Raw genomic sequence first — 51417 nt, 5'->3', positions numbered from 1 at the left:
TGCCTGGCGGCTTTAGCGCGGTGGTCCCACCTGACCCCATGCCGAACTCAGAAGTGAAACGCCGTAGCGCCGATGGTAGTGTGGGGTCTCCCCATGTGAGAGTAGGGAACTGCCAGGCATCAATTAAAATGAAAGGCCCAGTCGAAAGACTGGGCCTTTTGTTTTACGTGTTGTTTGTCGGTGAGCGCTCTCCAGAGTAGGACAAATCCGCCGGGAGCGGATTTGCACAGCACGGAGTGCTGCCCGCAGGGTGCCGGGCAGGAAGCCCGGCATACAACTGCCAGGCATCAATTAAGAAGAACCCCGTACCGGAAGGTGCGGGGTTTTTTGCTTTGGATTTTCGCGATCCCCTCCTTGAAACTTTCTCACCTTTCGCTTGCAGACTCGACATTCAGCTCATTTCTGGGTATCGTTAGCTGTCTGGATGTCTAAACGTTTATACGTATGCTGTGAGGATATAAGGTTATGCCGATTCGGGTGCAGGACGAGCTACCAGCCGTCAATTTCTTACGTGAAGAAAACGTCTTCGTAATGACGGCTTCACGCGCTACAGGTCAGGAAATTCGCCCGCTGAAGGTGCTTATTCTCAATCTGATGCCGAAAAAGATCGAAACAGAGAACCAGTTCCTGCGTCTGCTGTCGAATTCTCCGCTGCAGGTTGATATTCAGCTGTTGCGGATCGATGCCCGCGAGTCGCGTAATACCCCATCCGAGCACCTGAATAACTTCTACTGCAACTTCGACGACATTCGTGATGAAAACTTCGATGGGCTGATCGTCACCGGTGCACCGCTGGGTCTGGTTGAATTTAATGATGTTGCCTACTGGCCGCAGATCAAACAGGTGCTGGAGTGGGCAAAAGATCACGTGACCTCCACGCTGTTTGTCTGTTGGGCGGTACAAGCCGCACTGAATATTCTCTATGGTATCCCGAAGCAAACCCGTACTGAAAAGCTCTCTGGCGTATACGAACACCACATTCTTCATCCTCATGCGTTACTGACGCGCGGTTTCGACGACGTCTTCCTGGCCCCGCACTCCCGCTATGCGGATTTTCCGGCACAGTTGATCCGTGATTACACCGATCTTGAGATCCTGGCGGAAACGGAAGAGGGAGATGCCTATCTGTTTGCCAGCAAAGATAAGCGCATTGCCTTTGTAACCGGACACCCTGAATACGATGCCGACACTCTCGCTGCGGAATTTTTCCGCGATGTTGAAGCCGGTCTGAACCCGGATGTTCCGTATAACTATTTCCCAAAAAACGATCCGCAGAACAAGCCTGGAGCATCCTGGCGCAGCCACGGCAATTTGCTGTTTACTAACTGGCTCAACTATTACGTCTACCAAATAACGCCATACGATCTGCGTCACATGAATCCGACACTGGAGTAATCTTCTGCACTAAACGATCCTAAAGCGTTTCAGCTATTCAAATCAGGCACCTTCGAGTGCCTTTTTTATTTCCGAAATAACACTCAGCAATGAATAAAACTTTAAATTCATATTAATCAATCGATTACGTCAATTTAATTATTAAAATGGAAATTGTTTTTGATTTTAGAAAAATTATGAGTAGTCTTAATTTTGCTGAGCGAAAACTACACAACGATCTTTCGTTCGCATTGGGAGCGTGATTTTGGATCTTTGATGAGGAGCAGAGTAATGACTCAACAGGCAACGACGGTCGATGAACTGGCCTTTACCCAGCCGTATGGCGAGCAGGAACAGCAAGTTTTGACGGCAGAGGCTGTCGAGTTCCTGACCGGGCTGGTAACCCGCTTTACGCCACAGCGCAATAAGCTGCTGGCAGCGCGTATTCACCAGCAGCTGGAAATTGACAATGGAAAGTTGCCTGGGTTTATTTCGGAAACCGCTTCCATTCGACGCGGTGAGTGGACAATCCGTGGTATTCCCGACGATTTACAGGATCGCCGTGTTGAGATCACCGGCCCTGTAGAGCGCAAAATGGTGATCAACGCCATGAATGCCAACGTCAAAGTCTTTATGGCGGATTTTGAAGATTCTCTGGCACCGGACTGGCGCAAAGTGATCGACGGGCAGATCAACCTGCGTGATGCCGTTAACGGTACTATCAGCTACACCAATGAAGCCGGGAAAATATACCAGCTCAAACCAAATCCGGCTGTGCTGATCTGTCGCGTGCGTGGTCTGCATCTGCCTGAAAAACATGTCACCTGGCGCGGCGAAGCTATCCCAGGCAGCCTGTTTGATTTTGCATTGTACTTCTTCCACAACCATAAAAACTTGCTGGCAAAAGGCAGCGGCCCGTATTTCTACCTGCCAAAAACCCAGTCCTGGCAGGAAGCGGCCTGGTGGAGCGAGGTATTCAGCTACGCCGAAGATTACTTCAATCTGTCACGCGGCACTATCAAAGCCACGTTGCTGATTGAAACATTGCCCGCAGTCTTCCAGATGAATGAAATCCTGCATGCCCTGCGTGACCACATTGTCGGTCTGAACTGCGGACGCTGGGACTACATCTTTAGCTACATCAAGACCCTGAAAAATCATGCTGACCGGGTACTTCCGGATCGCCAAGTTGTCACTATGGATAAACCGTTCCTTAGCGCCTATTCGCGTTTGCTGATTAAAACCTGCCACAAGCGTGGAGCCTTTGCGATGGGCGGTATGGCAGCATTTATTCCAAGCAAAGACGTTGAGCGTAACAACCAGGTACTTAATAAGGTGAAAGCCGATAAAGAGCTGGAAGCACGTAACGGCCATGATGGGACGTGGATTGCGCATCCAGGTCTGGCCGATACGGCGATGGAGGTCTTCAACCGCGTACTCGGCGACAACAAAAACCAGCTGTTTGTCACTCGCGAAGAAGATGCCCCAACCGCGGAAGAGCAACTGCTGGCACCGTGTTCAGGTGAACGTACTGAAGAGGGCATGCGCGCCAATATCCGCGTCGCCGTGCAGTACATCGAAGCATGGATCTCCGGCAACGGCTGCGTACCAATTTACGGCCTGATGGAAGACGCGGCTACGGCGGAGATCTCCCGAACCTCCATCTGGCAGTGGATCCACCATCAGAAAACGCTCAGCAATGGCAAGCCGGTAACCAAAGCCTTGTTCCGCCAGATGCTGGCCGAAGAGATGCGGGTGATCCAGGACGAGCTGGGCGAACACCGCTTCAGCAGCGGACGTTTTGATGATGCCGCACGCCTGATGGAGCAAATCACCACATCAGATGACTTAATCGACTTCCTCACCCTGCCAGGCTACCGCCTGCTGGCGTAATCCACCACATAACAATATGGAGCATCTGCACATGAAAACCCGTACCCAACAGATCGAAGAGTTACAGAAAGAGTGGACACAACCGCGCTGGGAAGGCATCCGCCGTCCGTACAGTGCAGAGGAAGTGGTGAAATTGCGCGGTTCGGTCAACCCGGAATGTACGCTGGCGCAGAATGGCGCGGCGAAAATGTGGCGCTTACTGCACGGCGGTTCCAAAAAGGGTTACATCAACAGCCTTGGTGCGCTGACCGGCGGCCAGGCGCTGCAACAGGCGAAAGCCGGGATTGAAGCGGTCTATCTCTCTGGCTGGCAGGTCGCGGCAGACGCTAACCTGGCCTCCAGCATGTATCCGGATCAGTCTCTTTACCCGGCAAACTCCGTGCCGTCGGTGGTGGATCGGATCAACAACACCTTCCGTCGTGCGGATCAGATCCAGTGGGCGGCAGGCATTGAGCCAAACGATCCGCGCTTTACTGACTACTTCCTGCCGATCGTTGCGGATGCGGAAGCCGGTTTTGGCGGCGTGCTGAACGCATTTGAACTGATGAAATCGATGATTGAGGCCGGTGCAGCGGCCGTTCACTTCGAAGACCAACTGGCGTCAGTGAAGAAGTGCGGACACATGGGCGGTAAAGTGTTAGTCCCGACCCAGGAAGCGATTCAGAAGCTGGTTGCGGCGCGTCTGGCCGCTGACGTACTCGGCGTACCGACGCTGGTGATTGCTCGTACCGATGCCGATGCGGCTGACCTGATCACCTCTGACTGCGACCCGTATGACAGCGAGTTCATTACCGGTGAGCGTACCAGCGAAGGGTTCTACCGCACTCATGCCGGCATTGAGCAGGCGATCAGCCGTGGCCTGGCGTATGCTCCATATGCGGATCTGGTCTGGTGCGAAACCTCCACGCCGGATCTGGCGCTGGCAAAACGCTTTGCCGATGCCATCCATGCAAAATACCCGGGCAAACTGCTGGCCTATAACTGCTCACCGTCCTTTAACTGGCAGAAGAATCTGGATGACAAAACCATCGCCAGCTTCCAGCAGCAGCTGTCCGATATGGGCTACAAATACCAGTTCATCACCCTGGCGGGTATCCACAGCATGTGGTTCAACATGTTCGACCTGGCGCATGCTTACGCGCAGGGTGAAGGCATGAAGCACTATGTTGAGAAGGTTCAGCAGCCAGAATTTGCCGCGGGTAAAGAGGGTTATACCTTTGTGTCTCACCAGCAGGAGGTAGGAACTGGCTACTTCGATAACGTGACCACCATCATTCAGGGTGGCGCTTCCTCCGTAACCGCCTTAACGGGTTCAACCGAAGAAGCACAGTTCTGATGATGTCCCCCTCTCCCTTCGGGGAGAGGGTTGGGTGAAGGGGAATGTATGTCGCGTGGCCTGGAATTACTGATCGCACAAACCATCCTGCAGGGTTTCGATGCCCAGTATGGACGTTTTCTGGAAGTGACATCTGGCGCGCAGCAGCGCTTTGAACATGCCGACTGGCATGCGGTTCAGCAGGCTATGAAGCAGCGCATCCATCTCTACGATCACCACGTAGGCCTGGTGGTGGAGCAGCTGCGCTGCATTACCGACGGCAAAAACCCTGATGCGGCTTTTTTACTGCGGGTGAAAGAGCATTACACCCACTTGTTACCCGATTACCCGCGCTTCGAGATTGCGGAGAGCTTTTTCAACTCCGTTTATTGCCGGTTATTTGACCACCGCTCACTATCTCCTGAGCGGTTATTTATTTTCAGCTCCCAGCCGGAACGCCGTTTTCGTACGATTCCGCGCCCGCTGGCGAAAGACTTCTTTCCCGATCACGGCTGGGAGCCGCTGCTGCACCGCATATTAACGGACTTGCCGCTGCGTTTGCCCTGGCAGAATAAAGCCCGGGATATTGGCTATATCATCGCACATCTCAACGAAACCTTTGGTGAGGGGGAGCTCAGGCACAGCCACTTGCAGGTCGCCAATGAGCTTTTCTACCGTAACAAAGCGGCCTGGCTGGTCGGGAAACTGGTGACGCCAACCGCCACGGTCCCGTTTTTGCTGCCTATTCACCGTACTGATGATGGCGAACTGTTTGTCGATACCTGCCTGACGACCAGCGCGGAAGCCAGTATTGTGTTTGGTTTCGCCCGTTCCTATTTCATGGTTTACGCCCCGCTACCTGCGGCGCTGGTGGAGTGGCTACGGGAGATCCTGCCGGGCAAAACCACCGCCGAGCTGTATATGGCAATTGGCTGTCAGAAGCACGCGAAAACCGAAAGCTATCGGGAGTATCTGCACTATATTGCCAGCGCCGATGAGCAATTTATCGAAGCTCCTGGCATTCGCGGCATGGTGATGCTGGTGTTCACCCTGCCGGGATTTGATCGTGTGTTTAAGGTGATAAAAGACAAATTCGCGCCGCAGAAAGAGATGACCGCCGCTCACGTCCGCGCTTGCTACCAGCTGGTGAAAGAGCACGATCGCGTCGGGCGGATGGCCGATACCCAGGAGTTCGAAAATTTTGTGCTGGATAAGCAGCAGATCGCTCCGGCGCTTATGGCGTTATTACTGCAGGAAGCGCCGGGGAAAATCACCGATCTTGGCGATAAAATTGCGATCAGCCATCTCTACATTGAGCGCCGGATGGTGCCGCTCAATATCTGGCTGGAACAGTCAGACGGCCAGGTCTTGCGGGATGCGATTGAAGAGTATGGCAACGCCATCCGCCAGCTTGCTGCGGCCAATATCTTCCCGGGTGACATGCTGTTTAAAAACTTCGGTGTGACCCGACACGGTCGGGTGGTGTTCTACGATTACGACGAAATTTGCTACATGACTGAGGTGAATTTCCGCGACATTCCAGCGCCGCGCTACCCGGAAGATGAACTGTCCGGTGAACCGTGGTACAGCGTCTCACCTGGCGATGTGTTTCCGGAGGAGTTTCGTCACTGGCTGTGCGCTGACCCGCGCATCGGGCCGTTATTTGAAGAGATGCATGATGACCTGTTCCACGCCAGCTACTGGCGCGGGCTGCAAACGCGGATTAAGAACGGGCACGTGGAAGATGTGTATGCTTACCGACGTAAGCAGAGGTTTTGCTTCCGATTTTCACCCTCTTCCTGTGGGTGAGGGCCCGAGTGAGGGCTCGGGCCGCACTCGGTCTTAACGAATTCCACCATACGCCAGCGTGACCTCTTTCGCCGCCTTAATCACCAGCGCACCCAGCTCGGTTACACGGTCATCGGTCATACGTGAAATCGGCCCGGAGATGGAGATGGCGGCAAACGGCTCACGGTGCTCGTCAAAAATACAGGCAGCAAGGCAGCGCAGGCCGAGCGCATGTTCTTCGTCGTCAAACGAATAGCCGCGTTTACGCGTCAAAGCCAGATCTTCTTTCAGGTGCACGGGGGAAACCAGCGTAGCGTGCGTGTAAGCATGCAGCCCTTTGCGGTGTAACAGCCCCGTGACCTGCTCTTCACTTAGCTGCGACAGAAATGCTTTTCCTGCTCCGGAGGCGTGCATTGGCAGCTTACCGCCAATCGGTGCTGACATACGCATCAGCTGTGTACACTGTACCTGGTCGATGATAATCGCCTGGTGGTCACTCTGGTCCAGCACGGCCAGGTTTACCGTTTCGCCGGAGTCTTCCATCAGCTTGCGCAGAATAGGGTGCACAATCGCCAGCAGATTGCGGCTTTGCAGGAAGCTACTGCCGACAATAAACGCATGCGCACCCACTGCCCAGTGCCCCAGCTCACCAACCTGACGCACAAAGCCCAGTTGCTGCATGGTGGTCAGCAGGCGGTGCGTGGTGGAATTGGGTAATCCGGCCTGTTGTGCCAGCTCCGTGAGGGCCACGCTGCCGTGTGACTCGGCTATCCACTCCAGTAGCTTCAGGCCGCGCGTAAGCGATTGAACCTGCCCGCCCTGTTGTGCGGCGGTGGTGGCAGCAGGTTTTCTGCCGCGTTTAGCGGGAACGGTCGCGACCATGACGATCTCCTTTTTCTGTATCGTGGAAATCATTTTCGTTTTATTTGGTGATTTTGCAACCGTAATCCTGACTGATCGGATGAGTGATAGTGAACATGTCTCATGTTACCACCGTGTGACTTTTCCACCCTGCGAGATTATGCCAGTATGGATTGCTGGCCTTTTGGCCTGGTTGAGCGTTGTCGGGAGCAAGTGTGAGCAGCAAAGTAGAGCAACTGCGTGCGCAGTTAAATGAACGAATTCTGGTGCTGGACGGCGGCATGGGCACGATGATCCAGGGCTATCGTCTGAGTGAAGACGATTTCCGCGGTGAGCGCTTTGCCGACTGGCCTTGTGACCTGAAAGGGAACAATGACCTGCTGGTGTTAAGCAAACCGTCTGTTATCAGGGATATCCACAACGCTTACTTCGAAGCGGGTGCGGATATTGTTGAAACCAACACCTTCAACTCGACAACCATCGCTATGGCGGATTACCAGATGGAATCCCTGTCGGCGGAAATCAACTTTGAAGCGGCAAAGCTGGCGCGCGCCTGCGCGGACGAATGGACGGCCCGCACGCCGGACAAACCGCGCTATGTGGCCGGGGTTCTTGGCCCGACAAACCGTACCGCGTCGATTTCACCGGACGTAAACGACCCGGCGTTTCGTAATATCACCTTCGATCAGCTGGTCACGGCCTACCGTGAATCGACCAAAGCGCTGGTGGAAGGCGGTTCCGATCTGATCCTGATTGAAACGGTATTCGATACCCTCAACGCCAAAGCCGCCATTTACGCGGTAAAAGAGGAATTCGAGGCGCTGGGCGTTGACCTGCCGATCATGATTTCCGGCACCATTACCGATGCCTCTGGCCGTACCCTGTCCGGCCAGACAACTGAAGCCTTTTATAACTCCCTGCGCCACGCTGATGCGCTCTCCTTCGGCCTGAACTGTGCGCTGGGGCCAGATGAGCTGCGCCAGTACGTGCAGGAACTCTCGCGCATCGCTGAATGCTACGTCACCGCTCACCCGAACGCCGGTTTACCAAATGCCTTTGGTGAATACGATCTGGATGCGGACACCATGGCGGTGCAAATCCGTGAGTGGGCCGAGTCCGGTTTCCTGAATATCGTCGGTGGCTGCTGCGGCACCACGCCGGAGCACATCGCTGCCATGAGCAATGCGGTGGCCGGGCTGCCGCCGCGTAAACTGCCCGAGCTTCCTGTCGCCTGCCGCCTCTCCGGTCTTGAGCCGTTGACCATCGGTGACGACAGCCTGTTTGTGAACGTGGGTGAACGTACTAACGTCACCGGTTCGGCGAAGTTCAAGCGACTGATTAAAGAAGAAAAATACAGCGAAGCGCTGGACGTTGCTCGCCAGCAGGTAGAAAGCGGCGCGCAGATTATCGATATCAATATGGATGAGGGGATGCTCGACGCCGAAGCGGCGATGGTGCGTTTCCTCAACCTGATCGCCGGTGAACCGGACATCGCCCGCGTACCGATTATGATTGACTCCTCGAAGTGGGAAGTCATCGAGAAAGGGCTGAAGTGCATTCAGGGCAAAGGTATCGTTAACTCCATCTCGATGAAAGAGGGAGTCGATATCTTTATCCACCACGCGAAGCTGGTGCGCCGCTACGGTGCCGCCGTGGTCGTGATGGCCTTTGATGAAGTAGGCCAGGCCGATACTCGTGAGCGTAAAATTGAGATTTGCCGTCGCGCGTACAACATTTTGACCGAAGAGGTGGGCTTCCCGCCAGAAGACATCATCTTCGACCCAAATATCTTTGCGGTCGCGACCGGGATTGAAGAGCACAACAACTATGCTCAGGACTTTATCGGCGCGTGTGAAGACATCAAGCGCGAGCTGCCACATGCGCTGATCTCCGGCGGTGTCTCGAACGTGTCGTTCTCATTCCGTGGTAACGACCCGGTGCGTGAGGCTATCCACGCCGTGTTTCTCTACTACGCCATCCGTAACGGTATGGACATGGGGATTGTCAACGCCGGACAGCTGGCGATTTACGACGATCTGCCTGCGGAGCTGCGCGACGCGGTGGAGGATGTCATCCTCAACCGTCGCGACGATGCCACCGAGCGTATGCTGGATCTGGCTGAGAAATATCGCGGCAGCAAATCCGATGAAGCGGCAAACGTTCAGCAGGCCGAGTGGCGTTCCTGGGACGTGAGAAAACGTCTGGAATATTCGCTGGTCAAAGGCATTACCGAGTTTATCGAGCAGGACACCGAAGAAGCGCGTCAGCAGTCAACACGCCCGATAGAAGTGATCGAAGGTCCGCTGATGGACGGCATGAACGTGGTGGGCGATCTGTTTGGTGAGGGCAAGATGTTCCTGCCGCAGGTGGTGAAATCCGCGCGCGTGATGAAGCAGGCCGTAGCTTATCTTGAACCGTTTATCGAGGCCAGCAAAGAGAAAGGCTCCAGTAACGGCAAGATGGTCATCGCCACCGTGAAGGGTGACGTACACGACATCGGTAAGAATATCGTCGGTGTGGTGCTGCAGTGTAATAACTACGAAATTATCGACCTCGGAGTGATGGTGCCGGCGGATAAAATCCTCAAAACCGCGCGCGAAGTGAACGCCGACCTGATTGGCCTTTCCGGGCTGATTACACCGTCGCTGGACGAGATGGTCAACGTGGCAAAAGAGATGGAACGCCAGGGCTTTACCATTCCGTTGTTGATTGGCGGGGCGACCACCTCAAAAGCGCACACGGCGGTGAAAATCGAGCAGAACTACAGTGGCCCGACGGTCTATGTGCAGAATGCCTCGCGTACCGTGGGTGTTGTCTCTGCGCTGCTTTCCGCCACACAGCACGATGACTTTGTGGCACGCACCCGCAAAGAGTACGAAACCGTTCGTATTCAGCACGCGCGTAAAAAACCCCGCACGCCGCCGGTTACGTTACAGGCCGCGCGCGATAACGATCTGGCGTTTGACTGGCCGAGCTATACGCCACCGGTGGCGCATCGCCTGGGCGTGCAGGAGGTTACCGCCAGCATCGAAACGCTGCGTAACTACATCGACTGGACACCGTTCTTTATGACCTGGTCGCTGGCAGGTAAATATCCGCGCATCCTCGAAGATGACGTGGTGGGGGAAGAGGCACAGCGCCTGTTCAACGACGCTAACGAGATGCTGGATAAGCTGAGTGCAGAGAAAACCCTCAACCCGCGCGGTGTGGTGGGCCTGTTCCCGGCAAACCGTGTGGGGGACGACATCGAAATTTATCGCGATGAAACCCGCACGCACGTGCTGACGGTGAGCCGTCACCTGCGCCAGCAAACCGAGAAAGTGGGCTTTGCTAACTACTGCCTGGCCGATTTCGTTGCACCGAAACTTTCCGGGAAAGCCGATTACATCGGCGCATTTGCCGTGACCGGTGGTCTGGAAGAAGATGCGCTGGCGGATGCGTTCGAAGCGCAACACGATGACTACAACAAAATCATGGTCAAAGCGATTGCTGACCGTCTGGCAGAAGCCTTTGCGGAGTACCTGCACGAGCGTGTGCGCAAGGTGTACTGGGGTTATGCGGCGAATGAGAACCTCAGCAACGAGGAGTTGATCCGCGAAAACTACCAGGGCATTCGTCCGGCACCGGGTTACCCGGCCTGCCCGGAACACACCGAAAAGGGCACTATCTGGAAGCTGCTGGATGTGGAAGCGCACACCGGCATGAAACTGACCGAGTCCTTTGCCATGTGGCCGGGCGCGTCTGTATCCGGCTGGTACTTCAGCCATCCGGACAGCAAATACTTCGCCGTGGCACAGCTGCAGCGTGACCAGATCGAGGACTACGCCCTGCGCAAAGGCATGAGCGTGTCCGAAGTCGAGCGTTGGTTAGCGCCTAACCTGGGCTACGACGCCGACTGACGTCACTTTTCCTTACAACAAACAGGGCACACATCGGGTGCCCTGTCTCTTTCTTACGCTTAAACCCTTATACTGAACCTAAGGAAACCTATAACGATAAGGAGAACCCCCTTCCGTGCTGACTCTGTTACACCTGCTCTCTGCTGTGGCATTGCTGGTATGGGGCACGCATATTGTCCGTACCGGTGTCATGCGCGTATTTGGCGCACGCTTACGTACCGTTCTCAGCAGCAGCGTTGAGAAGAAGCCACTTGCCTTCTGTGCGGGCATCGGTGTGACGGCGCTGGTTCAGAGCAGTAATGCCACCACTATGCTCGTTACCTCGTTTGTGGCACAGGATCTGGTGGCGCTGGCTCCGGCGCTGGTTATCGTGCTCGGTGCTGACGTGGGAACCGCGCTGATGGCGCGTATCCTGACTTTCGATCTCTCCTGGCTGTCGCCGCTGCTGATTTTTATCGGCGTTATCTTCTTCCTGGGGCGTAAGCAGACCCGCGCCGGACAGCTTGGCCGCGTGGCAATTGGCCTGGGGCTGATCCTGCTGGCGCTGGAACTGATTGTGCAGGCGGTCACCCCCATCACTCAGGCCAACGGCGTGCAGGTTATCTTCGCCTCGCTGACGGGTGACATCATGCTGGATGCGTTGATTGGCGCGGTGTTTGCCATCGTCAGCTACTCCAGCCTGGCGGCCGTCTTGCTGACTGCAACGCTCACCACCGCAGGGGCGATCTCCTTCCCGGTGGCGCTGTGTCTGGTTATCGGTGCCAACCTCGGCTCGGGACTGCTGGCGATGCTGAACAACAGCACCGCGAATGCCGCCGCTCGCCGCGTGGCGCTTGGTAGCCTGCTGTTTAAGCTGGTGGGTAGCCTGATCATTTTGCCTTTTGTTCACCCGCTGGCGAACCTGATGGACAACCTCCCGCTGCCGAAGGCGGAACTGGTTATTTACTTCCACGTCTTCTACAACCTGACGCGTTGCCTGGCGATGGTGCCTTTTGTTGCGCCAATGGCCCGTTTTTGCGAGCGTCTTATCCGCGATGAGCCTGAACTGAATGCACGTCTGAAACCGAAGCATCTGGACACCACGGTACTGGATACTCCCGCGCTGGCCATTGCCAATGCCGCTCGTGAAACGCTGCGCATAGGCGATGCGATGGAAACCATGCTTGAAGGGCTGCAAAAGGTGATGCACGGTGAGCCGCGCGAAGAGAAAGAACTGCGCAGGATAGCGGACGACATTAACGTGCTTTACACCGCCATCAAGCTTTATCTGGCACGTATTCCGCAGGATGAACTGGCGGAAGAGGAGTCCCGTCGTTGGGCAGAAATCATTGAAATGTCGCTCAACCTGGAACAGGCTTCGGATATCGTTGAACGCATGGGCAGTGAAATCGCCGACAAATCGCTGGCCACGCGGCAGGCCTTCTCGGGTGAAGGTTTAAAAGAGCTTGAAGCGCTGCACGAACAGCTGGTGAGCAACCTGAAGCTGGCGATGTCGGTCTTCTTCTCCAGTGATGTGCCGAGCGCGCGACGCCTGCGCCGTAATAAACACCGTTTCCGCATTCTCAACCGTCGCTACTCGCATGCTCACGTTGAGCGTCTGCATCAGCAAAACGTGCAAAGTATCGAAACCAGCTCCCTGCACCTGGGGCTGCTGGGGGACATGAAACGTCTGAACTCGTTGTTCTGCGCGGTAGCATACAGCGTGATGGAACAGCCGGACGAAGATGACGAACGGGATGAGTATTAATCTCTGAAAGCGCCTCGCAAAACCGTTTTGCGAGGCGTGACACTCTTTAATGAGCAATCTACCCTTAGCCCTCATATTTTTAAGGGAATAGGAAATGCTCATATACTACGCTACACTTCGCCAATTCATGCGCACTCCAATGGGGGTTATCATGCGCACAGTCAAAGGAATTAAAAAATCGGTCAATGTCTCTTTAGCACCAGAAATACTGGAAGAGGCCCGAAAGCTTAAACTCAATCTTTCAGCTGTGCTAACAGAGGCATTGCAGGAGAAGTTTCGCGAAAATCAACGTACGGTTTGGCTTGAAGAGAATCAGGACGCTATCGATGCCGTTAACCGGTGGGTCGATGAAAACGGTTCTTTCAGCGATTTTCAGAGGTCGTTCTGATGGAGCAATATTTTGCTTATGAGAACACGGGTAACGGGAAGAAAGTCTATCCCTGGTTAATCAATATGCAGCACCCCGTTGCGAATGTGATGAAACATGTTTTGGTTGCCCCCGCGATCGAGCTGGACAACCTGGCTGGCAGCAATCTACCTGCGAAAGTTTGCCCTGTCGTTGAAATCGCGGGAAAATCCTGTGTCGTAATGATGCATATGATGTCTGGAATCCCAGCAAAAGAAATTGGTGAGAGCGTTGCAGATCTTACCGATAAAAGGGCTTCTCTACGGGATGCGCTCGATTTTCTTATCAATGGCTACTAAGGCATTTTGGTCAGCCGCAAGGTAAGGTATATTTCGCCTTTACAGGAGAAACTATGCTGCCAACTCAATCAACCCGATTAAACAAATACATTAGCGAGAGCGGGATCTGCTCACGTCGCGAGGCTGACCGTTACATTGAACAGGGTAACGTGTTCCTCAACGGCAAACGCGCCACTATTGGCGACCAGGTGGTGCCCGGTGATGTGGTCAAAGTGAATGGTCAGGTCATCGAACCGCGTGATGCAGAAGATCTGGTGTTTATCGCGTTGAACAAACCGGTTGGGGTTGTCAGTACCACCGAAGATGGCGAGCGGGACAACATCGTTGATTTCGTTAACCACAGCAGCCGTATTTTCCCGATTGGTCGTCTGGATAAAGACTCCCAGGGTCTTATTTTCCTGACTAACCACGGCGACCTGGTAAACAAAATTCTGCGCGCCGGTAACGACCACGAGAAAGAGTACATCGTTACGGTCAATAAGCCGGTCACGGATGAATTTATTCGCGGTATGGGCGCAGGCGTGCCAATCCTCGGAACCGTCACGAAAAAGTGCAAGGTGAAGAAGGAAGCGCCGTTTGCGTTCCGTATTACTCTGGTACAGGGCTTAAACCGTCAGATCCGCCGTATGTGCGAGCACTTTGGTTATGAAGTGACGAAGCTGGAGCGTACGCGCATCATGAATGTCAGCCTGTCCGGTATCCCGCTGGGCGAGTGGCGCGATTTAACCGGTGACGAGCTGATTGAGCTGTTTAAGCTTATCGAAAACTCCTCGTCCGAGGCGAAGCCAAAAACCAAAGCGAAGCCAAAAACGCAGGCAATTAAGCGTCCTGTGGTAAAAGCGCCACAAGCGGAAGAAAAGGGGCGGGGCAAACCGGCTAACGGGAAGCGCTTCGCCCAGCCGGGCCGTAAAAAGAAAGGGCGCTGATTAGCGCCTTCCACGGGTTGAGGTATTGGCCGACCAGGAAAAGGTCGTCTCGGTATCCGGTTTATAAGCCTGCTGCTTTTTCAGTTTGCGGGCTTTCTTCGCCTCGGCATCGCGCTGAGCCATCAGTTTGTCGATGTACTCTTTTTTAACCTGATTGGTTTCGGCGTTCGTCAGCGTGCGGCCATGTGCGATGCGGGCGCGGTCGAGAAGCGTTTTAAGTTCGCGCTGCTCGGCTTCCGTCATGTCTTTCTGGGTCAGTCGTGGTGTAGCCATTGCTGAAACCTCCTGATGGGGAGGCTTCAGTGTAAAGCAAACGCAGCAAATTAAACCTGTTTCACCGCATCTTTTTTCGGTTGCCCATCAATGGGTTTACCGGACCAGTAACCCGCCAGCAGCGAGCCGGACAGGTTATGCCAGACGGAGAACAGCGCACCCGGCAGGGCCGCCAGCGGTGAGAAGTAAATTTTACCGAGTGCCGCTGCCAGACCGGAGTTCTGCATTCCCACTTCGATCGCCAGCGTGCGACAGGTGGATTCGTCAAAGCCAAAGAGTTTCCCGCCCCAGTAGCCACCCAGCAGACCAAGGGTGTTATGCAGCACTACTGCGATAATCACCACAAAGCCCACGGAGGCAATGTGCGATGCGGATCCCGCCACCACAGCGCTGATGATGGCCAGAATACAGACCATCGAAAACGCAGGCAGATACGGTTCAACGGCTTTTACCACGCGTGGGAACAGATGGTGGATAACCAGGCCCAGTACAATGGGGATCACCACAATTTGCAGAATACTCAGCAGCATCCCCATCACGTCTACCTGAATATGGGCATCTACATACAGGCGTGTTAACAGCGGTGTGGCAATCACGCCAACCAGAGTAGAAACGGAAGAGATGGTCACGGAGAGTGCGACATCGCCCTTCGCCAGATAGATCATGACGTTGGACGCCGTGCCGCTGGCTACGCTGCCCACCAGCACCATCCCGGCGGATAAATCTGGCGGCATCTTAAAGGCCATCGCCAGTAACCACGCTGCGAGCGGCATCACCAGATAATGCAGGAAAATCCCCGCAGCAACCGGTGCCGGGCGCGACAACACGCGTTTAAAGTCATTGATTTTCAGGTGTACACCCATACCGAACATAATCAGCATCAGCAGCGTGGTGATCCACGGGCCGATGCCCGTGAAGCTGGTGGGCGTGTAATACGCGAGTACGGAGAGCAGCAGCGCCCATAACGGGAACAGCCGCGTGATGGCAGATAACATAGGTCTTCCTTGCAATTGTGTTGTGTTGTTTAGTTGTAAAAAAGCCGGGTCTGTGCCCGGCTTATCGATATTGTTTAACGTGCTAACGAATTTTATTCAAACAAATTCTGATGAAGTTTCTGCACAACCTGCTCCGCCTGATCGGCAGGGACCAGGAAGCAGAGGTTGTAGCTGGACGCGCCATAGCAAATCATGCGGATGTTGAACGGATCGAGTACGCCGAAGACCTCTTTGCCTACGCCGCAGGCGCGGGACAGCTTATTACCGATGATGGCAACCAGCGCCAGGTTCTCTTCCACTTCAACGCGGCACAGCTCAGACAGCTCAATCAGCAGCGACTGCGTCAGCAGGGTGTCGCCAGTAGAAGTAGAGCCGGTCGTATCCAGCGTCAGCGCGATGCTGACTTCAGAGGTGGTGATCAGATCCACGGAGATATTGTGGCGCGCCAGAATACCAAATACTTCAGCCAGGAAGCCGCGGGAGTGCAGCATATTCAGGCTGTGCAGCGTCACCAGCGTCTGACGGCGACGCAGGGCGATCGCGCGGAACAGCGGTGGGTTTTCGGTTTTCTTACACACCAGCGTACCGCCCGCCTTCGGGTCTTTACTGGAACCGACGAAGACCGGGATATCGCTGCGTACGGCAGGCAGCAACGTCGCCGGGTGCAGCACTTTCGCACCGAAGGTGGCCATTTCCGCAGCTTCTTCAAATGCGATCACATCAATACGTTTTGCCGCAGAAACCACGCGCGGGTCGGTGGTGTAAATGCCCGGAACGTCAGTCCAGATATCCACACGGGTGGCATGCAGAGCTTCACCCAGCAGAGCCGCGGTGTAGTCACTGCCACCACGGCCAAGCGTGGTGGTACGGCCTTTGGCTTCGCTGCCAATAAAGCCCTGAGTGATCACCATGCCTTCTGCCAGGCGCGGAACCAGTTGCTGATGGGTCAGTTCGGCCAGAACCTCAACGTCCGGCTCGGCGCGGCCAAAGCGATCGCTGGTGCGCATAATTTTACGCACGTCAAACCACTGCGCCTGAACGTTACGTGCGCGCAGGATCTCAACGAACAGCAGGGTAGACATCAGTTCACCGTGGCTGACCAGCTCGTCAGTCAGGGCAGTGGACGTTGCCAGGGACGCCGCTTCTGCCAGAGTGGTGATATTTTCCAGCAGGCGTTCCACTTCCTCGCGGATCACGTTCGGGTTTTGCAAACGTTCAAGGATGTTGAACTGAATTTTGCGCAGTGCATCCAGCTTCACGAAACGTTCGGTCGCTTCCAGTCCTTCAGACAGAGAAACCAACAGGTTCGTCACGCCAGCGGAGGCAGAAAGCACCACCAGGCGGGTATTCGGATCGGCCAGCACCACATCGGCGCTGCGGTTCATGGCATCGTAATCAGCCACACTGGTGCCGCCAAACTTGGCGACCACAAAACTCGTCATAACAACCTCGTGTCAGGGAATGAATAAAGCGACCTTGGCACAAGAATGATACGAAAACAGGTGCAGGCGCGAAATACGGCCCTATAAATAAAATGTGGGGGAGGTCCTGTCAATGCTGGGATTATGCGGATTTTTTATGGGGGGGTACCCCTCAGTAACAGGACTTATAACAGAGCCATATTTTATGCTCCATTTTAGCCCATTTTGGGCGACATTTCGCCGCTCCTGGAGGCCATTCCAGCAGCTATACTTTTTGGGTCTTTTCACCTGTGTTTGATGCAGGCCAGGGCAATGGCATAAAAACCATCACAATTTTTATTTGCAGGCGCTACAATCGACCGCAGTCACAATTCTCAAATCAGAAGAGTATTGCTAATGAAAAACATCAACCCAACGCAGACCGCTGCCTGGCAGGCACTACAGAAACATTTTGATGAAATGAAAGACGTCACCATCGCGGATTTGTTCGCGAAAGATGCCGATCGTTTCAATAAGTTCTCCGCGACCTTCGACGACCTGATGCTGGTGGATTTCTCCAAAAACCGCATTACCGAAGAAACGCTGGCGAAACTGCAGGATCTGGCGAAAGAGACAGAGCTGGCAGATGCCATCAAATCCATGTTCTCCGGTAAGAAGATCAACCGCACTGAAGACCGTGCTGTGCTGCACGTGGCGCTGCGTAACCGTAGCAATACTCCAATCATCGTTGACGGCAAAGATGTGATGCCGGAAGTGAACGCGGTGCTGGAAAAGATGAAAGCGTTCTCTGAAGCGATCATCTCCGGAAGCTGGAAAGGCTACACTGGCAAAGCGATCACTGACGTGGTGAACATTGGTATCGGCGGTTCTGACCTCGGCCCATTCATGGTGACCGAAGCGCTGCGCCCATACAAAAACCACCTCAACATGCACTTTGTCTCTAACGTCGATGGTACCCACATCGCTGAAGTGCTGAAGAACGTGAACCCGGAAACCACCCTGTTCCTGGTCGCGTCTAAAACCTTCACCACTCAGGAAACCATGACCAACGCCCACAGCGCACGCGACTGGTTCCTGAAAACTGCGGGCGACAACAAGCACGTCGCAAAACACTTCGCGGCGCTGTCTACCAACGGCAAAGCTGTGGGTGAGTTCGGTATCGACACGGCGAACATGTTCGAGTTCTGGGACTGGGTTGGTGGCCGCTACTCTCTGTGGTCAGCAATCGGTCTGTCCATCATCCTGTCCGTTGGCTTCGACAACTTCGTTGAGCTGCTCTCCGGCGCGCACGCGATGGATAAACACTTCTCCACCACGGCACCAGAGAAAAACCTGCCAGTGCTGCTGGCGCTGATCGGTATCTGGTACAACAACTTCTTCGGTGCTGAAACTGAAGCTATCCTGCCGTACGACCAGTACATGCACCGCTTTGCCGCTTACTTCCAGCAGGGCAACATGGAATCCAACGGTAAATACGTTGACCGTAACGGCAACGCGGTGGATTACCAGACTGGCCCAATCATCTGGGGTGAGCCAGGCACCAACGGCCAGCATGCGTTCTACCAGCTGATTCACCAGGGCACCAAAATGGTACCGTGCGATTTCATCGCCCCGGCTATCACCCATAACCCGCTGTCCGACCACCATCCGAAGCTGCTGTCTAACTTCTTCGCCCAGACCGAAGCGCTGGCGTTCGGTAAGTCTCGCGAGGTGGTGGAGCAGGAATACCGTGACCAGGGCAAAGATCCGGCTACCCTGGATCACGTTGTGCCGTTCAAAGTGTTCGAAGGTAACCGTCCAACCAACTCCATCCTGCTGCGCGAAATGACCCCGTTCAGCCTGGGGGCGCTGATTGCCCTGTACGAGCACAAGATCTTCACTCAGGGTGCTATCCTGAACATCTTCACCTTTGACCAGTGGGGCGTTGAGCTGGGTAAACAGCTGGCAAACCGCATTCTGCCAGAGCTGGGTGACGATAAAGCAATTAACAGCCACGACAGCTCGACAAATGGTTTGATTAATCGTTATAAAGCATGGCGTGCGTAATTAATATGTTATGAAAAATGCCGGCGGAATGCCGGCATTTTTTTATCGGATAATTCCTGATGTCTGTTATTTACCTCAAAAACTTGCTCTGAGTTTTATCCGAAAAACACCATTACTCCATTAATCATCGCAGTTTATTTTAGGAATATACGGAGAATGCATTTATCAGGATTTAATTCTATCTTGTTGATTTTCAATTATTTAATATTTAATTAAATATTCTTCTATTTCAATTTTATCCAATAATCCGAAAACTCCACCCCTATTTATCCGCACGGTAATCCACCCGCATTAGTTGTGTATACTCGAATCCGCCTGAAATTCTTTTTGGGCAAACCTCCATTCATTCAATGAAGGGAAATTGTTATGAAGAAAGTACTGTATGGCATTTTTGCCATATCTGCGCTTGCGGTGACATCTGTTTATGCTGCTCCGGTTCAGGTTGGGGAAGCGGCAGGTTCGGCTGCGACGTCTGCGTCTGCGGGAAGTTCTACCGCAGCCAGCGCCAGCACCGTAAGTTCAGCCGTGGGTGTCGCGCTGGCGGCAACCGGTGGCGGTGATGGCTCCAATACCGGAACCACGACCACCACGACGACCAGCACCCGGTAATAGCGGGTGTTTTAATCATAACCACACTTCGGTGTGGTTATTCTGATTTTTCAGGGACCTGCGGGACCTGTAGGAACCATACGGAGAAGAGTCGTGAAGCGACCAGGGATCATCCTGATTTGCCTGCTCTTGCAGGCATGCTCAGCCACCACCAAAGGGCTGGGGAACTCACTGTGGGACAGCATTTTCGGCACGCCTGGCGTGCATCTGACGGATGACGAGCTGCAGAACATGCCGTATGCCAGCCAGTACATGCAGTTAAACGATGGTCCTCAACTGTTTGTGGTGCTCGCTTTCGATGAAAACGGGCAGCAGAAATGGGTGACGCAGGATCAGGCCACCATCGTGACGCAGCATAGCCGTATTGTGAAAACGCTGCTCGGTGGCGACAACCTGCTTGAGGTGAACAACCTTGCCGCCGACCCCCTCATCAAACCGCATCAAATCACCGACGGTGCAAGCTGGACGCGCACGATGGGCTGGACAGAACACAAGCAGGTACGCTACGCCACTGCCCGCTCAACCTTCCGCTGGGACGGTACAGACAGCATCAACGTGGGTAGCGACGAAACGCAGGTTCGCGTGCTGGATGAAGAGGTGACCACTGACCAGGCCACCTGGCATAACCGCTTCTGGGTGGATGACGAAGGGCAGATCCGCCAGTCATTGCAGTATCTCGGGGCTGGTTTCTTCCCGGTCAAAACGACCCTGATCAAGGCTGCGAAATCATGAAAATACTCATCCGCGCTGTGCTGATCGCAAGCTTTGCCACGCCGCTCGCCTGGTCTGCCGGGACGGTGAAGGTCTACATGCCGGACAGCGCACAACCCAAAATCCTGACCAACGCCGGGCATTTGCTCGATCTCGTCGGCCAGCCAAAACTGGCGAACAGCTGGTGGCCGGGAGCCGTTATCAGCGAGCGACAGGCGACGGTGGCGGCGGAACAAAAGCACAGCGCGCTGCTCGCCAGATTAACGGGGCTGGCAGAGCAGGAAGGGGGCGACGATGCGGCAGCCATTAACAGCATGCGCCAGCAGCTTCAGGCGCTGAAGGTTACCGGGCGTCTGAAAATCAATCTTGATCCGGATGAAGTCCGCGTGGTGGAAAACGGCAACCCAACGCTGGAAGGGGACTATGCGCTCTGGCTTCCGGTGGAGCCTTCCACCGTCACCGTGATGGGGCTTATCAGCCGTCCGGGAAAACTGTCCTTTACGCCGGGACGCGATGTCGCGAGCTATCTCGATGAGCAGAGCTTGCTGAGTGGGGCAGATAACAGCTACGCATGGGTGATTTACCCCGACGGGCGCACACAAAAAGCCCCGGTGGCCTACTGGAATAAACGCCATATCGAACCCATGCCCGGCAGCGTGATTTTCGTCGGTTTTGCCGACCACTCCTGGACGAAGGCGTATGACGGGATTAACGCCGATATCCTTCGCTCCCTGATACAGCGGATACCGGATTAATGAAAAAAACATATCTCTACAGCATGCTGGCACTGTGCGTCAGTGCCGCCTGCCATGCAGAAACGTATCCGGCACCCATTGGCCCGTCTCAGTCAGACTTCGGTGGCGTCGGTTTACTGCAAACGCCCACCGCGCGCATGGCGCGTGACGGGGAGTTGAGTCTTAACTATCGTGATAACGATCAGTACCGCTACTACTCTGCGTCGGTGCAGCTATTCCCGTGGCTTGAAACCACGCTGCGCTATACCGATGTGCGCACCAAAAAGTACAGTAGCGTCGAGGCTTTCTCCGGCGATCAAACCTACAAAGATAAAGCTTTCGACGTAAAACTGCGCCTGTGGGAAGAGAGCTACTGGATGCCGCAGGTTTCCGTTGGCGCACGCGATATCGGCGGTACGGGTCTGTTTGATGCGGAATATGTTGTGGCCAGTAAAGCCTGGGGGCCGTTTGATTTCTCACTTGGTCTCGGCTGGGGCTATCTGGGAACCAGCGGTAACGTGAAAAACCCGTTCTGCTCCTATAGCGAAAAGTACTGCTATCGGGATAACAGCTACCAGAAAGCGGGTTCCATCAACGGCGACCAGATGTTCCACGGCCCGGCCTCACTGTTTGGCGGTGTAGAATACCAGACACCCTGGCAGCCACTACGCCTGAAGCTTGAGTATGAAGGCAATAACTACAGCGAAGATTTCGCCGGGAAGATTGAGCAGAAGAGCAAGTTTAACGTCGGGGCCATTTACCGTGTCACTGACTGGGCCGACGTTAACCTCAGCTACGAGCGCGGCAACACCGTGATGTTTGGTGTGACGTTACGTACCAACTTTAACGATATGCGGCCGCACTATAACGACAACGCGCGGCCTGCTTATCAGCCGGAACCGCAGGATGCCATCATTCAGCACTCCGTGGTGGCGAACCAGCTGACGTTACTGAAATACAATGCCGGTCTGGCCAATCCGAAAATTCAGGTGAAAGGCGATACGCTGTACGTCACCGGCGAGCAGGTGAAATACCGCGACTCGCGGGAAGGGATCGAACGCGCCAACCGGATAATCATGAACGATCTGCCCGACGGGATCCGCACGATCCGCGTGACGGAAAACCGTCTCAACCTGCCGCAAGTCACAACAGAAACGGATGTCGCCAGCCTTAAGCGCCATCTGGAAGGTGAACCGCTTGGGCATGAAACCGGGCTGGTACAAAAACGCGTTGAGCCTGTCGTACCAGATACCACCGAACAGGGCTGGTATATCGATAAATCGCGCTTTGATTTCCATATCGATCCGGTGCTGAGCCAGTCCGTTGGCGGGCCAGAAAACTTCTACATGTATCAGCTGGGCGTAATGGCGACGGCGGATCTGTGGGTCACCGACCACCTGCTGACCACCGGCAGCCTGTTTGGAAACATTGCCAACAACTACGATAAATTTAACTACACCAACCCGCCGAATGACTCGGCGCTACCGCGTGTTCGTACCCACGTGCGTGAATATGTGCAGAACGATGTCTACGTGAACAACCTGCAGGCCAACTACTTCCAGTATTTTGGTAACGGTTTCTACGGCCAGGTGTACGGCGGTTATCTGGAAACCATGTACGGTGGCGCGGGAGCTGAGGTACTTTACCGTCCTGTCGACAGTAACTGGGCGTTCGGTATTGATGCTAACTACGTGAAACAGCGTGACTGGCATAGCGCGCAGGACATGATGAAGTTCACCGACTACAGCGTTAAAACTGGCCACCTGACGGCCTACTGGACGCCGTCGTTTGCCCCGGACGTGCTGGTAAAAGCCAGCGTCGGCCAGTATCTGGCAGGCGACAAGGGCGGCACGCTGGATATCTCTAAACACTTCGACAGCGGTGTGGTCGTTGGCGGTTACGCCACGATCACCAACGTCTCACCGGACGAGTATGGGGAAGGGGACTTCACCAAAGGGGTTTACGTGTCGATTCCGCTGGATCTGTTCTCATCGAGCCCAACCCGCAGCCGCGCGGCGGTTGGCTGGGTGCCATTAACGCGTGACGGGGGCCAGCAGCTTGGGCGTAAGTTCCAGCTGTATGATATGACCAGCGATAAGAACATCAACTTCCGCTGATGCCCCTCACTCTGACCCTCTCTCCAAAGGAGAGAGGGGATCAATCCTTTGCATTGCATCAAACATAAACAAAAAATATAGATCCGCGTCACATTTTTGCGTTATACAGGACTCTCGCCCTGGAGAATGAGGTGCTGTATGACATCCCTGACTCGCCCGCGTGTTGAGTTTATCTCAACAATCCTCCAGACCGTGCTGAACCTCGGTCTGCTGAGCCTTGGCCTGATACTGGTTGTTTTTCTCGGTAAAGAGACGGTGCATCTGGCGGATGTGCTGTTCGCCCCCGAGCAAACCAGCAAATATGAGCTGGTGGAAGGACTGGTGGTCTACTTTCTCTACTTCGAATTTATCGCCCTGATTGTGAAGTACTTTCAGTCCGGCTTTCATTTCCCACTACGCTATTTCGTCTACATTGGGATCACCGCCATTGTGCGGCTGATCATCGTCGATCATAAATCACCGCTCGACGTGTTGATCTACTCAGCCGCGATCCTGCTCCTCGTGGTGACTCTGTGGTTGTGCAACTCTAAGCGACTGAAGCGCGAATAAAAAAATGGCGGCCCGGAGGCCGCCTAACAACAGTCACAAGTTTACTCTTCATATTTTACGCTGCTGATGCGTTGGCTACGCTCGCTCACCCCAGTCACTTACTTTAGTAAGCTCCTGGGGATTCACTCACTTGCCGCCTTCCAGCACCGCAAAATATTTTGAGTATTGGGTCAATACAATACGTCTAAAGTTGAGGGTTGCAGTGGCATAACAGATGAAACTTAACCTTTCACACCGCCCGCCGTCAGGCCGTTGACCAGCCAGCGCTGAGCCAGCAAGAACACCACGGTAATCGGGATGGCGGAGAGCACAGCCGCTGCGGCAAAGTCACCCCACAGGTAGTTTTGTGGGTTGAGGTATTGCTGCATACCAACGGCCAGCGTGTAGCTGTTCACATCACGCAGTAACAGAGATGCGACCGGTACTTCGGTGATGGCGGCGATAAACGACAGAATAAACACCACCGCCAGGATAGGCACCGACAGCGGCAGCAGAACCAGGCGGAACGCCTGCCACGGGGTTGCGCCATCCAGCGCCGCCGCTTCTTCCAGCGAGCCATCGATGGTTTCGAAATACCCTTTGATGGTCCACACATGCAGTGCAATACCGCCAAGATAGGCGAAGATCACGCCACCGTGAGTGTTCAGGCCGATAAACGGTATGTACTGGCCCAGACGGTCAAACAAGGCATACAACGCCACCAGGGACAGCACTGCCGGGAACATCTGGAAAATCAGCATCCCTTTCAGCAGTGTCGCTTTACCCGGGAAGCGCATACGGGCGAAGGCGTAAGCACAGGTGGTGGAGAGCGTTACGATACCTATCGCGGTGATCCCGGCGATTTTCACCGAGTTCCACAGCCATAACAGCACCGGGAACGGTGGTGGTGTCACGCGGCCATCGGCGTGCTCTACGCTGAAGCCCAGCGCGAGCTTCCAGTGCTCCCAGGAGATCTCGTCCGGGATCAAGCTCCCGGTGGCGAAGTTACCTGAGCGCAGGGAGATGGCGATAACCATCAGCAGCGGGAACATAATCGCCGCAATAAAAATCAGCAGGCCTAAGTGCGTCGCGAGGAGGCGCAGTTTCTGAGATTTAGGTTGAACCATAGACATATTCAGTGCCCTCCTTAGTCGAATTTCATGCGTGTTGCTTTCAGGTTCACAATCGCCAGCGCGCCTACCAGCAGGAAGATCAGCGTGGCAATCGCTGCCGCCAGACCGAAGTCCTGACCGCCACCGCCTTCAAAGGCGATACGGTAGGTGTAACTCACAAGCAGGTCGGTATAGCCTGCCGGCGTGGTGGTACCCAGACGGTCAGGGCCACCGTTGGTCAACAGCTGAATCAGCACGAAGTTGTTAAAGTTAAAGGCAAAGCTCGCAATCATCAGTGGCGTCAGCGGCTTAATGAGCAGCGGCAGTGTTATCTTAAAGAAGTTCTGGAACGGGCCTGCACCGTCCATTGCCGAGGCTTCATACAGGTCGTCCGGAATCGCTTTCAGCAGACCCATGCACAGGATCATCATGTACGGATAACCCAGCCAGGTGTTCACGATGATAATCATCGAACGGGCAGTGGTTGGGTCGCTGAACCAGGCCGGTTTGATACCAAACAGTGCGCTCAGCATCATGTTGATTTCACCGAAACTCTGGTTAAACAGCCCTTTGAAAATCAGAATCGAGATAAATGACGGTACGGCATACGGCAGAATCAGCAGCACGCGGTAAATCGCTTTGCCTTTAAGGGACTCCCACTGTACGAGACACGCCAGTACCATGCCCACGGCGACGGTCAGGAGAACGGTCAGTACGGAGAAGACTACCGTCCAGATAAAGATAGCGAAGAACGGTTTCTGGATGCCTTCGTCGGTAAAGACGCGGGCAAAGTTGTCCCAGCCGATGGTCACGGTATAGCCTGGGCTGAGTTTGTCATCACCCCATTTGCCATCGGCAGTAATGGACTGATAGAAACCAATGTCGTTGTTCGGGCGGTACTTCACACCGCTCTGGTTGTTGGTCAGCGTACCGTTATCCGCCAGAGTGTAGAGCGGTTGTGTGCCGGAGAACTGGCGCAGCGAACTCATGGTCACTTTGCTTTCGTCTGGCAGTAGGGCGGCGATCTGAGTCAGCGCCTGACGGTTTTGGGTAATAATACGCAGGTTGGCACGTTCACCTTCTGGCAGGGCTGCCGCCTCTTTTAAGGCCAGCTTCTGCTCGCCGCCAAATTTGAACGTATCGGAAACATAGTTTTTGCCATTCTCTTCGTCAGTGAGCGCTAACTTCCACTCATTACCCGCAGGATACAGGCCGAAGTTGAAGGTCTTACCCGCCTGGTAAGAGCGGTCCAGAAGCACCTGTTGCGCGCGCTCCTGAGCAAGCTGGTTAGTGCTGCTGTAGTTGGTAAAGGCAATGGCGATGGTACAGATCAGTGGGAACAGGACAAACAGCCCCATCCCGGCCACGCCAGGGTAAACATAACGCCAGGCATAGGCTTTGCGATTGGCAAAAATATACAGGCCAGCGGAGCTTAAAATCAGCGTCACAATGGCGAACAAATACTCCCCTTGTACGTACATTAAAACAACAAGGTAACCCACCAGCAGACACAGCAAACCTATCGCCGACCACTTCAGCGCGTTGCTTTGCCACCAGTGTTTCTTTTTAATGACATCCATGAGGTTTTTCCTCTACCACGTTTGATCTCTTCTCCCTCTCCTGGGTGAGAGGGCCGGGGTGAGGGCGTGCGGATAGCGACAACCCTCACCCGAACCCTCTCCCAAAGGGAGAGGGAACTACGGCATTACTTAGTGATACGACCCTGTGCATCTTTCAGTGCAGCATCAACAGTCTGACGACCGCTTGCGGCATTGATAACTGCAGTACGGGTGGCATACCAGAACGCAGCCATTTGCGGGATGTTCGGCATGATTTCGCCTTTCTGGGCGTTATCCATGGTTGCGGCGATGCGTGGATCTTTCGCCAGATGATCCTGGAAGGATTTCAGCGCAACAGCACCCAGCGGTTTGTCCTTGTTCACTTCATCCAGACCCTGATCGGTCAGCAGGTAGTTTTCCAGGAACTCTTTCGCCAGCTCTTTATTCGGGCTGGCGGCGTTGATACCCGCACTCAGCACGCCAACGAACGGTTTAGACGGCTTGCCTTTGAAGGTTGGCAGCAGCGTTACGCCGTAGTTGATTTTGCTCTTGTCGATGTTGGTCCAGGCCCACGGACCGTTGATGGTCATCGCCGTTTCGCCTTTGTTGAATGCTGCTTCCGCGATGGAGTAATCGGTATCCGCGTTCATGTGTTTGTTCTTGATGAGGTCAACCAGGAAGGTCAGACCCGCTTTCGCGCCAGCGTTGTCCACGCCCACATCTTTAACGTCATACTTGCCGTTTGCATACTTGAATGCATAACCACCGTCAGCAGCAATCAGCGGCCAGGTGAAGTACGGTTCTTGCAGGTTGAACATCAGGGCGCTCTTACCTTTCGCCTTCAGCTCTTTATCCAGTTTCGGGATCTCTTCCCAGGTCTTCGGTGGGTTAGGCACCAGGTCTTTGTTGTAAATCAGAGACAGCGCTTCAACCGCAATTGGGTACGCGATCAGCTTGCCGTTATAGCGAACGGCGTCCCACGTGAACGGGAACAGTTTGTCCTGGAACGCTTTGTCTGGCGTCACTTCAGCCAGCAGACCTGATTGCGCGTAACCACCGAAGCGGTCATGTGCCCAGAAGATGATGTCCGGACCGTCACCCGTTGCAGCAACCTGTGGGAATTTCTCTTCCAGTTTGTCCGGGTGTTCAATGGTTACTTTAATACCCGTGTCTTTTTCGAATTTTTTACCCACTTCGGCAAGGCCGTTATAGCCTTTGTCGCCGTTAATCCAGATAACCAGCTTACCTTCTTCAATTTTGGCGAGAGCCGGTGCGGAAATCATCATTGCTGCCAGGGCGGACAATGCGAAAACGCGTGCGCCAGTCTTGATCTTCATATCTGCCATCCTTTTTTGGTGATGTGCTCGTGGATACATGAGGTGGTTCAACGTGACTCAGTCTCCTTATTTGACATCCTCTTTCCATCCTCCCAAGTCCTACGCCCCACCCCTTCTTTGTGTGATCTCTGTTGCATAAACCTAGGTTATGAGTGCTGGCGCACATAAAAACACGCTGATTTTTGCAGGCGGCTTCACGAATTTTGCCTCAGCCCTCCTGCGGCGGTCGCAGAGCCTGCTCTCTCATCCTCCCGCCTCCTCCCCCATAAAAAAGCCGGGGGGTGGAGGATTTGCGAAAGTAATGGATACCCCATAGTGAACTTATCTTGAATGTTTCTGTCGGCGACAGGTTGTAACGAAGGGAGAAGGGCATGGCGAGCGTACAGCTGCGTAATGTAACGAAAGCCTGGGGCGATGTAGTGGTGTCAAAAGACATCAATCTGGACATCCACGAAGGTGAATTCGTGGTGTTTGTCGGCCCATCTGGCTGCGGTAAATCTACTCTGCTGCGTATGATTGCCGGTCTTGAAACCATCACCAGCGGCGATTTGCTGATCGGTGATACCCGAATGAACGACATCCCGCCCGCGGAACGTGGCGTAGGTATGGTGTTCCAGTCTTATGCACTTTATCCCCATCTTTCCGTGGCCGAGAACATGTCTTTCGGTCTGAAGCTGGCGGGGGCGAAGAAAGAGGTGATTAACCAGCGCGTCACTCAGGTGGCGGAAGTGTTACAGCTGGCTCATCTGCTGGAGCGTAAACCGAAAGCGCTCTCCGGTGGTCAGCGTCAGCGCGTGGCAATTGGCCGTACGCTGGTGGCAGAACCGCGCGTGTTCCTGCTCGATGAACCTCTTTCTAACCTGGATGCCGCGCTGCGCGTTCAGATGCGTATCGAAATCTCCCGTCTGCACAAACGTCTTGGCCGCACGATGATTTACGTCACCCACGATCAGGTCGAAGCGATGACGCTGGCCGACAAAATTGTGGTGCTGGACGCCGGTCGTGTGGCGCAGGTGGGTAAACCGCTGGAGTTGTATCACTACCCGGCAGACCGCTTTGTTGCGGGCTTCATTGGCTCGCCAAAGATGAACTTCCTGCCCGTCAAAGTGACCGCGACAGCCATTGAACAGGTACAGGTGGAACTGCCAAACCGCCAGCAAATCTGGCTGCCGGTCGACAGCGCCAACGTACAGGTAGGGGCAAACATGTCCCTGGGTATTCGCCCTGAACATTTACTGCCGAGCCACATCGCTGATGTGACCCTGGAAGGTGAAGTTCAGGTTGTAGAACAACTTGGTCACGAAACACAGATTCATATCCAGATCCCCGCCATTCGTCAGAACCTGGTGTACCGCCAGAATGACGTGGTGTTGGTAGAAGAGGGTGCCACATTCGCTATCGGTTTGCCGCCAGAGCGTTGCCATCTGTTCCGTGAGGATGGCACCGCATGTCGTCGGCTGCATAAAGAGCCAGGCGTTTAAGCAATCCCAAAAGAAGACACGAAACCGACAGGTGAAGTGTTCAAAGAAAAGCAATGATCTCAGGAGATAGAATGATGATTACTCTGCGCAAACAAGTCCCTCTGGCAATCGCCATTGCGGCAGGCATCCTGTCTGCCCAGGCGGGTGCCGTAGACTTTAAAGGTTATGCTCGTTCTGGCATCGGCTGGACCGGGAGTGGCGGTGAACAACAATGTTTCCAGGCAACCGGTGCTCAAAGTAAATACCGTCTTGGTAACGAATGTGAAACCTATGCGGAATTGAAACTGGGCCAGGAAGTGTGGAAAGAAGGTGATAAGAGCTTCTATTTCGACACCAACGTCGCGTATTCCGTTTCTCAGCAGAACGACTGGGAATCCACCAGCCCAGCCTTCCGTGAAGCTAACGTGCAGGGTAAAAACCTCATCGAAGCACTGCCAGGCTCCACCATTTGGGCCGGTAAGCGTTTCTATCAACGTCATGACGTTCACATGATCGACTTCTACTACTGGGATATTTCTGGTCCTGGTGCGGGTATCGAAAACATCGATCTGGGCTTCGGTAAACTCTCTCTGGCAGCAACCCGTTCTTCCGAATCGGGTGGTTCTGCAACCTTCGCTGACCGTGATGCACTGGGTAATCGTATTTATGACAACCTGGTACCGAACGATGTCTTCGACGTCCGTTTAGCACAGATGCAGATCAACGACGGCGGTACGCTGGAGTTTGGTGTTGACTATGGTCACACCAACATTCCTGATGACTACTACCTGCAGCCTGGCGCGTCTAAAGATGGCTGGATGTTCACTGCTGAACACACCCAGAGCATGCTGAAGGGCTTCAACAAGTTCGTTCTGCAGTACGCAACTGACTCTATGACCTCCAACGGTAAAGGCCGTCCGGAAGGTGGTAGCATCAACAACAACGGCGACATGTGGCGCGTGCTGGACCACGGTGCGATCTCTCTGGGCGACTCCTGGGATCTGATGTATGTGGGTATGTACCAGGACATCAACCTGGATAACAACAACGGTACCAAGTGGTGGACCGTCGGTGTGCGTCCTATGTACAAATGGACGCCAATCATGAGTACCCTGCTGGAAGTTGGCTACGACAACGTTAAGTCTCAGAAAACTGACGACACCAACAGCCAGTACAAAATCACCCTGGCACAGCAATGGCAGGCAGGCGACAGCATCTGGTCCCGTCCGGCTATCCGTGTCTTCGCAACCTATGCGAAGTGGGATGAGAAATGGGGCTACGCAAACAGTGACTCCGGTGCTGGTTATGACTCTGGCATCGCGTACAGCGACACCTCCGCGAAAACCTTCAGCCGTGGTGACTCCGACGAGTGGACCTTCGGTGCCCAGATGGAAATCTGGTGGTAATTCGTTAGACCTGACGTAATGACCTAAAAAGAGGGGCGTAAGCCCCTCTATCCTTAGGGTACTGCGCGCTATTGCCTGGCCACCGCAGTGCTCACGCTATCAGAGGTAATAACAATGAAAATGAAGAAAAGTCTCGTCGCGCTGTGCCTCTCTGCGGGGCTGCTGGCCTGTGCTCCAGCTATCACCTTCGCAGACGTCAATTTCGTACCACAAAATACCAGTGCTGCCCCTGCTATTCCGGCGGCGGCGCTCCAGCAACTGACCTGGGTCCCGGTTGATCAATCCAAAACCCAGTCAACCCAGCTTTCTGCTGGTGGCCAACCCCTGAACGTACCGGGAATTACTGGCCCGGTTGCCGCCTTTAGCGTACCGGCGAACATCGGTGAACTGACCCTCACGCTGACCAGTGAAGTGAATAAGCAGACCAGCGTCTTTGCACCTAACGTGCTGATTCTGGATCAGAATCTGACGCCATCTGCATTTTTCCCGAGTGAATATTTCAGCTACCAGGAGCCTGGCGTCATGAGCGCCGACCGCCTGGAAGGCAAAATGCGCCTGACGCCTGCCCTGGGTCAGCAAAAGATTTATGTTCTGGTCTTCACAACAGAGAAAGATTTGCAGCAGACCACGAAGCTTATCGATCCGGCGAAAGCCTACGCCAAAGGGACGGGTAACTCTGTTCCGGATATTCCGGATCCATTAGCACGCCACGTCACCGACGGTCTGCTGAAACTGAAAGTCTCTACTAACAATGCTTCCAGCGTGCTGGTTGGCCCACTGTTTGGTTCCTCCGGTACTGGCCCTGTCACCGTAGGCAATACTGCTGCACCTGTGTACACCGCGCCAGCTGCCACAGCAGCAGCCGCACCCGTTGCCGCTGCCGCACCCGCTCCGGCGAAGAAAGCCGATCCGATGCTGAACGACACCGAAACCTATTTCAACAATGCCATTAAGCAGGCGGTGAAGCGCGGCGATGTCGACAAAGCACTGAAACTGCTTGATGAAGCCGAGCGTTTAGGTTCCACCACTGCCCGTTCCACCTTTATCAGCAGTGTAAAAGGCAAGGGGTAACCGTCTCCCCACAGTGCTGATTTGTTAGTAGTTTAGTGCGCCTGAGTGGGCGCACTTTTTTTGTACCGCCTGCGCTGTTGCGCCATTGTTGCGATAGTGATCGCTAAATAACGTTTGGCCGCCCTCAATCTGCTTTTCTGCGATACAATGCCATTACGTTATGTATCGGAGAGTCTGGCATGTCACACCCTGCGCTAACGCAACTGCGTGCGCTACGCTATTTCGACCAAATACCTGCGCTTGATCCGGAGCAACGTGGCTGGTTGCTGCTGGAAGATTCCATGACGAAACGTTTTGAACAACAGGGCAAAACGGTCACGGTGACGATGATTCGGGAAGGGTTTGTCTCTGCCGATGAAATTGCCAGTGAGCTGTCGCTGTTGCCGAAAGAAAATCGCTACTGGCTGCGTGAAATTTTACTGTGTGCTGACGGTGAGCCGTGGCTTGCTGGTCGGACGGTGGTTCCCGAGTCCACTCTTTCCGGACCGGAGCTGGCTCTGCAACGGCTGGGGAAAACGCCTCTTGGGCGCTATCTTTTCACATCGTCTGAACTTACCCGGGATTTTATTGAGATTGGAAGTGAAGCCGACCTGTGGGGGCGTCGTTCCCGCCTTCGCCTGAGTGGTAAGCCGCTAATACTGACGGAGCTTTTTTTACCGGCGTCGCCGTTGTACTGAGAGGAAGAAAAAAATGGAGTGGAGCCTGACGCAGAATAAGCTGCTGGCCTATCACCGCTTAATGCGTACAGATAAACCCATCGGCGCATTACTGCTGCTATGGCCGACCTTATGGGCACTGTGGGTGGCGACCCCGGGGATGCCACCGCTGTGGATCCTGGGCGTATTTTTCGCCGGTGTCTGGCTGATGCGTGCGGCGGGCTGTGTGGTCAATGACTATGCAGATCGTAAGTTTGACGGGCATGTGAAGCGTACCGCTAATCGTCCTTTGCCTGGCGGGCAGGTTACCGAGAAAGAGGCGCTTACGCTGTTTGCCGTGCTGGTTGTGTTCTCTTTCATGCTGGTGTTAACCCTGAATACGATGACCATCCTGCTTTCCATTGCAGGGCTGGCGCTGGCCTGGGTTTATCCATTCATGAAGCGTTATACCCATCTGCCACAGGTGGTGCTGGGCGCGGCGTTTGGCTGGTCGATTCCCATGGCATTTGCGGCAGTGAGTGAGTCTGTGCCGCTCAGTTGCTGGCTGATGTTCCTGGCGAATATCCTCTGGGCCGTAGCGTACGATACGCAGTATGCGATGGTTGACCGCGATGATGACCTGAAAATTGGCATTAAATCGACCGCGATCCTGTTTGGTCGCCAGGACAAACTGATCATTGGCATTCTGCAGGCAGCGGTGCTGGCGCTGATGGTAGTGATTGGTCGCCTGAACGGGCTGAACTGGGCGTTTTACTGGTCAGTGCTGGTGGCGGGGTTGTTGTTTGCATATCAGCAAAAGCTGATTGCAAAGCGCGAACGTGAAGCCTGCTTTAAAGCGTTCATGAATAATAACTATGTTGGTCTGGTGCTTTTTTTAGGGCTGGTGATGAGTTACTTTTCATAGAAGAACGGCAGCCGAATAGCTGCCGTTTTGTTTTCTCTCTCTCACAGAGATAGCTGGGCTGATAGCATCACTCGCCCTGCGTCGCACTCTCAATCGTTAAACGCACATCTGAGGTAATCAGCTCGGCAAGCATCTGATAAACCTTCAGCGTCTCTTCCGGCTCGGCATCACCCGTATCACTAATAAATCCTTCATCACGCAGCGTCAGCACCAGTGAGCTGAATACCGCTTTGTCGAAGAATTCTGGTGCGTTAATGCCGTGCAGAACAGACAGGCGCTGTGCCAGCGTCCGGCTCTCTTTTTCCAGCGTCCCGCGGTTAATGGACGGGTTCGCGCTCAACAGCCAGAAGGTGATGGCGTAGCGCTGCAGTGTTTCGCGCGCACCGGCCGCCAGCAGTTGCAGAGTTCGGGTACGCGATGGACTGATATGCAGCTCGTCATGAGTAAGGGTAATCAACCCCTGGCGATGCATCTCTTCCGTCATTTTATCGAGCTCTACCGCCAGCTCATCTTTGCTCCAGCGCAGGAACAGCTCAGCTTTTAGCATCGGATAGATGGCTTCAACGTGGCGCAACAGCTCCTGACGTGAAATGCGGCGATGCTGAGTGATGATTGCCGCCATGAGTGACGGTAGCATCAGCATATGCGTGATGTTGTTGCGATAGTACGTCATCAGCACAGCCTGCTCGCGCGGCAGAATGATGATGTCGCCAATCGTATCTTTCTCAACTTCGAACTTGTTCATCTGCAGCGCGTGTTCGATGAGCTCACCCGCCGTGCTTGCAGGCGCGGTTGAATCAACGGAGTACGGAACGTTACGCATGATATCCAGATAACAATCAAGCTGCTCCGTAAGCTGCTCACGGGTCAGTGAACGCTGGCGGGAGGCCAGAAGCGCGGTACAACACAGGTTCATGGCATTCGCCGCGCCAGCGTTGTTAATGCGCACCATCAGCTCGGCTGCAATACCGTTCACCGTTGGCGTCAGCCAGGCAGGACGTATCGCCTCGATTGGATCGATAGACTCACGCCACTCCGGAACATGGTTGTTCAGATACGTCATTAGTGGCATTGGCTCACCAAAGTTCACGTAACCCTGGCCGAGGTTGCGCAGCTTACTGAGGCCACGCAACATTTGCGGCAGGCTCTCTTTCTCTTTGGTCGCCCCGCGTAGCTCTTTGGCGTAAGTACCCACTTCCATCACGTGCTCATAGCCAATATAGATTGGCACCAGCGTGATGGGACGGGTTCCCCCGCGCAGCATTGCCTGGATGGTCATCGACAGCGTGCCGGTCTTCGGATCGAGCAGGCGTCCAGTACGGGAACGCCCCCCCTCCACGAAGTACTCCACGGAATAACCGCGGCTAAACAGTTCGCCCAGATATTCCCGGAACACGGTGGAGTAGAGCTTGTTGCCCTTAAAGGTACGACGAATAAAGAACGCTCCGAGGCGGCGGAAAATCGGGCCTGCAGGCCAGAAATTCAGGTTAATACCGGCAGCAATGTGCGGCGGTACCAGCCCCTGGTGATAAAGCACGTAAGAGAGCAACAGGTAGTCCATGTGGCTGCGGTGGCAGGGAACATAGACAATTTCGTGGCCGTCATGCGCCAGTTGACGCACGCGCTCGGCGTTGTGAACGTTAATCCCCTGATAGAGGCGGTTCCACGTAAAGCTCAGAATACGATCGGACAGGCGAATCATCTCGTAGGAGAAGTTCGCGGCAATCTCTTCCATCAGCGCAATGGCGTTCTGCTGCGCTTTCTCGTGCGAAATCTTCTTGCTGCGCGCTTCGTCTTCAACGGCGCGAGCGATCGCTTTGGAGGCCAGCAGCTTGTTGAACAGATCCTGACGCGCCGGGAGACGAGGCCCAACGGCGGCCAGACGCTGGCGCGCGAAGTGCATACGCGCCACGCGCGCCAGTTTTTGCGCGATGATCTTATCGGTGCCGTGTTCGTCCGCCATCCGGCGCAGCGAGACTGAAGGGGAGAAACGCACAAAGCTATCGCGCCCCAGCCAGGAAACCGCGAAGAATTTCTGGATGCCGTTGAGCATACGCAGCGGCGGATTCTCTTCGCCTTTTTCACGACCCGGGCGACGACCAAACATCACCGAAACCGGCACCATCTGTACATCCAGGTCAGGATTACTGCGGTGCAGGTCGAGATAGTCGTGGAACAGCTTGATGGACTCTTCTTTTGGCGTGTAATAGGTAAACACGCGCGGCCCGCCGTGAATGAACACGTAGCGCGGCAGTAGCGTCCCGTCGATTTCCAACGGTTCAAGCGGATCGGGTAAATCGTGCGCCAGACACTGGGCGCGAAGCGTCAGCAAGTCGGCCTTCGAGTTATAAGGCAAAACGTACATGATAGGGCGCGATGTATCGAGCCCCAATTCCAGCGCGGGTTCTGCTGGGATAGACTTGCTTTTTACCAGGACGCTTAATGGTAAATTAAGTAATTTGTAGTAAATTCGTGGCCAGCCGGACATAAACGATGTAAAGCCTCTGGTTAATAATGCAATTGCGGCGCAAGGATAACAGAAAGCGCGCAAAATTACTGTTGTTACCCGTCATACTTCGGGCTGCAGCAAAACGCGTTGCAGCTATATACACTTCATCCTTCACCTTGCCGCCTTGATGCTGCATGAATGATTTTGTGTATAGTTACTGACGCTATTTCTCATAAAAGGTTCTTTTAATGGCCAATAATACCACTGGGTTAACCCGAATCATCAAAGCTGCCGGCTATTCATGGAAAGGTTTCCGTGCCGCGTGGGCTAATGAAGCCGCTTTTCGCCAGGAGGGTGTTACCGCTATCGTCGCGGTTATCATCGCCTGTTTCCTTGATGTTGATGCCATAACCCGCGTTCTTCTGATTGGTTCTGTACTGTTGGTGATGATAGTGGAAATTCTCAATAGCGCTATTGAGGCCGTTGTGGATCGCATCGGCTCTGAGTTCCACGAGCTCTCTGGGCGCGCGAAAGACATGGGTTCTGCCGCTGTACTGCTGTCGATTATCACTGCGGTCATCACCTGGGTCACGCTGCTTTGGTCACATTTCCGATGAGCCTCGAGGAATAATTAAGTCCCTGGTTTTTTGTGCAGTTTTTGGTTCCAAAATCACCTTTGACTGTATATACTCACAGCATAACTGTATATACACCCAGGGGGCGGAATGAAAGCGTTAACGACCAGGCAACAAGAGGTGTTTGATCTCATCCGGGATCATATCGGCCAGACGGGTATGCCACCCACGCGTGCGGAAATTGCGCAGCGTCTGGGTTTCCGTTCTCCAAATGCTGCCGAGGAACACCTTAAAGCGCTGGCGCGTAAAGGCGTGATTGAGATTGTTTCGGGTGCTTCACGCGGTATCCGTCTGCTGGTAGAAGAAGAGACGGGAATTCCACTGGTTGGCCGTGTCGCTGCTGGTGAACCGCTGCTGGCACAGCAGCACATCGAAGGTCACTATCAGGTCGATCCTGGCATGTTCAAACCGAGCGCAGATTTCTTGCTGCGCGTAAGCGGTATGTCCATGAAGGATATCGGCATTCTCGATGGCGATTTGCTTGCGGTTCACAAAACGCAGGACGTGCGCAACGGCCAGGTTGTGGTCGCGCGTATTGATGATGAAGTTACCGTTAAGCGCCTGAAAAAACAGGGTAATACCGTGCAGCTGCTACCGGAAAACAGCGAGTTCTCCCCAATTGTGGTGGATCTCCGCGAACAGAACTTCTCTATTGAAGGGCTGGCGGTAGGTGTTATTCGCAACGGTGAATGGCTGTAATCTCTTCCCGACAGGCTACGGAGTCTCCGTAGCCTGATTCAGATTCATTTCCCGCTCCTGGTATTTTTTCATGTCACTGCTGACGGCTTCAGATAAGGCATTGTGGCGTCTTGCTCTGCCAATGATTTTTTCCAATATCACCGTTCCTTTGCTGGGGCTGGTGGATACGGCGGTGATTGGTCATCTGGATTCACCCGTTTATCTGGGCGGTGTGGCTATCGGCGCAACGGCAACCAGCTTCCTCTTTATGCTCCTGCTCTTTTTACGCATGAGCACCACGGGGTTGACGGCACAGGCATATGGTGCGAAAGATCCCCTGCGTCTGGCTCGTGCGCTTGTTCAGCCGTTAATTCTGGCGCTCGGTGCAGGGGCGTTAATCGTGTTGCTGCGTACCCCACTGATTGATCTGGCGTTGCACATTGTTGGTGGCAGTGAGACGGTACTTGAGCAGGCACGACGTTTCCTTGAAATTCGCTGGCTCAGTGCGCCTGCATCACTGGCAAATCTGGTGCTGCTTGGATGGTTACTGGGCGTGCAGTATGCTCGTGCGCCGGTCATTCTGCTGGTAGTGGGAAACCTCCTCAATATTGTGCTCGACCTCTGGCTGGTGATGGGCCTGCATATGAACGTGCAGGGTGCTGCACTGGCGACGGCAATTGCGGAATACGGGACATTTTTTATCGGGTTGTGGATGGTCTGGCATGTTCTGACCATGCGCGGTATCTCTGTCTCTCTACTGAAAACCGCGTGGCGTGGCAATATCCGCACACTGCTGGCGCTTAATCGCGACATTATGTTGCGCTCGCTCTTGTTACAGCTCTGCTTTGGCGCACTGACGGTCTTTGGGGCGCGTCTTGGGCCAGATATTGTCGCGGTTAATGCGGTTCTGATGACGCTGCTCACCTTTACCGCTTATGCGCTGGATGGCTTTGCCTACGCTGTTGAAGCGCATTCCGGGCAGGCATACGGTGCGCGTGAAAGCGGTCAGCTCCGTGATGTATGGCGGGCAGCCTGTCGTCAGGCGGGTCTGGTGGCGCTGGCGTTTGCACTGACTTATGCCTGTTTTGGCCAACAGATCATTGCGTTACTCACGTCGCTCCCCCGGCTTCGTGAACTGGCGGGTCATTATCTCATCTGGCAGGCGATCTTACCGGTGGTGGGCGTCTGGTGCTATCTGCTGGATGGTATGTTCATCGGTGCGACGCGAGGGGCGGAGATGCGCAACAGCATGGCGGTCGCAGCGGCAGGCTTTGGTCTGACGCTGTTGACGCTCCCGTCTCTGGGCAACCACGGTTTGTGGCTGGCGCTGGCAGTCTTTCTTGCCTTGCGCGGCCTCTCTCTGGCGTTTATCTGGCATCGCCACTGGCGGCGTGATACCTGGTTTTCATCCCACCACGGTTAACGTGGTTTTTTCTTCACGAGGATAGAGTGATCGTGCTGACACTCATCCTGATGCCGACAGGATTCCACTTCCACGCATGCGGAGCACAGCCCGTGTGCTTCAATCACGTTATGACGCAGGGCAAAGCCCATTTTGGCTGCCAGCGAATGCATGATGTCTTCAACGCCTTCTGCACACTCTTCCTTCACCACACCGCAGCGGTCACAGATAAACATGGCAGATGTGTGGGTCGGTTGATCAAACAGGTGGCACAGCACATAGCTGTTTGTTGATTCGACCTTGTGAACAAACCCTTGTTCCAGCAGGAAATCCAGCGCACGATAAACCGTAGGCGGTTTTGCCTGCGGCTCGCTTTCGCGCAGCAGGTCGAGCAGGTCGTATGCGCTGATGGCTCCTTGCTGCAGGCTCATCAGTCGCAATACCTCAAGGCGCTGCGGAGTCAGGCGCACATTGCGTTGCGCACACAGCTTTTCTGCCTGCGCTAACAGCTCTTGCGTTGCGGTCTTATCCATTTAGCACCCCGGATGTTATAGGCTGGGAAACCCTCACTTTATCATGTTCTGGTAAAAACACCGAGATCCGCCAGGCTGTGCTATACCTGACGCATCGCAATTCTGGACATTTACGATGAAAAGACCTGACTGTATTCGGCACTGGCGTGACGTTGAAGGGGCAGATGACTCTACCTATTCCGACAGTCACGAGCGTTTCTCCATCGGTGCACCGCTGGCCCGCAAGCTGGGCCTGGGCCGTATTGGTATTCACCATGAGCGTCTCCCTCCGGGGCGTCGTACCTCGTATCCTCACGCGGAAAGCGACGAAGAGGAATTTATCTATGTGCTGGAAGGTTACCCCGAGGCCTGGATTAACGGTTATCTGTGGAAACTCGAACCTGGTGACAGCGTGGGTTTTCCTGCCGGAACGGGTGTCTGCCACACCTTCATTAACAACACTGATGAAGAGGTGCGCTTGCTGGTCGTTGGGGAGGCCAATAAAAAGCACAACCGCATCTACTATCCGCTAAACCCGGTGTACGCCGCCACGCGCGAGGACCGCTGGGTTGACCATCCGCCCCAGTTTTTTGGTCCGCACGATGGAAAACCTGGGCGAAAATAATTTCCTCTTCTATAAATATTGAGGGTCGTCACAAATTACAACAGGCCCGGGTGTGATTTAACTTAGGGAAAAAGCGGGTCTTTTTGTACTTATTCACAGCAATAGTTCGTGCCTGTTTGGGTGATAACAGACAGGGGTTATTTCATAACAGATTATAAGACGAGCATACTGTGAAGAAACATTTTAAATTTTCGGTGGTTAGCATCGCTGTCTCCTTGTTTATGGCAAATCAGGCGGGGGCAGCCAATACCTGGACAGAGGCGCGCAGCGACGCGATGGGGGGCACGGGCGTCGCAGCAGGCAGCTACGGCAGTGGGGTGTTAATCAACCCGGCATTGCTGGCGAAAGCGAAACCTGATGATGGTGTGACGCTCATTTTACCTTCCATTGGTGCGCAGATTTCAGACAAAGACAACCTGCGGGATAAGATTGATAACATCAGCGACGATGTCAGTCGGTACCGTAGCACGCTGGATACTATCAACCTTATCGATCTCTTAAATCCTTCAAGCCAGGCCTCACGGGATGTTTCTTCTGCAGCAGGTAATCTTGCCGATCAGCTGGATTCGCTGAAAGGAAAAACTGCCAGCGGTAAAGCGGGCGGCGGGATCGCGGTAAGCATTCCTGATGATGTGCTCTCATTCGCATTTGTGGCCAAAGCGAATGCTCGCGCTCGCGTGAGTTCTTACATCGATCAGGGGGATATCGATAAACTACGTTTAGTGGAGGCAACCCCTGTTGCCGCTTTTGGCATTGACCCGAAGGATCTCAAATCAAAAGGTTTTGGTCGTGCGGCTATCGTTTCAGACTATGGCGTGGCGGTGGCGCATCAGTTTGATATTAGCGGTGTACCGGTTTCCGTGGGTATCACCCCAAAGCTGCAAAAAACCTGGCTGTATAACTACACCGTCTCTATCTACAACTTCGACAGCGGCGATATCAACAGTAGCCGCTATCGCAATGACGACACCGGGTTTAACGTCGATGCCGGTCTTGCGGCTGATTTCGGCGATAACTGGACTGTCGGTCTGACGGGGAAAAACCTCTTCTCACGTGATATCGATACCAAAGAAGTGGATGGGGTACGTGATACGTATCAGATCAGTCCAGTCGTAACGGCAGGCGTGGCCTGGCATACCGATCTCGTGACGTTGACGGCAGACGGTGACCTGACCGAAACCAAAGGCTTTAAAAGCGAAGAGAACTCTCAGTACGTTGGCGTGGGTGCAGAAGTCACACCACTAAACTGGCTGGCCGTTCGCGCGGGTTACCGTGCTGATGTGAAAAACAACGACAGCAACGTTTTTACGGCGGGGGTGGGTTTTGCACCGCTTAACACCGTACATGTCGACCTGATGGGTCTGTACGGCGAAGATGAAACCTGGGGCGCAGGGGCACAGCTGAGCCTGACGTTCTAAAGTGCACCGGAGGCGCTGCGCCTCCGGCTTTTCTTTGTGCTATAGTAGCGCCCCTTTTCCACCAGATGCTTAAAACTTCGCCATGTCGTCAGAATTACAGACTGCTTTCCCTGCACACCGTTTTTCCATTGCGCCGATGCTCGACTGGACGGACAGACACTGCCGCTATTTCCTGCGTCAGCTCTCCCGCCATACGTTGCTGTACACCGAAATGGTGACTACCGGGGCGATTATTCACGGTAAGGGTGACTATCTGGCCTACAGTGAAGAAGAGCATCCGGTTGCCCTGCAGCTTGGCGGCAGCGATCCGGCAGCCCTGGCGCAGTGCGCGAAGCTGGCGGAAGAACGCGGTTATGACGAAGTTAACCTTAACGTTGGTTGCCCTTCCGATCGCGTGCAAAACGGTATGTTTGGCGCATGCCTGATGGGGAACGCGCAGCTGGTGGCTGACTGCATCAAGGCGATGCGCGATGTTGTCTCCATTCCGGTAACGGTTAAAACCCGTATTGGTATCGACGACCAGGACAGTTACGAATTTCTGTGCGATTTCATCAATACGGTTGCCGGGAAAGGCGAGTGCGAGATGTTTATCATCCACGCACGCAAAGCGTGGCTCTCGGGTCTTAGCCCGAAAGAGAACCGTGAAATTCCGCCGCTGGACTACCCGCGTGTGTATCAGCTGAAGCGTGACTTCCCACATCTGACCCTGTCAATTAACGGCGGTATCAAGTCGCTGGACGAGGCCAAAACGCACCTGGAACATATGGATGGCGTAATGGTGGGGCGCGAGGCGTATCAGAACCCTGGGATCCTGGCGACGGTCGATCGCGAAATCTTTGGCATTGAAGGTGCAGATACCGATCCGGTTGCCGTGGTGCGTGCCATGTATCCGTATATCGAACGTGAGCTAAGCAATGGGACTTACCTTGGTCACATTACCCGCCATATGCTCGGCCTGTTCCAGGGGATCCCGGGGGCGCGTCAGTGGCGTCGTTACCTGAGCGAAAATGCGCATAAAGCCGGTGCGGATATCGACGTGCTGGAACACGCGCTGCGTCTGGTGGCAGATAAGCGATAAATTTCGCTAAAAGATCGTCAAATTCACCACGCCTCGCAAAATATTGCGGGGCGTTTTGCTTTTATAACAATGAGTTAGTTTTGGCATGCTTTTTGTAATGATCGCTGCATCATTCGGGAACTCGTGGGAGAGCACCATGCTGGAACTACTTTTTGTGATTGGCTTTTTTGTCATGCTGTTGGTGACGGGGGTTTCACTGCTCGGCATTCTGGCCGCTATCTTTGTGGCGACGGCGGTGATGTTTATCGGCGGATTGTTTGCCCTGACGATCAAACTGTTGCCGTGGTTACTGCTGGCGATTGCGGTAGTATGGGTAATACGGGCGATTAAATCGCCAAAGGTTCCCGGTTATCAGCGTAATAACCGCTTTCGTTACTAAGGTATTGAGGGGTTCGTCACATACCTGCAACTTTCCCGGCAACATTGCTTAGAACGGAATAGGATTTACTTATCGAATCTGTCACTATGGCTGCCGCTAAAGAATTCATCGAGCTGTACCCTACATACAGCCGAACTAAAAAAAGAAAGGGCTTCCTATGGGAAGCCCAATTTCTTTTTAGGGATCAGGGAATTAACAGACTTGAACCCTGCGTCGCCCGACTCTCCAGCACCTCATGCGCACGTTGCGCATCGGCTAACGGGTATTTCTGCGCATCGGCCACATCCACTTTAATCGCACCGCTGGCGATCAGAGAGAACAGCTCGTTGCTGGCCTCAAGCAGCTCTGCCCGGTTGGTGATGTAGCCCTGAAGAGAAGGGCGCGTAACATACAAAGAACCTTTCTGGTTCAGAATGCCAAGATTCACGCCAGTAACGGCCCCTGATGAATTACCAAAACTCACCATCAGACCGCGGCGTTGCAGGCAGTCCAGGGATGCTTCCCAGGTGTCTTTACCCACCGAGTCATACACCACGCGCACCTTTTTGCCGCCGGTTATCTCTTTCAGTCGTTCAACAATGTTCTCTTCGCGGTAGTTGATCACCTTCCATGCTCCAGCCTGCAGTGCCCGCTGGGCTTTTTGGGCAGAGCCTACGGTGCCGATAAGTTTCGCACCCAGCGCTTTTGCCCACTGGCAGGCGATCAGCCCCACACCGCCTGCAGCGGCATGAAACAGGAATTGTTCATCGGGTTTGATTTCATAGGTTTTGCGCAGCAGGTAATAAACGGTTAGCCCCTTCAGGAAAGAAGCGGCAGCCTGCTCGAACGATATCGCATTCGGTAGAATTGCGGCTTTGTCTGCCGGAACGTTATGAACGGTACTGTATGCACCCAGTGCCGATTGCGCATACACCACGCGGGCACCTTCTTTTATATGCTTAACGGCGTTGCCCACCTTGATAACCACACCTGCCGCTTCGGTTCCCAGCCCGCTCGGCATTGACGGAGGGGGATAAAGACCGCTGCGAATATAGGTATCAATGTAGTTGATGCCGATGGCTTTGTTTTCGACCTGGATTTCGTTATCGCCAGGTGCAGCAGGGGTGAACTCTACTGCTTTGAGTACGTCAGGGCCACCATGCTTGTGAAATTCAATACGCGTTGCCATGCTTCCTCCATAAGAAAATGTGGTAATCTTTCGACCCACTCTTTATCTCGGTAACTCCATTCACTATGGCAGGAAACAAACCCTTCAACAAACAGACTGAACCCCGTGAACGTGATTTTCAGGTCGCCGGGTTAAAAGTCCCGCCGCACTCGATTGAAGCGGAACAGTCGGTGTTGGGCGGTTTAATGCTGGATAACGAACGCTGGGACGACGTCGCCGAGCGCGTCGTGTCCGAAGATTTCTACACCCGCCCGCATCGCCATATCTTTACTGAAATGGCGCGTCTGCAGGAGTCGGGCAGCCCGATTGACCTGATCACGCTCGCGGAATCGCTGGAGCGGCAGGGTCAACTGGACAGCGTCGGTGGGTTTGCCTATCTGGCAGAGCTTTCTAAAAATACGCCAAGTGCGGCGAACATCAGCGCTTACGCTGACATCGTGCGTGAACGTGCCGTTGTGCGTGAGATGATCTCGGTGGCGAATGAAATCGCCGAGGCGGGTTTTGATCCACAGGGTCGCACCAGCGAAGATCTGCTCGATCTCGCTGAGTCCCGCGTCTTTAAAATCGCCGAAAGCCGCGCGAACAAAGACGAAGGGCCGAAAAACATCGCCGATGTGCTTGATGCGACCGTTGCGCGTATCGAACAGCTGTTCCAGCAACCCCATGATGGTGTGACCGGTGTGAATACCGGCTATGACGATCTCAACAAGAAAACTGCCGGTCTGCAGCCGTCAGATTTGATCATCGTCGCGGCGCGTCCATCAATGGGTAAAACAACATTTGCGATGAACCTCGTCGAAAACGCGGCGATGTTGCAGGATAAACCGGTTTTAATCTTCAGTCTTGAGATGCCATCAGAACAGATCATGATGCGTTCCCTGGCGTCGCTGTCTCGCGTGGATCAGACCCGTATTCGTACCGGTCAGCTCGACGATGAAGACTGGGCGCGGATCTCCGGCACGATGGGTATTCTGCTGGATAAACGTAATATCTATATCGATGACTCCTCCGGTCTGACACCGACGGAAGTGCGCTCCCGTGCGCGCCGTATCGCCCGTGAACACGGTGGTATTGGCCTCATCATGATCGACTACCTCCAGCTGATGCGCGTGCCGTCGCTCTCCGACAACCGTACGCTGGAGATTGCAGAGATTTCCCGCTCGCTCAAAGCATTAGCCAAAGAGCTACACGTGCCGGTGGTGGCGCTCTCCCAGCTTAACCGCTCTCTGGAACAGCGTGCCGATAAACGTCCGGTGAACTCCGATCTGCGTGAATCCGGCTCCATCGAGCAGGATGCGGACTTAATCATGTTTATCTACCGTGATGAGGTTTATCACGAGAATAGCGACCTGAAAGGGATCGCCGAAATTATTATTGGTAAACAACGTAACGGCCCCATCGGTACGGTACGTCTGACCTTTAACGGACAGTGGTCGCGTTTCGACAACTATGCCGGTCCTCAATATGATGATGAGTAAATCGCCTTCATCCTTCACGACGCAGGTGCGTTGACTGCAACGCGAATGATTTTGGTGATTCTTTTATTAAGGAATTCAAATGCAAGCGGCAACTGTAATCATTAACCGCCGCGCTCTGCGACACAACCTGCAGCGTCTGCGTGAACTGGCCCCCGCCAGCAAGCTCGTTGCAGTCGTGAAAGCGAACGCTTACGGACACGGTCTTCTCGAGACCGCGCGAACGCTCCCCGATGCCGACGCCTTTGGCGTCGCCCGTCTCGAAGAAGCTCTCCGCCTGCGTGCAGGCGGGATCGCCCAACCCATTCTGCTCCTCGAAGGTTTTTTCGAAGCCTCCGACCTGCCGACCATCGCCGATCAGCACCTGCACACAGCGGTACATAACGAAGAGCAGCTGGCAGCACTGGAAACGGCAGAGCTGAGCGAGCCGGTCACCGTGTGGATGAAGCTCGACACGGGCATGCACCGTCTGGGCGTGCGCCCGGAAAACGCAGAGGCGTTTTATCAGCGTCTGTGTCAGTGCAAAAACGTGCGTCAGCCGGTGAATATTGTCAGCCATTTTGCTCGCGCAGATGAGCCAGAATGTGGCGCAACCGAGCAGCAACTCGATATTTTTAACACCTTCTGTGAAGGCAAGCCGGGGATGCGCTCTATTGCGGCATCCGGCGGCATTCTGTTGTGGCCACAGTCGCACTTCGACTGGGCGCGCCCGGGGATTATTCTCTACGGCGTGTCGCCGCTGGAGAATAAACCGTGGGGGCCAGATTTTGGCTTGCAGCCGGTGATGTCGCTGGTTTCTAACCTGATTGCCGTGCGCGAGCACAAAGCGGGTGAACCGGTGGGCTACGGCGGAACCTGGGACAGCAAGCGCGATACGCGTCTGGGTGTGGTGGCGATGGGTTACGGTGACGGCTACCCGCGCGCTGCGCCATCCGGTACGCCGGTGCTGGTGAATGGCCGTGAAGTGCAGATTGTGGGCCGTGTGGCGATGGATATGATCTGCGTTGACCTGGGGCCAGAGGCACAGGACAAGGCTGGCGATCCGGTGGTGATGTGGGGCGAAGGCTTACCCGTTGAACGCATTGCTGAAATCACGAAAGTAAGTGCTTACGAACTTATCACGCGCCTGACGTCGCGGGTGGCGATGAAGTATATCGATTAACCGTGCCTGAATGTCCGCATCCAACAGCCGATATGACCGTTGGATGCGGTGAACGTCTTATTTCAGCACGTCGTAAATAGCCTGATTCGTGAGGTATTCCGATACCAGCCCCGATTCAGGGGTAAAAGGCACTCCGTGCACTGCTGAGAAAGGCATCCCGGTGCTTGCGCGGGAAACGTAGCGCTCACCCTGGTCATTCTCGGAAACGGTGTAAACGGTGTTTCGCATTTGGCTAAATACCGCAGCATTACGCTGAATTGACTGATGCAACTCAAGTAGCTGTATCCCGTCCAGATTGAGTTTCTTGTCCATATTCACGCCCCATCTTTGCAGACAAACCTCTGCAAAATGACGCACGATCATGCCTGGTTCATGCGCTACTTTTGGCCCCTTATCACCATTAGCCGATGCATTGCCGACGAGGGTCGCGTGTCGGCCAGACATCGGATAAATGTGCACACGCGTCGTATTATGGGTTTCAGGGATGACACAGGAGAAACCTGTTGAGCGCTCATCTTTGGCATAAAAAGCAACATACTCTTTGACGTTGCTGCCTAAGGTCACTTTGTCTGATTTGAAATTGCCTGTTCCCGGAACTGGGTCAACTGCAAAAATATTGACCGGGATGGTTGTCAGAACCGGGTCGGCCAGCATGGCGTTGGCCAGCATATGGCAACTGATCCCACCCCGACTCCATCCTACCAGGTTGACCTGCGTCGGCAGAATTTGCCCCTTGCGGAAAGTTTTAATGATCTGCTGCTGCAGCGCCTGCTGCGTGACTTTTCGGTCGCCGTAATCATATTTACGCCACCAGAACGAGCCTGTGACTTCGACGTCCTCAATCGGGATACCGGCCTTTTTCAGCTGCTCATAATTCTCTTTCGTGAGCTTTTCTCGCTGCCAGTCAACGTGCCCTTTCATAATATTGAGGGCGTGCTGAATATTTTCGTTCCAGCCGCTTCCAAAAAGCCGACCACGTAGCTGGCCGTAATCACCGCTTTTTACCCACAGCTCATCACTCTGGAGGTTGCCACTTCCTGGGCCATCAAGAATGATCCATTCCGCAAACTCTTTACCTTTGTTATTGGCGGCGAGCGTCGAAATTAACTCCCCGTTCCAGTAGTTAACATGTGTGTCATCAAATTTATTCGAACCGGTACCGCAGAAATACACTGTTAATGTCGTCATAAGAAACCTCATTCAAATATTAATGTATAGATGGGTTGCATAAATGCAGATAAATAATAGGTGAGCCGGTTCACATCTTAAATATGCTAATCGGCCCAGGTTGTTTTTGTTATGAATAATGTCGGCGAAAAATTAATGTATGCTATATTTTTTGTTTAGCGCTGCTTAATTTAATGCGTGTGAATATGACATTTGTCTTATGCCATTTGCTGTTTTTCAAGTTCTCAAATTACACTCATACTTATTTTTGAAAAGGCTTATTTAATAACGTAAGGAAATAAAACCAAGACGAGGTAAAGTGGTGATGAATGTATTGATGATTGATGAATTACCGATCTACATTCACGGTATGAAGACTGAACTAAAGAGAGTGATGCCTGAATGTACCGTTTTTTCTACAGACAGCTTCGAAGACGCACACACCGTTTTGATGTCCACTTCCGTTAACATTGTTCTGTTAGACGGTGAAATGAATTGCAGCGAGTTCATCAAAATGCTAACGCAGGACTGGCCTTCATTACCCATTGTTGTGATGTTGAGAAAGGCGACGGATGGGATCTTTAATTTTTATATTCAGCAAAATGTAAAAGGTCTTTTTACCAAGGACCTTCCCGTGGAAAAAATCAGCCAGATCCTGAGCATGGTTTCATCCGGCGTTGTCTGTTTTCCTGAGCAGGCCATACTTCATCGTGAAGCTCCGGGTAACACGCTACTCATTCATACGCTGAGCCGACGCCAGCAGGAGGTGCTGAAGTTACTGGCAAAAGGAGGTACCAATAAACAAATCAGCAGGCAGTTAAATATCAGTGCCGGAACCGTAAAAGTACACCTTGAATCCATTTTCCATCGTCTTCAGGTGAATAACCGCACGCAGGCAGCAATGCTCTATTATAAATATATTGCGATCTAGGTTACATTACAGATGCAGATAAAAGCGCAACAAATGTGGAGTTTGTTGCGCTTTTTGCTATTTATGTCTGAGGAAAAAATAATAAATCACCACAACTAACGTACCAAAATCCTGAAGTAACCAAAATGGGAAGCTATCATTTAAGATATCTTCTCCTGTCAAAATGAATTTTACATTCAGACAGCTCTCACCGAAAAAACCAAATGCCAGTGCTGCCAGACCTAACTTACTCATAACAGGCAATGCATGAACACGGCGGCTATAGGCGGCAAACAAAATAATAAATGACGTTATCAGATCGACAAGAATAATGACCAGCAGTACCCAGTCTTTGTTCATATTGAGCATATTATTCCCCGTTGAGCTTGTTATCATTTGAATCTGACTGAGGGAGTGAATCGTTCCTGACTTTTCTTTTGATTACGCTGGCAACATCAAAAATATCCTGCTGCTCATGCCGTCGAAAGAAGTTTGCCAGCCAGACGATCAACCCATTGCTGAGCGCACCTAAGATATACCCCAGGCCCAGAGTGATATCTGCCTGAGTCAGATCGATCTTGAGCCAGCGAGCCGCTAACCCGCCCAATGCAATGGCGGCCCCCATACTTATTCCACCAAAGATCACGCCTGCGACAAATCGACTATGCTGGTGCAGCCGTTGTGGCTGCCAAAAAAAGGAGATACTTACGCCACCAAATAATCCAGAGAAAGCCAGTAGTGCCTCACTGATCAGTGTGGGGAGATAGATGTCGGACATGGGCTTATCCTCAGCGTGGGTAAAATCCCCTGTCCGTGATTGAGAAGTCAGGGGATTTCACCGCCAGTTACAGAGTGGGTTATTGGCAAGGTTCAAGCTCAACCAAATGTTGGTATTGATCGGTGGTAATAAATCGCTGTGGCCCTGACAGGCTGTAAATCACCCGTTTGGGGCTGCGATATCCTTTCACGACATCAATGTCCGCAGTCAGCCAGGCTTGATTTGCCGGTAGCGCTGGGTTGTTGTAAATATCGCCACCTATCCATCTGTTGTTGGTTTTTTTCACGCCCCACAGCGTTTCAGACGCCTGGCCAGACCACCCAAGACGCTTTGCTTCATCTACGGTGATATACCTGTCAGGTAGCCGACCAAAATTTTTAATATTGCGCAGCGTGGTCGCTAAATCGGTGATGTTATTTACCGGTGGAACACCTTTTTCCGTCAAAAAGGTATTTGTCTCTTTAATTTCATCTTCACAGGTTTTTAAAGCGGCACTGACCTGCATGGCTGAAAAAAGCGAAACCGATAACAGCGCTGCAGTGATTAGTTTATTGATTTTCATGATGTTCCCTTAATGGTTAACTCAGAAATAATCTCATTTCGGCGTCACGGCGACGCGTAAGCCCCGCCAGTACTCTGCCGCCTGCTTTGTTCCAGCATTTAAATTGCAACGCAGCCGCTTCTTTGTCTCCTGCGTTGACCTTTTTAAGCAGCGTCGATTTCTTTAAATTGCCGAGGCCAAGATTGAAGGCGAAGGACACCAGGGCGTCGAACTGATTCTGGGTAACCGACAGCGTCAGCAGTTTCTTCACGCCAGTTTCAGTGCGCTTCAGGTCTTTGCGCAGGATATTTTTGGCTTCACCGGTGGTGATTTTGATGAGCTTTTCCATCTCCTCTTTCAGAATCAAATGGCCGTAGCCAATCGTCCATAACCCGACGGCATCGCGGTAACGTTCCAGCTTTAGTCCTTCAAACTGGCAAATCAGCTGCACGCCTTTGTCACCAGTGCTTTCTGGTTGCTTGTTCATCACGGAGTCTCCTCTGCTTTCGGACGGGGGATAACTTTGTTGGTGTACTCATCAATCAAACGCATGATGCTTTCTGGTGGTGGGAGGGCGGTAAATTGCATCTCCACGTCAACGTGGCGGCTGTCACGCCCACCTTTGCTATCGCTGGAAGGTGAAAGGCTGACGTGAAAGCGGCCAAACTCGTTTTCTCCCGATTGCGGGGAGGGGGCTTGCATACCTTCCGTGCGGATCGTCAGGTTGACCTTCATCTTTTCCAGCATCAGCCCACGCGGTGTAGAGAGCGCAACGAGGGGCAGATCGAAATAGTGGTTCTCATCCAGTGCCAGCTGGACGGTGCGCGGGATCAGTGAACCGTCATCGGCGGGTTCGAAAAAGGGATCCAGCATCTTCATGTACTGCTGAGCGATTAACTCGTTTGCCGCCGTTGCGGCGTACTGCATTCCGCGCGTAATATCCTCCAGCGTGACCGGTACGCCGGGAATATCCGCAGGCGGTGGCGGCGGATTTTTCCCTTGTACAGGGGGCGTCGTTCCGTCAGCCTCTTTCTCCCTCTTATTTTCTGGCTCCTCATCCTTACTGCCGCGTAGCCATGTTTTAAAAGACATAATTCGCTCCTGAAGAGGGGCCACCAAAGGCGGCCCCGTACGTTACGGAATGGCTATTACCCACAGTGCAAAACGTTATTGCGCAGCAACAGGCTTGGTTTTGGCGTTGGTTAAATAGTCAATGACGCGCTGGAGGGCTTCAGGGGGATCCTGACGCTTGATTTGGGTATGGATGGAATATTTAGCGCGTGTGTCGGTTGAACGAGTTTGTTCTGATTTATGCGATACCTTACCGGTCATTTTGGCTGAGAAGATACCCCAACCGATTGACGCTTCCACCGAGGCTTCGGCTTCAGTGCTGCTTGAACTGGCTTCGCTCTGAGTGACTTCCAGCTCAAAATCGATGGTACCGTCTTCAATACAAATAATCGGGTGAGTAACCGCCGCCAGCAGCGGAATACTCATTTTGCGGGTGACGCTACCTTTGCTCACCCCTTGCTCGTCTACCAGGGTTTCGTCGTAGTCGAATTCGATGGCAACGGCTTTACCATCCTTAATACA

General features: G+C 53.7%; 47 protein-coding genes and 1 rRNA gene (1 of these 48 only partly in view). 31 read left to right on the top strand and 17 right to left on the bottom strand.

The window, feature by feature from the left end; genetic code table 11:
• Positions 1-2 precede the first annotated feature (2 nt).
• The 5 genes from rrf (at position 3) to aceK (ending at position 6391) form a co-directional block, all read left to right on the top strand.
• A 5S ribosomal RNA gene (gene rrf, locus ACHHZ6_RS18655) occupies positions 3-118 on the top strand.
• A 347-nt stretch (positions 119-465) separates the two neighbouring features.
• The gene (metA, locus tag ACHHZ6_RS18650; RefSeq protein WP_182273358.1) at positions 466-1395 is read left to right on the top strand and encodes a homoserine O-succinyltransferase; all 930 of its coding nucleotides are present in this window, start codon (positions 466-468) and stop codon (positions 1393-1395) included.
• 270 nt (positions 1396-1665) lie between these two features.
• A complete protein-coding gene (aceB, locus tag ACHHZ6_RS18645; protein ID WP_395122848.1) occupies positions 1666-3267 on the top strand; it encodes a malate synthase A in 1602 nt (533 codons plus the stop codon).
• A 31-nt stretch (positions 3268-3298) separates the two neighbouring features.
• On the top strand, positions 3299-4603 hold the full coding sequence (gene aceA, locus ACHHZ6_RS18640; protein ID WP_182273360.1) for an isocitrate lyase: 1305 nt from the start codon (positions 3299-3301) through the stop codon (positions 4601-4603).
• 48 nt (positions 4604-4651) lie between these two features.
• A complete protein-coding gene (gene aceK / locus ACHHZ6_RS18635; RefSeq protein ID WP_395122847.1) occupies positions 4652-6391 on the top strand; it encodes a bifunctional isocitrate dehydrogenase kinase/phosphatase in 1740 nt (579 codons plus the stop codon).
• 33 nt (positions 6392-6424) lie between these two features.
• Here aceK and iclR read toward each other — a convergent pair whose 3' ends face one another.
• Entirely contained in the window at positions 6425-7252 is an 828-nt protein-coding gene (gene iclR / locus ACHHZ6_RS18630) for a glyoxylate bypass operon transcriptional repressor IclR (protein WP_147430030.1), read from the bottom strand.
• Positions 7253-7446: 194 nt separating this feature from the next.
• Between iclR and metH the strand changes: the two genes are divergently transcribed.
• The 5 genes from metH to rluF all read left to right on the top strand — a co-directional run bounded on the left by metH (position 7447) and on the right by rluF (position 14508).
• Positions 7447-11130: a methionine synthase gene (metH, locus tag ACHHZ6_RS18625; protein ID WP_395122846.1), complete on the top strand. Its 3684-nt coding sequence runs from the start codon at positions 7447-7449 to the stop codon at positions 11128-11130.
• A 115-nt stretch (positions 11131-11245) separates the two neighbouring features.
• Positions 11246-12877 carry a Na/Pi cotransporter family protein gene (locus tag ACHHZ6_RS18620; RefSeq protein ID WP_395122845.1) on the top strand — a complete coding sequence of 544 codons (1632 nt, stop codon included), beginning with the start codon at positions 11246-11248 and terminating at the stop codon, positions 12875-12877.
• Between the two features lie 94 nt (positions 12878-12971).
• The gene (locus ACHHZ6_RS18615; protein ID WP_182273364.1) at positions 12972-13265 is read left to right on the top strand and encodes a type II toxin-antitoxin system CcdA family antitoxin; all 294 of its coding nucleotides are present in this window, start codon (positions 12972-12974) and stop codon (positions 13263-13265) included.
• Positions 13265-13582, top strand: coding sequence for a CcdB family protein (locus ACHHZ6_RS18610; protein WP_182919242.1), 318 nt, complete (start codon positions 13265-13267; stop codon positions 13580-13582). The genes ACHHZ6_RS18615 and ACHHZ6_RS18610 overlap by 1 nt, the downstream gene beginning before the upstream one ends.
• A 53-nt stretch (positions 13583-13635) precedes the next feature.
• A complete protein-coding gene (rluF, locus tag ACHHZ6_RS18605; RefSeq protein ID WP_182273366.1) occupies positions 13636-14508 on the top strand; it encodes a 23S rRNA pseudouridine(2604) synthase RluF in 873 nt (290 codons plus the stop codon).
• Here rluF and ACHHZ6_RS18600 read toward each other — a convergent pair whose 3' ends face one another.
• From ACHHZ6_RS18600 to lysC, 3 genes are all read right to left on the bottom strand, one after another.
• The gene (locus ACHHZ6_RS18600) at positions 14509-14781 is read right to left on the bottom strand and encodes a DUF3811 domain-containing protein (protein ID WP_014830263.1); all 273 of its coding nucleotides are present in this window, start codon (positions 14779-14781) and stop codon (positions 14509-14511) included.
• Positions 14782-14831: 50 nt separating this feature from the next.
• Positions 14832-15776 carry a ketopantoate/pantoate/pantothenate transporter PanS gene (gene panS, locus ACHHZ6_RS18595; protein WP_395122844.1) on the bottom strand — a complete coding sequence of 315 codons (945 nt, stop codon included), beginning with the start codon at positions 15774-15776 and terminating at the stop codon, positions 14832-14834.
• A gap of 92 nt (positions 15777-15868) precedes the next feature.
• On the bottom strand, positions 15869-17218 hold the full coding sequence (gene lysC / locus ACHHZ6_RS18590) for a lysine-sensitive aspartokinase 3 (RefSeq protein ID WP_182273371.1): 1350 nt from the start codon (positions 17216-17218) through the stop codon (positions 15869-15871).
• A gap of 375 nt (positions 17219-17593) precedes the next feature.
• Here lysC and pgi point away from each other — a divergent pair, with 375 nt between their 5' ends.
• From pgi to psiE, 6 genes are all read left to right on the top strand, one after another.
• Complete coding sequence (gene pgi, locus ACHHZ6_RS18585) at positions 17594-19243, top strand: glucose-6-phosphate isomerase (RefSeq protein WP_182273372.1); 1650 nt, start codon at positions 17594-17596, stop codon at positions 19241-19243.
• 366 nt (positions 19244-19609) lie between these two features.
• Positions 19610-19852, top strand: a complete 243-nt coding sequence (yjbE, locus tag ACHHZ6_RS18580) for an exopolysaccharide production protein YjbE (RefSeq protein WP_182919247.1) — start codon at positions 19610-19612, stop codon at positions 19850-19852.
• Positions 19853-19945: 93 nt separating this feature from the next.
• Positions 19946-20584, top strand: a complete 639-nt coding sequence (locus ACHHZ6_RS18575) for a YjbF family lipoprotein (RefSeq protein ID WP_182273374.1) — start codon at positions 19946-19948, stop codon at positions 20582-20584.
• Complete coding sequence (locus ACHHZ6_RS18570) at positions 20581-21318, top strand: capsule biosynthesis GfcC D2 domain-containing protein (protein ID WP_395122843.1); 738 nt, start codon at positions 20581-20583, stop codon at positions 21316-21318. The genes ACHHZ6_RS18575 and ACHHZ6_RS18570 overlap by 4 nt, the downstream gene beginning before the upstream one ends.
• Positions 21318-23414: a YjbH domain-containing protein gene (locus ACHHZ6_RS18565; RefSeq protein ID WP_395122842.1), complete on the top strand. Its 2097-nt coding sequence runs from the start codon at positions 21318-21320 to the stop codon at positions 23412-23414. The genes ACHHZ6_RS18570 and ACHHZ6_RS18565 overlap by 1 nt, the downstream gene beginning before the upstream one ends.
• Positions 23415-23552: 138 nt before the next feature.
• Entirely contained in the window at positions 23553-23963 is a 411-nt protein-coding gene (gene psiE / locus ACHHZ6_RS18560) for a phosphate-starvation-inducible protein PsiE (RefSeq protein ID WP_182273377.1), read from the top strand.
• Positions 23964-24184: 221 nt separating this feature from the next.
• Here psiE and malG read toward each other — a convergent pair whose 3' ends face one another.
• The 3 genes from malG to malE all read right to left on the bottom strand — a co-directional run bounded on the left by malG (position 24185) and on the right by malE (position 27950).
• Positions 24185-25075, bottom strand: coding sequence for a maltose ABC transporter permease MalG (malG, locus tag ACHHZ6_RS18555; protein WP_182273378.1), 891 nt, complete (start codon positions 25073-25075; stop codon positions 24185-24187).
• A gap of 14 nt (positions 25076-25089) precedes the next feature.
• A complete protein-coding gene (gene malF / locus ACHHZ6_RS18550) occupies positions 25090-26634 on the bottom strand; it encodes a maltose ABC transporter permease MalF (RefSeq protein WP_395122841.1) in 1545 nt (514 codons plus the stop codon).
• A gap of 125 nt (positions 26635-26759) precedes the next feature.
• Positions 26760-27950: a maltose/maltodextrin ABC transporter substrate-binding protein MalE gene (gene malE / locus ACHHZ6_RS18545; RefSeq protein WP_182273380.1), complete on the bottom strand. Its 1191-nt coding sequence runs from the start codon at positions 27948-27950 to the stop codon at positions 26760-26762.
• Between the two features lie 371 nt (positions 27951-28321).
• Between malE and malK the strand changes: the two genes are divergently transcribed.
• From malK to ubiA, 5 genes are all read left to right on the top strand, one after another.
• Positions 28322-29431 carry a maltose/maltodextrin ABC transporter ATP-binding protein MalK gene (gene malK, locus ACHHZ6_RS18540; RefSeq protein ID WP_182273381.1) on the top strand — a complete coding sequence of 370 codons (1110 nt, stop codon included), beginning with the start codon at positions 28322-28324 and terminating at the stop codon, positions 29429-29431.
• Between the two features lie 71 nt (positions 29432-29502).
• The gene (locus tag ACHHZ6_RS18535; RefSeq protein WP_182273382.1) at positions 29503-30816 is read left to right on the top strand and encodes a maltoporin; all 1314 of its coding nucleotides are present in this window, start codon (positions 29503-29505) and stop codon (positions 30814-30816) included.
• Positions 30817-30930: 114 nt separating this feature from the next.
• Positions 30931-31887, top strand: coding sequence for a maltose operon protein MalM (gene malM, locus ACHHZ6_RS18530; RefSeq protein ID WP_182273383.1), 957 nt, complete (start codon positions 30931-30933; stop codon positions 31885-31887).
• A gap of 179 nt (positions 31888-32066) precedes the next feature.
• On the top strand, positions 32067-32564 hold the full coding sequence (ubiC, locus tag ACHHZ6_RS18525) for a chorismate lyase (RefSeq protein WP_395122840.1): 498 nt from the start codon (positions 32067-32069) through the stop codon (positions 32562-32564).
• Between the two features lie 13 nt (positions 32565-32577).
• Positions 32578-33447 (top strand): 4-hydroxybenzoate octaprenyltransferase, encoded by an 870-nt coding sequence (ubiA, locus tag ACHHZ6_RS18520; RefSeq protein WP_182273385.1) that lies wholly within the window; start codon positions 32578-32580, stop codon positions 33445-33447.
• A gap of 67 nt (positions 33448-33514) precedes the next feature.
• On the opposite strand, the gene plsB is transcribed toward ubiA, so the two are convergent.
• Positions 33515-35935, bottom strand: a complete 2421-nt coding sequence (gene plsB / locus ACHHZ6_RS18515; RefSeq protein WP_182273386.1) for a glycerol-3-phosphate 1-O-acyltransferase PlsB — start codon at positions 35933-35935, stop codon at positions 33515-33517.
• 209 nt (positions 35936-36144) lie between these two features.
• On the opposite strand from plsB, the gene ACHHZ6_RS18510 reads away from it, so the two are divergent.
• The 3 genes from ACHHZ6_RS18510 to dinF all read left to right on the top strand — a co-directional run bounded on the left by ACHHZ6_RS18510 (position 36145) and on the right by dinF (position 38632).
• Positions 36145-36513 (top strand): diacylglycerol kinase, encoded by a 369-nt coding sequence (locus ACHHZ6_RS18510; protein ID WP_182273387.1) that lies wholly within the window; start codon positions 36145-36147, stop codon positions 36511-36513.
• Between the two features lie 108 nt (positions 36514-36621).
• Positions 36622-37230 (top strand): transcriptional repressor LexA, encoded by a 609-nt coding sequence (gene lexA / locus ACHHZ6_RS18505; RefSeq protein WP_025757830.1) that lies wholly within the window; start codon positions 36622-36624, stop codon positions 37228-37230.
• A 70-nt stretch (positions 37231-37300) separates the two neighbouring features.
• On the top strand, positions 37301-38632 hold the full coding sequence (gene dinF / locus ACHHZ6_RS18500; RefSeq protein WP_395122839.1) for an MATE family efflux transporter DinF: 1332 nt from the start codon (positions 37301-37303) through the stop codon (positions 38630-38632).
• Here dinF and zur read toward each other — a convergent pair.
• Positions 38629-39144 carry a zinc uptake transcriptional repressor Zur gene (gene zur / locus ACHHZ6_RS18495; RefSeq protein WP_182273390.1) on the bottom strand — a complete coding sequence of 172 codons (516 nt, stop codon included), beginning with the start codon at positions 39142-39144 and terminating at the stop codon, positions 38629-38631. The two genes, dinF and zur, sit on opposite strands and share 4 nt — an antisense overlap.
• A 115-nt stretch (positions 39145-39259) precedes the next feature.
• Between zur and ACHHZ6_RS18490 the strand changes: the two genes are divergently transcribed.
• From ACHHZ6_RS18490 to pspG, 4 genes are all read left to right on the top strand, one after another.
• Positions 39260-39748 (top strand): cupin domain-containing protein, encoded by a 489-nt coding sequence (locus ACHHZ6_RS18490; RefSeq protein WP_182273391.1) that lies wholly within the window; start codon positions 39260-39262, stop codon positions 39746-39748.
• Positions 39749-39918: 170 nt separating this feature from the next.
• Entirely contained in the window at positions 39919-41166 is a 1248-nt protein-coding gene (locus ACHHZ6_RS18485; protein ID WP_182273392.1) for a conjugal transfer protein TraF, read from the top strand.
• A gap of 82 nt (positions 41167-41248) precedes the next feature.
• The gene (gene dusA / locus ACHHZ6_RS18480; protein WP_196390700.1) at positions 41249-42244 is read left to right on the top strand and encodes a tRNA dihydrouridine(20/20a) synthase DusA; all 996 of its coding nucleotides are present in this window, start codon (positions 41249-41251) and stop codon (positions 42242-42244) included.
• A gap of 136 nt (positions 42245-42380) precedes the next feature.
• The gene (gene pspG, locus ACHHZ6_RS18475; RefSeq protein ID WP_182273394.1) at positions 42381-42623 is read left to right on the top strand and encodes an envelope stress response protein PspG; all 243 of its coding nucleotides are present in this window, start codon (positions 42381-42383) and stop codon (positions 42621-42623) included.
• Positions 42624-42807: 184 nt separating this feature from the next.
• Here the strand turns inward: pspG and ACHHZ6_RS18470 are convergent, their stop codons facing one another.
• Positions 42808-43791, bottom strand: a complete 984-nt coding sequence (locus tag ACHHZ6_RS18470; RefSeq protein ID WP_182273395.1) for a quinone oxidoreductase — start codon at positions 43789-43791, stop codon at positions 42808-42810.
• A 65-nt stretch (positions 43792-43856) separates the two neighbouring features.
• Here ACHHZ6_RS18470 and dnaB point away from each other — a divergent pair, with 65 nt between their 5' ends.
• Complete coding sequence (gene dnaB, locus ACHHZ6_RS18465; protein WP_182273396.1) at positions 43857-45269, top strand: replicative DNA helicase; 1413 nt, start codon at positions 43857-43859, stop codon at positions 45267-45269.
• Between the two features lie 79 nt (positions 45270-45348).
• Positions 45349-46428 (top strand): alanine racemase, encoded by a 1080-nt coding sequence (gene alr, locus ACHHZ6_RS18460; protein ID WP_182919255.1) that lies wholly within the window; start codon positions 45349-45351, stop codon positions 46426-46428.
• A 57-nt stretch (positions 46429-46485) separates the two neighbouring features.
• Here alr and ACHHZ6_RS18455 read toward each other — a convergent pair whose 3' ends face one another.
• The gene (locus ACHHZ6_RS18455) at positions 46486-47616 is read right to left on the bottom strand and encodes a hypothetical protein (protein WP_182273398.1); all 1131 of its coding nucleotides are present in this window, start codon (positions 47614-47616) and stop codon (positions 46486-46488) included.
• A gap of 304 nt (positions 47617-47920) precedes the next feature.
• Here ACHHZ6_RS18455 and ACHHZ6_RS18450 point away from each other — a divergent pair, with 304 nt between their 5' ends.
• Positions 47921-48526, top strand: coding sequence for a response regulator transcription factor (locus ACHHZ6_RS18450; RefSeq protein WP_182274607.1), 606 nt, complete (start codon positions 47921-47923; stop codon positions 48524-48526).
• 57 nt (positions 48527-48583) lie between these two features.
• Here the strand turns inward: ACHHZ6_RS18450 and ACHHZ6_RS18445 are convergent, their stop codons facing one another.
• The 6 genes from ACHHZ6_RS18445 to ACHHZ6_RS18420 form a co-directional block, all read right to left on the bottom strand.
• Positions 48584-48874 (bottom strand): hypothetical protein, encoded by a 291-nt coding sequence (locus ACHHZ6_RS18445; protein WP_182919256.1) that lies wholly within the window; start codon positions 48872-48874, stop codon positions 48584-48586.
• A gap of 1 nt (position 48875) precedes the next feature.
• Entirely contained in the window at positions 48876-49283 is a 408-nt protein-coding gene (locus tag ACHHZ6_RS18440; RefSeq protein WP_182273400.1) for a hypothetical protein, read from the bottom strand.
• Positions 49284-49362: 79 nt separating this feature from the next.
• Positions 49363-49845 carry a ribonuclease domain-containing protein gene (locus ACHHZ6_RS18435; RefSeq protein WP_182919257.1) on the bottom strand — a complete coding sequence of 161 codons (483 nt, stop codon included), beginning with the start codon at positions 49843-49845 and terminating at the stop codon, positions 49363-49365.
• A gap of 16 nt (positions 49846-49861) precedes the next feature.
• Entirely contained in the window at positions 49862-50311 is a 450-nt protein-coding gene (locus ACHHZ6_RS18430; protein ID WP_182273402.1) for a lysozyme, read from the bottom strand.
• Positions 50311-50916 carry a DUF2589 domain-containing protein gene (locus tag ACHHZ6_RS18425; RefSeq protein WP_182273403.1) on the bottom strand — a complete coding sequence of 202 codons (606 nt, stop codon included), beginning with the start codon at positions 50914-50916 and terminating at the stop codon, positions 50311-50313. The genes ACHHZ6_RS18430 and ACHHZ6_RS18425 overlap by 1 nt, the downstream gene beginning before the upstream one ends.
• 75 nt (positions 50917-50991) lie before the next feature.
• On the bottom strand, positions 50992-51417 hold the 3' portion of the coding sequence (locus ACHHZ6_RS18420; RefSeq protein ID WP_182273404.1) for a DUF2589 domain-containing protein. Its footprint extends 132 nt past the window's final position; the window shows 426 of its 558 coding nt (coding positions 133-558); the start codon falls outside the window, past its right edge — the gene reads right to left on this strand; it ends in the stop codon at positions 50992-50994.

The sequence above is a fragment of the Enterobacter cloacae complex sp. 2024EL-00214 genome (assembly GCF_043945575.1).
Taxonomy (GTDB): domain Bacteria; phylum Pseudomonadota; class Gammaproteobacteria; order Enterobacterales; family Enterobacteriaceae; genus Enterobacter; species Enterobacter cloacae_P.
This window is presented reverse-complemented; position numbering and strand designations above follow the sequence as displayed.

What these genes read in the sequence shown, in the direction of transcription:
- metA (WP_182273358.1), top strand. Translation starts at nt 466, where the DNA reads ATGCCGATTCGGGTGCAGGACGAGCTACCAGCCGTCAATTTCTTACGT.
- aceB (WP_395122848.1), top strand. Translation starts at nt 1,666, where the DNA reads ATGACTCAACAGGCAACGACGGTCGATGAACTGGCCTTTACCCAGCCG.
- aceA (WP_182273360.1), top strand. Translation starts at nt 3,299, where the DNA reads ATGAAAACCCGTACCCAACAGATCGAAGAGTTACAGAAAGAGTGGACA.
- aceK (WP_395122847.1), top strand. Translation starts at nt 4,652, where the DNA reads ATGTCGCGTGGCCTGGAATTACTGATCGCACAAACCATCCTGCAGGGT.
- iclR (WP_147430030.1), bottom strand. Translation starts at nt 7,252, where the DNA reads ATGGTCGCGACCGTTCCCGCTAAACGCGGCAGAAAACCTGCTGCCACC.
- ACHHZ6_RS18615 (WP_182273364.1), top strand. Translation starts at nt 12,972, where the DNA reads ATGCTCATATACTACGCTACACTTCGCCAATTCATGCGCACTCCAATG.
- ACHHZ6_RS18610 (WP_182919242.1), top strand. Translation starts at nt 13,265, where the DNA reads ATGGAGCAATATTTTGCTTATGAGAACACGGGTAACGGGAAGAAAGTC.
- rluF (WP_182273366.1), top strand. Translation starts at nt 13,636, where the DNA reads ATGCTGCCAACTCAATCAACCCGATTAAACAAATACATTAGCGAGAGC.
- ACHHZ6_RS18600 (WP_014830263.1), bottom strand. Translation starts at nt 14,781, where the DNA reads ATGGCTACACCACGACTGACCCAGAAAGACATGACGGAAGCCGAGCAG.
- panS (WP_395122844.1), bottom strand. Translation starts at nt 15,776, where the DNA reads ATGTTATCTGCCATCACGCGGCTGTTCCCGTTATGGGCGCTGCTGCTC.
- lysC (WP_182273371.1), bottom strand. Translation starts at nt 17,218, where the DNA reads ATGACGAGTTTTGTGGTCGCCAAGTTTGGCGGCACCAGTGTGGCTGAT.
- pgi (WP_182273372.1), top strand. Translation starts at nt 17,594, where the DNA reads ATGAAAAACATCAACCCAACGCAGACCGCTGCCTGGCAGGCACTACAG.
- yjbE (WP_182919247.1), top strand. Translation starts at nt 19,610, where the DNA reads ATGAAGAAAGTACTGTATGGCATTTTTGCCATATCTGCGCTTGCGGTG.
- ACHHZ6_RS18570 (WP_395122843.1), top strand. Translation starts at nt 20,581, where the DNA reads ATGAAAATACTCATCCGCGCTGTGCTGATCGCAAGCTTTGCCACGCCG.
- ACHHZ6_RS18565 (WP_395122842.1), top strand. Translation starts at nt 21,318, where the DNA reads ATGAAAAAAACATATCTCTACAGCATGCTGGCACTGTGCGTCAGTGCC.
- psiE (WP_182273377.1), top strand. Translation starts at nt 23,553, where the DNA reads ATGACATCCCTGACTCGCCCGCGTGTTGAGTTTATCTCAACAATCCTC.
- malG (WP_182273378.1), bottom strand. Translation starts at nt 25,075, where the DNA reads ATGTCTATGGTTCAACCTAAATCTCAGAAACTGCGCCTCCTCGCGACG.
- malF (WP_395122841.1), bottom strand. Translation starts at nt 26,634, where the DNA reads ATGGATGTCATTAAAAAGAAACACTGGTGGCAAAGCAACGCGCTGAAG.
- malE (WP_182273380.1), bottom strand. Translation starts at nt 27,950, where the DNA reads ATGAAGATCAAGACTGGCGCACGCGTTTTCGCATTGTCCGCCCTGGCA.
- malK (WP_182273381.1), top strand. Translation starts at nt 28,322, where the DNA reads ATGGCGAGCGTACAGCTGCGTAATGTAACGAAAGCCTGGGGCGATGTA.
- ACHHZ6_RS18535 (WP_182273382.1), top strand. Translation starts at nt 29,503, where the DNA reads ATGATGATTACTCTGCGCAAACAAGTCCCTCTGGCAATCGCCATTGCG.
- malM (WP_182273383.1), top strand. Translation starts at nt 30,931, where the DNA reads ATGAAAATGAAGAAAAGTCTCGTCGCGCTGTGCCTCTCTGCGGGGCTG.
- ubiC (WP_395122840.1), top strand. Translation starts at nt 32,067, where the DNA reads ATGTCACACCCTGCGCTAACGCAACTGCGTGCGCTACGCTATTTCGAC.
- ubiA (WP_182273385.1), top strand. Translation starts at nt 32,578, where the DNA reads ATGGAGTGGAGCCTGACGCAGAATAAGCTGCTGGCCTATCACCGCTTA.
- plsB (WP_182273386.1), bottom strand. Translation starts at nt 35,935, where the DNA reads ATGTCCGGCTGGCCACGAATTTACTACAAATTACTTAATTTACCATTA.
- ACHHZ6_RS18510 (WP_182273387.1), top strand. Translation starts at nt 36,145, where the DNA reads ATGGCCAATAATACCACTGGGTTAACCCGAATCATCAAAGCTGCCGGC.
- lexA (WP_025757830.1), top strand. Translation starts at nt 36,622, where the DNA reads ATGAAAGCGTTAACGACCAGGCAACAAGAGGTGTTTGATCTCATCCGG.
- dinF (WP_395122839.1), top strand. Translation starts at nt 37,301, where the DNA reads ATGTCACTGCTGACGGCTTCAGATAAGGCATTGTGGCGTCTTGCTCTG.
- zur (WP_182273390.1), bottom strand. Translation starts at nt 39,144, where the DNA reads ATGGATAAGACCGCAACGCAAGAGCTGTTAGCGCAGGCAGAAAAGCTG.
- ACHHZ6_RS18490 (WP_182273391.1), top strand. Translation starts at nt 39,260, where the DNA reads ATGAAAAGACCTGACTGTATTCGGCACTGGCGTGACGTTGAAGGGGCA.
- dusA (WP_196390700.1), top strand. Translation starts at nt 41,249, where the DNA reads ATGTCGTCAGAATTACAGACTGCTTTCCCTGCACACCGTTTTTCCATT.
- pspG (WP_182273394.1), top strand. Translation starts at nt 42,381, where the DNA reads ATGCTGGAACTACTTTTTGTGATTGGCTTTTTTGTCATGCTGTTGGTG.
- ACHHZ6_RS18470 (WP_182273395.1), bottom strand. Translation starts at nt 43,791, where the DNA reads ATGGCAACGCGTATTGAATTTCACAAGCATGGTGGCCCTGACGTACTC.
- dnaB (WP_182273396.1), top strand. Translation starts at nt 43,857, where the DNA reads ATGGCAGGAAACAAACCCTTCAACAAACAGACTGAACCCCGTGAACGT.
- alr (WP_182919255.1), top strand. Translation starts at nt 45,349, where the DNA reads ATGCAAGCGGCAACTGTAATCATTAACCGCCGCGCTCTGCGACACAAC.
- ACHHZ6_RS18455 (WP_182273398.1), bottom strand. Translation starts at nt 47,616, where the DNA reads ATGACGACATTAACAGTGTATTTCTGCGGTACCGGTTCGAATAAATTT.
- ACHHZ6_RS18450 (WP_182274607.1), top strand. Translation starts at nt 47,921, where the DNA reads ATGAATGTATTGATGATTGATGAATTACCGATCTACATTCACGGTATG.
- ACHHZ6_RS18445 (WP_182919256.1), bottom strand. Translation starts at nt 48,874, where the DNA reads ATGCTCAATATGAACAAAGACTGGGTACTGCTGGTCATTATTCTTGTC.
- ACHHZ6_RS18440 (WP_182273400.1), bottom strand. Translation starts at nt 49,283, where the DNA reads ATGTCCGACATCTATCTCCCCACACTGATCAGTGAGGCACTACTGGCT.
- ACHHZ6_RS18435 (WP_182919257.1), bottom strand. Translation starts at nt 49,845, where the DNA reads ATGAAAATCAATAAACTAATCACTGCAGCGCTGTTATCGGTTTCGCTT.
- ACHHZ6_RS18430 (WP_182273402.1), bottom strand. Translation starts at nt 50,311, where the DNA reads ATGAACAAGCAACCAGAAAGCACTGGTGACAAAGGCGTGCAGCTGATT.
- ACHHZ6_RS18425 (WP_182273403.1), bottom strand. Translation starts at nt 50,916, where the DNA reads ATGTCTTTTAAAACATGGCTACGCGGCAGTAAGGATGAGGAGCCAGAA.